The 56,760-nt window shown below is 66.1% G+C and carries 53 protein-coding genes and 1 riboswitch (1 of these 54 only partly in view); of the genes, 29 read left to right on the plus strand and 24 right to left on the minus strand.

The window, feature by feature from the left end; genetic code table 11:
* The 3 genes from L0M17_RS00005 to dnaA form a co-directional block, all read right to left on the minus strand.
* Positions 1-557, minus strand: a 557-nt coding sequence (locus tag L0M17_RS00005) for an NAD(P)-binding domain-containing protein (protein ID WP_241050041.1), incomplete at its 3' end; no start/stop codon positions are given.
* A 78-nt stretch (positions 558-635) separates the two neighbouring features.
* Positions 636-1,760, minus strand: a complete 1,125-nt coding sequence (dnaN, locus tag L0M17_RS00010; protein WP_241050042.1) for a DNA polymerase III subunit beta — start codon at positions 1,758-1,760, stop codon at positions 636-638.
* A gap of 503 nt (positions 1,761-2,263) precedes the next feature.
* Positions 2,264-3,667, minus strand: coding sequence for a chromosomal replication initiator protein DnaA (gene dnaA / locus L0M17_RS00015; RefSeq protein ID WP_241050043.1), 1,404 nt, complete (start codon positions 3,665-3,667; stop codon positions 2,264-2,266).
* Positions 3,668-4,183: 516 nt separating this feature from the next.
* On the opposite strand from dnaA, the gene rpmH reads away from it, so the two are divergent.
* From rpmH to L0M17_RS00055, 8 genes are all read left to right on the plus strand, one after another.
* Positions 4,184-4,321: a 50S ribosomal protein L34 gene (gene rpmH, locus L0M17_RS00020; protein WP_005268235.1), complete on the plus strand. Its 138-nt coding sequence runs from the start codon at positions 4,184-4,186 to the stop codon at positions 4,319-4,321.
* Between the two features lie 49 nt (positions 4,322-4,370).
* Positions 4,371-4,763 (plus strand): ribonuclease P protein component, encoded by a 393-nt coding sequence (gene rnpA, locus L0M17_RS00025; protein ID WP_241050045.1) that lies wholly within the window; start codon positions 4,371-4,373, stop codon positions 4,761-4,763.
* Complete coding sequence (yidD, locus tag L0M17_RS00030; protein ID WP_241050046.1) at positions 4,763-5,173, plus strand: membrane protein insertion efficiency factor YidD; 411 nt, start codon at positions 4,763-4,765, stop codon at positions 5,171-5,173. Before rnpA ends, yidD begins: the two co-directional genes overlap by 1 nt.
* A 9-nt stretch (positions 5,174-5,182) precedes the next feature.
* Complete coding sequence (gene yidC / locus L0M17_RS00035) at positions 5,183-6,145, plus strand: membrane protein insertase YidC (protein ID WP_241050047.1); 963 nt, start codon at positions 5,183-5,185, stop codon at positions 6,143-6,145.
* A 38-nt stretch (positions 6,146-6,183) separates the two neighbouring features.
* Positions 6,184-6,747, plus strand: a complete 564-nt coding sequence (locus L0M17_RS00040; RefSeq protein WP_255732282.1) for a Jag family protein — start codon at positions 6,184-6,186, stop codon at positions 6,745-6,747.
* Between the two features lie 31 nt (positions 6,748-6,778).
* Positions 6,779-7,432 (plus strand): 16S rRNA (guanine(527)-N(7))-methyltransferase RsmG, encoded by a 654-nt coding sequence (gene rsmG / locus L0M17_RS00045; RefSeq protein ID WP_241056260.1) that lies wholly within the window; start codon positions 6,779-6,781, stop codon positions 7,430-7,432.
* 114 nt (positions 7,433-7,546) lie between these two features.
* A complete protein-coding gene (locus L0M17_RS00050) occupies positions 7,547-8,545 on the plus strand; it encodes a ParA family protein (RefSeq protein ID WP_372498051.1) in 999 nt (332 codons plus the stop codon).
* A gap of 54 nt (positions 8,546-8,599) precedes the next feature.
* Entirely contained in the window at positions 8,600-9,895 is a 1,296-nt protein-coding gene (locus L0M17_RS00055; protein ID WP_241050049.1) for a ParB/RepB/Spo0J family partition protein, read from the plus strand.
* 5,322 nt (positions 9,896-15,217) lie between these two features.
* On the opposite strand, the gene trxA is transcribed toward L0M17_RS00055, so the two are convergent.
* From trxA to L0M17_RS00080, 5 genes are all read right to left on the minus strand, one after another.
* Positions 15,218-15,547 (minus strand): thioredoxin, encoded by a 330-nt coding sequence (gene trxA / locus L0M17_RS00060; protein WP_241050050.1) that lies wholly within the window; start codon positions 15,545-15,547, stop codon positions 15,218-15,220.
* Positions 15,548-15,575: 28 nt separating this feature from the next.
* Complete coding sequence (gene trxB, locus L0M17_RS00065) at positions 15,576-16,556, minus strand: thioredoxin-disulfide reductase (RefSeq protein WP_241050051.1); 981 nt, start codon at positions 16,554-16,556, stop codon at positions 15,576-15,578.
* 226 nt (positions 16,557-16,782) lie between these two features.
* Positions 16,783-18,501 carry an ABC transporter substrate-binding protein gene (locus L0M17_RS00070; RefSeq protein WP_241050054.1) on the minus strand — a complete coding sequence of 573 codons (1,719 nt, stop codon included), beginning with the start codon at positions 18,499-18,501 and terminating at the stop codon, positions 16,783-16,785.
* Positions 18,502-18,629: 128 nt separating this feature from the next.
* Positions 18,630-20,813 carry a murein biosynthesis integral membrane protein MurJ gene (gene murJ, locus L0M17_RS00075; protein WP_241050056.1) on the minus strand — a complete coding sequence of 728 codons (2,184 nt, stop codon included), beginning with the start codon at positions 20,811-20,813 and terminating at the stop codon, positions 18,630-18,632.
* A gap of 7 nt (positions 20,814-20,820) precedes the next feature.
* Complete coding sequence (locus L0M17_RS00080; RefSeq protein ID WP_241056262.1) at positions 20,821-21,327, minus strand: NUDIX hydrolase; 507 nt, start codon at positions 21,325-21,327, stop codon at positions 20,821-20,823.
* Between the two features lie 146 nt (positions 21,328-21,473).
* Here L0M17_RS00080 and L0M17_RS00085 point away from each other — a divergent pair, with 146 nt between their 5' ends.
* The 6 genes from L0M17_RS00085 to hrpB all read left to right on the plus strand — a co-directional run bounded on the left by L0M17_RS00085 (position 21,474) and on the right by hrpB (position 29,452).
* Positions 21,474-22,994, plus strand: a complete 1,521-nt coding sequence (locus L0M17_RS00085; protein ID WP_241050058.1) for a CCA tRNA nucleotidyltransferase — start codon at positions 21,474-21,476, stop codon at positions 22,992-22,994.
* The gene (locus L0M17_RS00090) at positions 22,991-23,572 is read left to right on the plus strand and encodes a histidine phosphatase family protein (protein WP_241050060.1); all 582 of its coding nucleotides are present in this window, start codon (positions 22,991-22,993) and stop codon (positions 23,570-23,572) included. The genes L0M17_RS00085 and L0M17_RS00090 overlap by 4 nt, the downstream gene beginning before the upstream one ends.
* Before the next feature lie 514 nt (positions 23,573-24,086).
* Positions 24,087-24,323 (plus strand): hypothetical protein, encoded by a 237-nt coding sequence (locus L0M17_RS00095; RefSeq protein WP_241050062.1) that lies wholly within the window; start codon positions 24,087-24,089, stop codon positions 24,321-24,323.
* Between the two features lie 72 nt (positions 24,324-24,395).
* Positions 24,396-25,256 carry a S1 family peptidase gene (locus L0M17_RS00100; protein ID WP_241050065.1) on the plus strand — a complete coding sequence of 287 codons (861 nt, stop codon included), beginning with the start codon at positions 24,396-24,398 and terminating at the stop codon, positions 25,254-25,256.
* Positions 25,257-25,347: 91 nt separating this feature from the next.
* The gene (locus tag L0M17_RS00105) at positions 25,348-26,805 is read left to right on the plus strand and encodes a glycosyltransferase family 87 protein (protein WP_241050066.1); all 1,458 of its coding nucleotides are present in this window, start codon (positions 25,348-25,350) and stop codon (positions 26,803-26,805) included.
* A gap of 4 nt (positions 26,806-26,809) precedes the next feature.
* The gene (hrpB, locus tag L0M17_RS00110; RefSeq protein ID WP_241050068.1) at positions 26,810-29,452 is read left to right on the plus strand and encodes an ATP-dependent helicase HrpB; all 2,643 of its coding nucleotides are present in this window, start codon (positions 26,810-26,812) and stop codon (positions 29,450-29,452) included.
* Between the two features lie 72 nt (positions 29,453-29,524).
* Here the strand turns inward: hrpB and L0M17_RS00115 are convergent, their stop codons facing one another.
* Both L0M17_RS00115 and L0M17_RS00120 read right to left on the minus strand, forming a co-directional pair.
* Entirely contained in the window at positions 29,525-30,394 is an 870-nt protein-coding gene (locus L0M17_RS00115; RefSeq protein ID WP_241050070.1) for a sulfurtransferase, read from the minus strand.
* 135 nt (positions 30,395-30,529) lie between these two features.
* Positions 30,530-31,234, minus strand: a complete 705-nt coding sequence (locus L0M17_RS00120; RefSeq protein WP_241050072.1) for an AfsR/SARP family transcriptional regulator — start codon at positions 31,232-31,234, stop codon at positions 30,530-30,532.
* A 109-nt stretch (positions 31,235-31,343) separates the two neighbouring features.
* Between L0M17_RS00120 and L0M17_RS00125 the strand changes: the two genes are divergently transcribed.
* Entirely contained in the window at positions 31,344-31,502 is a 159-nt protein-coding gene (locus L0M17_RS00125; RefSeq protein WP_241050074.1) for a DUF1059 domain-containing protein, read from the plus strand.
* 10 nt (positions 31,503-31,512) lie between these two features.
* On the opposite strand, the gene L0M17_RS00130 is transcribed toward L0M17_RS00125, so the two are convergent.
* The 5 genes from L0M17_RS00130 to L0M17_RS00150 all read right to left on the minus strand — a co-directional run bounded on the left by L0M17_RS00130 (position 31,513) and on the right by L0M17_RS00150 (position 36,698).
* Positions 31,513-32,715, minus strand: a complete 1,203-nt coding sequence (locus L0M17_RS00130; RefSeq protein ID WP_241050076.1) for a glycerate kinase — start codon at positions 32,713-32,715, stop codon at positions 31,513-31,515.
* The gene (gene dctA / locus L0M17_RS00135; protein ID WP_241050077.1) at positions 32,712-34,097 is read right to left on the minus strand and encodes a C4-dicarboxylate transporter DctA; all 1,386 of its coding nucleotides are present in this window, start codon (positions 34,095-34,097) and stop codon (positions 32,712-32,714) included. The genes L0M17_RS00130 and dctA overlap by 4 nt, the downstream gene beginning before the upstream one ends.
* Positions 34,098-34,107: 10 nt before the next feature.
* Positions 34,108-35,205, minus strand: a complete 1,098-nt coding sequence (locus L0M17_RS00140) for a tartrate dehydrogenase (protein ID WP_241050078.1) — start codon at positions 35,203-35,205, stop codon at positions 34,108-34,110.
* 130 nt (positions 35,206-35,335) lie between these two features.
* Positions 35,336-36,232 carry a LysR family transcriptional regulator gene (locus tag L0M17_RS00145; RefSeq protein ID WP_241050080.1) on the minus strand — a complete coding sequence of 299 codons (897 nt, stop codon included), beginning with the start codon at positions 36,230-36,232 and terminating at the stop codon, positions 35,336-35,338.
* Positions 36,233-36,305: 73 nt separating this feature from the next.
* Complete coding sequence (locus L0M17_RS00150; RefSeq protein ID WP_241050082.1) at positions 36,306-36,698, minus strand: VOC family protein; 393 nt, start codon at positions 36,696-36,698, stop codon at positions 36,306-36,308.
* A 108-nt stretch (positions 36,699-36,806) separates the two neighbouring features.
* On the opposite strand from L0M17_RS00150, the gene L0M17_RS00155 reads away from it, so the two are divergent.
* The 3 genes from L0M17_RS00155 to L0M17_RS00160 all read left to right on the plus strand — a co-directional run bounded on the left by L0M17_RS00155 (position 36,807) and on the right by L0M17_RS00160 (position 38,865).
* Entirely contained in the window at positions 36,807-37,091 is a 285-nt protein-coding gene (locus L0M17_RS00155) for an excisionase family DNA-binding protein (protein WP_241050085.1), read from the plus strand.
* Between the two features lie 103 nt (positions 37,092-37,194).
* Complete coding sequence (locus L0M17_RS23075; RefSeq protein WP_504970736.1) at positions 37,195-37,464, plus strand: VapC50 family PIN domain-containing toxin; 270 nt, start codon at positions 37,195-37,197, stop codon at positions 37,462-37,464.
* 213 nt (positions 37,465-37,677) lie between these two features.
* Positions 37,678-38,865: a cytochrome P450 gene (locus L0M17_RS00160; RefSeq protein ID WP_241050087.1), complete on the plus strand. Its 1,188-nt coding sequence runs from the start codon at positions 37,678-37,680 to the stop codon at positions 38,863-38,865.
* Here the strand turns inward: L0M17_RS00160 and L0M17_RS00165 are convergent.
* Positions 38,849-39,313: a DUF8821 family protein gene (locus L0M17_RS00165; protein ID WP_241056263.1), complete on the minus strand. Its 465-nt coding sequence runs from the start codon at positions 39,311-39,313 to the stop codon at positions 38,849-38,851. The genes L0M17_RS00160 and L0M17_RS00165 overlap by 17 nt on opposite strands.
* 122 nt (positions 39,314-39,435) lie before the next feature.
* Complete coding sequence (locus L0M17_RS00170) at positions 39,436-39,885, minus strand: MaoC/PaaZ C-terminal domain-containing protein (protein ID WP_241050088.1); 450 nt, start codon at positions 39,883-39,885, stop codon at positions 39,436-39,438.
* A 129-nt stretch (positions 39,886-40,014) separates the two neighbouring features.
* Between L0M17_RS00170 and L0M17_RS00175 the strand changes: the two genes are divergently transcribed.
* The 5 genes from L0M17_RS00175 (at position 40,015) to L0M17_RS00195 (ending at position 47,359) form a co-directional block, all read left to right on the plus strand.
* The gene (locus L0M17_RS00175; RefSeq protein WP_241050090.1) at positions 40,015-41,520 is read left to right on the plus strand and encodes a CYTH and CHAD domain-containing protein; all 1,506 of its coding nucleotides are present in this window, start codon (positions 40,015-40,017) and stop codon (positions 41,518-41,520) included.
* Between the two features lie 7 nt (positions 41,521-41,527).
* Positions 41,528-42,556: an SDR family oxidoreductase gene (locus L0M17_RS00180; RefSeq protein WP_241050092.1), complete on the plus strand. Its 1,029-nt coding sequence runs from the start codon at positions 41,528-41,530 to the stop codon at positions 42,554-42,556.
* Positions 42,553-44,016, plus strand: coding sequence for a sulfatase family protein (locus L0M17_RS00185; protein WP_241050094.1), 1,464 nt, complete (start codon positions 42,553-42,555; stop codon positions 44,014-44,016). The genes L0M17_RS00180 and L0M17_RS00185 overlap by 4 nt, the downstream gene beginning before the upstream one ends.
* Positions 44,017-44,512: 496 nt before the next feature.
* Positions 44,513-44,627: riboswitch (SAM riboswitch) on the plus strand.
* A gap of 36 nt (positions 44,628-44,663) precedes the next feature.
* On the plus strand, positions 44,664-45,986 hold the full coding sequence (locus tag L0M17_RS00190; RefSeq protein ID WP_241050095.1) for an MFS transporter: 1,323 nt from the start codon (positions 44,664-44,666) through the stop codon (positions 45,984-45,986).
* Complete coding sequence (locus L0M17_RS00195) at positions 45,983-47,359, plus strand: LLM class flavin-dependent oxidoreductase (RefSeq protein ID WP_241050097.1); 1,377 nt, start codon at positions 45,983-45,985, stop codon at positions 47,357-47,359. Before L0M17_RS00190 ends, L0M17_RS00195 begins: the two co-directional genes overlap by 4 nt.
* Position 47,360: 1 nt before the next feature.
* Here the strand turns inward: L0M17_RS00195 and L0M17_RS00200 are convergent, their stop codons facing one another.
* From L0M17_RS00200 to L0M17_RS00220, 5 genes are all read right to left on the minus strand, one after another.
* Positions 47,361-48,161: an ABC transporter permease gene (locus tag L0M17_RS00200; RefSeq protein WP_241050099.1), complete on the minus strand. Its 801-nt coding sequence runs from the start codon at positions 48,159-48,161 to the stop codon at positions 47,361-47,363.
* Positions 48,158-49,090 carry an ATP-binding cassette domain-containing protein gene (locus L0M17_RS00205; protein WP_241050101.1) on the minus strand — a complete coding sequence of 311 codons (933 nt, stop codon included), beginning with the start codon at positions 49,088-49,090 and terminating at the stop codon, positions 48,158-48,160. Before L0M17_RS00205 ends, L0M17_RS00200 begins: the two co-directional genes overlap by 4 nt.
* Positions 49,087-49,953, minus strand: a complete 867-nt coding sequence (locus L0M17_RS00210; protein ID WP_241050103.1) for a DUF4097 family beta strand repeat-containing protein — start codon at positions 49,951-49,953, stop codon at positions 49,087-49,089. Before L0M17_RS00210 ends, L0M17_RS00205 begins: the two co-directional genes overlap by 4 nt.
* A 91-nt stretch (positions 49,954-50,044) precedes the next feature.
* Positions 50,045-50,581, minus strand: a complete 537-nt coding sequence (locus L0M17_RS00215) for a toxin-antitoxin system HicB family antitoxin (protein ID WP_241050105.1) — start codon at positions 50,579-50,581, stop codon at positions 50,045-50,047.
* Positions 50,582-50,705: 124 nt separating this feature from the next.
* Complete coding sequence (locus L0M17_RS00220; protein ID WP_241050107.1) at positions 50,706-51,215, minus strand: RidA family protein; 510 nt, start codon at positions 51,213-51,215, stop codon at positions 50,706-50,708.
* 58 nt (positions 51,216-51,273) lie between these two features.
* Between L0M17_RS00220 and L0M17_RS00225 the strand changes: the two genes are divergently transcribed.
* Genes L0M17_RS00225 through L0M17_RS00235 form a run of 3 tightly spaced genes read left to right on the plus strand, consistent with a single transcriptional unit; the run spans position 51,274 to position 52,630 of the window.
* Positions 51,274-52,029 (plus strand): maleate cis-trans isomerase family protein, encoded by a 756-nt coding sequence (locus L0M17_RS00225; RefSeq protein WP_241050109.1) that lies wholly within the window; start codon positions 51,274-51,276, stop codon positions 52,027-52,029.
* Positions 52,030-52,058: 29 nt separating this feature from the next.
* Positions 52,059-52,259, plus strand: coding sequence for a CopG family ribbon-helix-helix protein (locus tag L0M17_RS00230; protein ID WP_241050111.1), 201 nt, complete (start codon positions 52,059-52,061; stop codon positions 52,257-52,259).
* Complete coding sequence (locus tag L0M17_RS00235; RefSeq protein ID WP_241050113.1) at positions 52,256-52,630, plus strand: type II toxin-antitoxin system death-on-curing family toxin; 375 nt, start codon at positions 52,256-52,258, stop codon at positions 52,628-52,630. The genes L0M17_RS00230 and L0M17_RS00235 overlap by 4 nt, the downstream gene beginning before the upstream one ends.
* 59 nt (positions 52,631-52,689) lie before the next feature.
* Here L0M17_RS00235 and L0M17_RS00240 read toward each other — a convergent pair whose 3' ends face one another.
* Complete coding sequence (locus L0M17_RS00240) at positions 52,690-53,403, minus strand: maleate cis-trans isomerase family protein (protein ID WP_241050115.1); 714 nt, start codon at positions 53,401-53,403, stop codon at positions 52,690-52,692.
* A gap of 100 nt (positions 53,404-53,503) precedes the next feature.
* Here L0M17_RS00240 and L0M17_RS00245 point away from each other — a divergent pair, with 100 nt between their 5' ends.
* Positions 53,504-54,007, plus strand: a complete 504-nt coding sequence (locus L0M17_RS00245; protein WP_241050117.1) for a DUF3830 family protein — start codon at positions 53,504-53,506, stop codon at positions 54,005-54,007.
* Between the two features lie 57 nt (positions 54,008-54,064).
* Here the strand turns inward: L0M17_RS00245 and L0M17_RS00250 are convergent, their stop codons facing one another.
* Positions 54,065-55,066 (minus strand): D-2-hydroxyacid dehydrogenase, encoded by a 1,002-nt coding sequence (locus L0M17_RS00250; protein WP_241050119.1) that lies wholly within the window; start codon positions 55,064-55,066, stop codon positions 54,065-54,067.
* Positions 55,067-55,132: 66 nt separating this feature from the next.
* Here L0M17_RS00250 and L0M17_RS00255 point away from each other — a divergent pair, with 66 nt between their 5' ends.
* Both L0M17_RS00255 and L0M17_RS00260 read left to right on the plus strand, forming a co-directional pair.
* Positions 55,133-56,410, plus strand: coding sequence for an aspartate aminotransferase family protein (locus tag L0M17_RS00255; RefSeq protein ID WP_241050121.1), 1,278 nt, complete (start codon positions 55,133-55,135; stop codon positions 56,408-56,410).
* A gap of 7 nt (positions 56,411-56,417) precedes the next feature.
* A protein-coding gene (locus L0M17_RS00260) for an FAD-binding and (Fe-S)-binding domain-containing protein (protein WP_241050123.1) crosses the window boundary here: on the plus strand, positions 56,418-56,760 show its 5' end (the start). 2,669 nt of this gene lie beyond the right edge of the window; 343 of the gene's 3,012 nt are visible here — the first part of the coding sequence; it begins with the start codon at positions 56,418-56,420; the stop codon falls past the right edge of the window.

Consider the following 56,760-nt stretch of genomic DNA (forward strand, 5'->3'; position numbering starts at 1 on the left):
AGCTGGTAGCCCTCGGCGTACGACTGCATGAGGCCGTATTCGATGCCGTTGTGGACCATCTTGGCGTAGTGGCCGGCGCCTACTCCGCCCACGTGGACGAAGCTGTCCGCGCGTTCGCCCTCGGGGCGGAGCGCGTCGAAGATCGGCATGGCCGTCTCGATGTCCTCAGCCTCGCCGCCAGCCATAAGCCCGTAGCCGTTCTGCAGGCCCCACACGCCGCCCGAGACGCCGCAGTCGACGAAGCGGATGCCCTTCTCGGCGAGCTCGGCGGCGTGCCGCTGATCCTCGGTGAAGCGCGAGTTGCCGCCGTCGATCACGAGATCGCCCGCCGAGAGCTTCTCGCAGAGCTCCTTGACCACGGCGTCCGTGATCGCACCGGCCGGGACCATGACCCAGATGACGCGCGGAGCCGGTAGGGCGTCGACGAGTTCGGCGATGGAAGCGACATCGGCCACGTCGGGATTCCGGTCGTAGCCCGTCACCTCGAGGCCAGCGCGGCGTGCCCGCTCGCGCATGTTGAAGCCCATCTTGCCGAGGCCGATCAATCCAAAGTGCATGGTGTTCCTTTCGACGAGGCTGTTGGGCCCAAGCCGTGGTGGGCCCGGAAGCTCTTCCCTGAAGCGCGGGGTCGCCGCTCAGTTCGGGAGACGGACTGGCATGACGAGATAGCGGTAGCCGATCTCGTCGTCGCCCTCGAGTTCCCTCTGGGCGGTGAGCATCGCGGGCTTCGGCGCGCTCGTGAAGGAGAAGCGCACGTAGGGAGCCTCGATGACGCTCAGGCCCTCGATGAGGTAGTGAGGGTTGAAGGCTACTGTGATGTCCTCGCCGGTGAGGTGGGCCTCGAGTTCCTCGGACGCCTGGGCGTCTTCACCGGTGCCTGCGTCGAGCGCGACGAGGCCGTCGGAGAACGCAAGACGGACCGGGGTGTTCCGCTCGGCGACGAGAGAGACGCGACGCACGGCCTCGACGAGTTCCTGCGTTGAGACGATCGCGTGGATCGGGGTGCTCTCGGGGAACAGAGAGCGGATCTTGGGGTAATCGCCGTCGACGAGGAGCGACGTCGTGGTGCGGCCGCCGCTCTCGAAACCGATAAGGCGCGAGTCGTCGTCGGCGAGGGCGATGTTGAGCTCGCCTGAGCCCCCCAAGGTCTTCGCTACTTCGTTGAGGGTCTTTGCCTTGACGAGCGCGCTCGTGGACACCGACGACGACGCCGGCTTCCACGGGATCTCGCGCAGCGCGAGCCGATAGCGGTCCGTTGCGAGGAGCGTGATGAGCTCGTCTTCGAACTCCATACGGACGCCGGTGAGGATGGGCAACGTGTCGTCTCGGCTTGCGGCGATGATCACCTGGGCGACACCCCTGGCGAAGGCATCACCGGAGACTGCTCCCGTGAGCGGGGGGAGGGAAGGAAGCGGCGGGTATTCAGTCTCGGGCATTGTTGCGAGGTGGAAAGAGCTGCGGCGGCACGTGAGTGTGACCTTGGAGCCGTCCGTTTCGACGTCTACCGGTGCGGCGGGGAGGCTGCGGCAGATGTCTGCCAGGAGCCGTCCGGAAACGAGGATCGTCCCTTCGGTGCCGATCTCGGCAGGGATCTCAAGCCGTGCGGACGTTTCGTAGTCGAAGCTGCTCAGGCTGACGACGCCGTCGTGCGCTTTGAGCAGGAGACCGGAGAGGACGGGGACCGGAGGCCTCGGGGAGAGGGAACGTGCCGCCCAGCTCACTGCCTCGGTGAGGACATCCCGCTCGACTCGGAACTTCACGGAAGGGTTCCCGCCTTTCAACGACTTGGTGCGTGGCGCTTGCGCAGATTGGTGCATGGCCCTGTGCGCACTGGGGACAGCTTAGCCGCAAGATCGGTGGCTCGTTCAACGGCCCTCGGTCCTTTGGGGTCTCGACGGGCTCGACGCGTGGAGGCCGGGTTCCTGTTGTCTAACGGATCTTAGATTTTTTGGGATTCGTGGTGTTAATAACTGCTGTGGAAACTGTGGAAAACGGCCTTCTGCTCAGCGAAGACGCGGGGTCAGCTTGTTCACGAAGTGTTGAGGGTGTGCGGACGGAGATGCACTCGGCTGTGGAAGGGCAAATTCTTGTCATTCACTCTCTCCACAACCTCGGGGGGACTTTTAAGGCCATAGAGCGGGGATGTGCACTTAACCGCCCACAGGGTTGTCCACAGGCCGCTGTTAATAAGGAATGACAAGAAAGCCGTTCGCTCTCCGACAGTCCCTGCACAGGGCACGACGCCGACCCTCGCCGACAGCCCTCAGACGCCTCGCTGGGCCTGCTTGATCTTGTTCGTGAGCTCGGTGACCTGATTGAAGATGGCCCGCCGTTCCGCCATGAGCTCGCGGATCTTCCGGTCTGCATGGATCACGGTCGTGTGGTCGCGGCCGCCGAGGACCTGGCCGATCTTCGGCAGCGACATGTCCGTGAGCTCGCGGCACAGGTACATCGCGATCTGGCGGGCGGTCACAAGAGTCCTCGTCCGCGACTTGCTGTTGAGCTCCTCGATCGTGAGCTTGAAGTAGGCGGCCGTCTCCTGGAGGATCTGGTCCGCGGTGATCTCGAGGGCGGAATCGTCCGTGATGAGATCCTTGAGGACCATTTCGGCGAGGGCTACGTCGACGGGCTGCTTGTTCAGGCTCGCGAACGCTGTGACTCGGATGAGCGCGCCCTCGAGTTCACGGATGTTCGACGCAATCCGCGAGGCGATGTACTCGAGCACGTCGTCCGGTGCGTAGAGGCCCTCGCTGTTCGCCTTCTTCCGGAGGATCGCGATACGGGTCTCGAGGTCCGGCGGCTGGATGTCGGTGAGGAGTCCCCACTCGAAGCGCGACTTCATCCGGTCCTCGAAGCCATGCAGCGCCTTCGGCGGCTGGTCCGAGGTGATGACCACCTGCTTGTTGCTGTTGTGCAGCGCATTGAATGTGTGGAAGAACTCCTCCATCGTCCCCGTGCGGCCCGCGAGGAACTGGATGTCGTCGATGAGCAGGAGGTCTACGTTGCGGTACGTCGCCTTGAAGCTCGTGCCCTCGTCGTCGCGGATCGAGTTGATGAAGTCGTTCGTGAACTCTTCCGAGTTCACGTAGCGCACCCGAATCCCCGTGTAGAGGCGCCGGGCGTAGTGGCCGATCGCGTGCAGGAGGTGGGTCTTCCCGAGGCCAGAATCGCCGTAGATGAAGAGCGGGTTGTAGGCCTTGGCCGGAGCCTCGGCCACGGCGACGGCGGCCGCATGGGCGAAGCGGTTGGAGGCCCCGATGACGAACGTGTCGAACGTGTACTTGGGGTTGAGCCGGCCGAACTCCTGGGACGTGCTCGGAGGGGTGGGTGCCGGGCGGAGGTCCGGGATGACTTCCTGGCGCTTGACCGGCTCGAAGATCTCTTCGCGCGCCGGCAGCATCTCTGTGTCGACGTCGATCGCGCAGCGGACGTCATCGGAGAAGACCAGGCGCAGCGCAGTGTCGAGCGGTTCCTTGAGCTGCGTCTGGAGGACCTCGCGGGTCAGCTCGTTGGGGACGGCGACGAGCAGGGTCGATCCGATGAGCCCTTGGGCCTGGGCGAGGGCAACGAATCCGCGTTGCCGAGGCGAGACACGGTCATCTTCCTCGAGCAAGCGCACGACGCGCCGCCACGAGCTGCCAACCGTGTTGGCCTCCTCAATCCCCATATGCCCTTCTTGCCGTCTTCTGCCAGTGATTCGTCCTCCCTTTGTCCACATGGCTGTCCACATGTAGGAGGGAGGTGCACTGAGCAAGCCTAGAGTACGGAGAATCCAGATGAGAACTGGGGAGAGGGGCTCAGTGAATTACACTGATGGAGTTCACCCCGCATGCCGCACCAGCTCGCTGTCCACAGGCTCCGCGTGCAATTCACCACAGCTGGGGAAAAAGAACCGAGAGTTGGCTCCGGCGCCTCAGGCCGCACTCGAGGCGCGCGCCGCGGAGGCCCGGCATTTTCGCGCGCCAGTTTGACGGCCGTGCGGCTCCTGCCCTAACGTCATTAAGTCCTTTGTGTCTGTCTACTGTCCTGTCGCATGCCCTCGGACGCCGTTGGAAACCAGCTACCGCTGGCCCGTGGCGACCGGCATGAGGCGCGGCGGGGCGGCAGGCACCGCCTATACAGCGTCCGCCAGAGCCACCCGCGCCCCCTGGGCAGACGCCCCGGAACCACTGGAGTGACAACCGTGAGCAAGCGGACTTTTCAGCCGAACAACCGCCGTCGTGCCAAGAAGCACGGCTTCCGCCTTCGTATGCGCACCCGCGCCGGCCGCGCCATCCTGGCCGCCCGCCGCTCGAAGGGCCGCTCGGAACTCTCGGCCTGACGCCGCAACCGGCTCGGCCTCACCAGTGACGCGGCTCTAGCGGTCAGGGATGCTTCCCGCCCGGCATCGGCTGCGCACGAGCGCAGACTTCTCGCATACCGTACGTTCCGGCGTCCGACAAGGGCGCCGGAACGTCGTGCTGTATGCGGCTCTTTCGGACGACGGCGCTCCCTCGCGATTCGGCTTCATCGTCTCCAAGGCGGTGGGGAACGCAGTCACCCGGAACCTCGTTAAGAGGAGGTTGAGGGAAGCCGGCGCCGAGACCCTGCGGGAAAGGCCCACGGGCGTCGACGTCGTCGTGCGCGCCCTGCCCGCCGCATCTGCGGCGGACTGGCCCACCCTCCGCGGCGACTACGCATCCGCACTGCGCGGGGCGCTGCGTCGGCTTCAGCCGGCGCATGAACGTGAGGCTTCGCCTGAAGGCGGAACGGAGGTTGGCTGATGGCTGCGGTGAGCGACGCCGCTGGCGCGCCCATGCCCCCCAAGGCCGCGACCGCCGTCGGACGCTTTGTGTGGGACCTCCCACGCAACGCACTGATTCTGCTGCTCACGGTGTACCGTGCGGTCGTTTCACCTCTGTACGGCCAGGTCTGCCGGTTCTACCCGTCCTGCTCGGCCTACGCGCTCGAAGCCGTCACAGTCCATGGGGCTGTGCGAGGATCTTATTTGGCAGTTCGTCGGCTCGCGCGCTGCCACCCCTGGAATTCCGGAGGGCTCGATCCGGTGCCCGACGGGCACCGGCACTGGCCCGAAGGCCGCATGCCGCGGATCGTGGTGCTGAATCACCCCGACCGCTACTGGAAGGACGAGTCGGACTCCGGCCCTGCCAGCGATGACGACACGAGGAAATAGGGAAATTTCATGGACCCGTTAAGCGCCGTACTGCTGCCCTTTGAGTGGCTGGTCTCCTTTGTGATGGTGGCCTTCCACGAGGCGCTTTCATTCCTGGGCATGCCTTCGGGGAATGGTTGGACATGGACCCTCTCGATCATCGGCCTCGTGCTCGTGATCCGTGGAGCCCTCATCCCGGTGTTTGTTCGACAGATCAAGGCACAGCGGGGCATGCAGCTGCTCCAGCCGGACCTGCAGAAGCTTCAGGCCAAGTACAAGGGCAAGACTGATCAGCTCTCCCGCCAGGCGATGGCGCAGGAGCAGATGGCCCTGTACAAGAAGCATGGGACGAATCCCTTCTCGGCATGCCTCCCCATGGTCATCCAGATGCCGTTCTTCTTCGGGCTCTTCCGAGTCCTCTCGAACGTCAGCAGCGCTGCGAGCAACAACCCCGGCATCGGGGCGATGACCCCTAGCCAGGTCAATCAGTTCCACGGCTCGGAGATCTTCAGCGCGCCGCTCTCGGCCTCGCTCCTGCACGGCGGCGGCGGGAACCCCGTCGTCGTTGCGATCCTCTCGATCTTCATGATCGTCGCGATGACCGCCTCGCAGTTCATCACGCAGAAGCAGATCATGGCGAAGAACATGTCCGACGCTGCGATGCAGAGTCCGTTCATGCGCCAGCAGAAGATCCTGCTCTACATCCTTCCGCTCGTCTTCGGTATCGGTGGCATCAACTTCCCGATCGGTGTTCTGATCTACTGGACGATCAGCAACCTCTGGACGATGGGTCAGCAGTTCTACGTCATCCGCCGTATGCCGGCCCCCGGCTCGCCTGCCGCGAGGGCGCTCAACGAACGTCGCGCGGCGAGGGGCCTTGCTCCGATCGACGTGACGACCGGCAAGACCATGAAGGCCGAAGATATCCCCGAACCAGTGCAGCCCAAGGGGCAGCGCCAACAGCCTCAGCGCAAGAACAGGAGGAAGAAGTGAGCCCTGCTGAAACTGCCGCCGAGCGTGGCACCGAGGACATGGACTTCGAAGCCAACGAGGGCGAAACCGAGACGGCTGCAGCCGATGCCGAGGGTGTCGAGGACGCAGACGACGACGCCACAGAGACTCCGCTGAACCGTCTCGAGGAGGAGGGCGACGTCGCCGCCGACTACCTCGAGGAGCTTCTCGACATCGCCGATATCGACGGCGACATCGATATCGAGGTCCGGGGCGGGCGTACCTATCTTTCGGTCATTGCCGATGAGAGCAGCAACAGCGGTCTGACCGCGCTCGTTGGCCAGGGCGGCGAAGTGCTCGATGCGCTCCAGGAGCTCACCCGTCTGGCCGTGCTGTCGCAGACCGGCAACCGTTCGCGCCTCGTACTCGACATCAACGGCTACCGCGGCCAGCGCGCGAAGTACCTGCACTCGCTGGCTGAAGAGGCGGTCGCCAAGGTGAAGTCCGACGGCGAAGCCGTGCATCTGGTGCCGATGAGCTCGTACGAGCGGAAGATTGTGCACGACGCAGTGGCCGACCTCGGTCTTGTGAGCGAGTCCGAAGGCGAGGGCGCCAAGCGCCACATCGTCGTCTCCGCTGACTGACGTGGCACAGGATTCGGCTGCGACGCCGCCAATGGGTGACGGCGGTCTGCCGCACCTCGAGGGGCGTGAGCTCGCTGCTGCCGAGAAGATCTTCGGTGCGCGGCTCGCGCTCGCCAAGCGGTATGTCGAACATCTCGCGACGTCCGGCCTCGAACGAGGGCTCATCGGACCGCGCGAGGTTCCGCGGCTCTGGAGCCGCCACGTGTTGAACTGTGCGGTGATCGAGTCTGAGTTCGGCGCCGATGCGACGGTCGCGGATGTCGGAAGTGGAGCTGGCCTGCCAGGGCTGTGCCTCGCACTGGCCCGGCAGGATCTCACTCTCGTCCTGATCGAGCCGCTCGAGCGGCGCGTGGTCTGGCTTGAGGAAGTCGTTGCTGACCTGGGTCTCGAGAATGTTCGGGTATTGCGGTCCCGGGCCGAGCAGGCAGTGGACCATGTGACGGCAGACTACGTCACCGCTCGGGCCGTGTCCGCCCTTTCGAAGCTGGTTCCGATCACTCTGCCGCTGCTGGGGGGCTCCGGTTCCCTCGTGGCGATCAAGGGCCGCAGCGCCAGTGAAGAGGTCGAGAGCGCGGCCAAGGCGATCAAGAAGTATCGAGGGCACAGCCCGGAGATCAAGGTGATCGGGGAGGGTCTCCTCGAGGAGCCGACGACGGTAGTACGGATCGCCGTCGGCGCCGCCTGATCCGGGGCGAGGGCGAGGCTACCCGCTAGGCTAGAGTGAAGGACATCGACGCGACCCGAGAGTGAGTGAACAGTGACCAATGACGAGTCATCGGCTCAGCGGATCCCGCCTTTCGTGTCTCTGGGGCCCGCGCGCTCGACGACTGTAGCACCGGCTCCTGCTTCTCAACCGTCGAAGGTTGCTTCTGTTTCACGTGAAACGTCCCCCTCTAAGTCGGGCAACGGATCCGCTATCGCCATCGACGAATCGAGTCCTATTGGTAGCCAATTGGCGAACGAGACGAAGCGCCGTGAGCGGTTGAGCCAGCGCAAGCTCCGTCGTCCTGGGGCGACTCGCATCTTCACGGTCTCCAATCAGAAGGGCGGCGTCGGCAAGACCACGACGACGGTGAATATCGCCGCTGCTCTCGCGGCCTCCGGTCTCAACGTCCTGGTCATTGACATCGATCCTCAGGGAAACGCCTCGACTGCTCTCGGGATCGAGCATCACGCTGATGTCGAGAGCATCTACGACGTCCTCATCAATGACGTCTCGTTGGGGGAAGTGGTCCGGTCATGCCCGGACGTCGAACGACTTGAGTGTGCGCCCGCGACGATCCACCTTGCCGGCGCCGAGATCGAACTCGTCTCCCTTGTGGCCCGTGAGCAGAGGCTCCGCCGTGCAATCGAGATCTATGCGAAGGAACGGGAGTCGCAAGGGCTTGAGCGGCTCGACTACATCTTCGTCGACTGCCCACCCAGCCTCGGGCTGCTCACCGTCAACGCGTTCTGTGCTGCCAACGAGGTGCTCATACCGATCCAGTGCGAGTACTACGCCCTCGAGGGCCTCAGTCAGCTGCTCAGCAACATTGAAATGATCCAGAAGCACTTGAACGCTGATCTTCGCGTCTCGACGATTCTGCTGACAATGTACGACGGCCGCACCAATCTCGCCGCCCAAGTCGCGGCAGAGGTTCGGGAGCACTTCCCACAGCAGGTTCTTGCGGCTGTCGTCCCGCGTTCCGTTCGTATCTCGGAAGCCCCGAGCTATCAGCAGACGGTCATCACCTATGACCCGTCCTCTACTGGTGCTCTCTCCTACATGGAGGCGGCGGCGGAGATCGCTGAGCGCTAGTTTGCATACTGGTCACACCCTCAGCTCTGAGGGTCCGAAGGAGGAAGTTCGCGCATGAGCGAGAAGCGCCGTGGACTGGGCCGTGGCCTGGGGGCCTTGATTCCAAGCTCAGGAGCTGCTTCTGGCGGTTCTGGCTCAGCTTCGCGTCCTGTGGACCTCTTCTTCCCTGAGTCGCGGAATACCGCTCAGGCGGAGGAAGAAGCGAAAGCCGCGCCCTCGCCCGCCGCCGAGGAGTCGGCTGCGCCTGCCGTCGATACTGGACGGTCGGCTGATCAGGCGACATCTCAGACGGAATCGACCGTTCAGAGTGAGTCTGTCGATTCTACGTCGGCGGCCGACGGTCGTTCTTCATCCACGACTCGTTCGGAGTCCGCTTCGAAACCGGCCGACGAAGGCGCCGAGCCGCGTGATTCGAAGCCTGCCTCTCGCGGTTCCAAGGCTGGAGCTTCTGCGACAGCGAAGAGCAACGCCGGCGTATCCCGACCCGAGCCGGAGTCCGACGGCGAGGGAGCCGACGAACTCGATCTGGTCGAAGTGCCGGGAGCCCAATTCGCAGAACTTCCTGTTTCCTCGATCCATCCCAACCGGAAGCAGCCGCGAAGCGTCTTCGACGAGGACGAAATGGCGGAGCTCGTGCATTCAGTGCGGGAGATTGGGGTCCTCCAGCCCATAGTTGTTCGAAAGTCAACCGAAGTCGGTAGTGAAGGCTACGAGATCGTCATGGGCGAGCGCCGTTGGCGTGCGGTCCAGCAGGCCGGTCTCGACACCATACCCGCCATCATTCGTGATACAAGCGATGACGATCTCCTGCGCGATGCGCTCCTCGAGAATCTTCACCGGAGTCAGCTAAACCCGCTTGAAGAAGCAGCGGCCTATCAGCAGCTGCTTGAGGACTTCGGCACGACGCACGAAGAACTCGCCGACCGCATCGGTCGCTCTCGTCCCCAAGTTTCGAACACGATTCGTCTCCTTCGACTGCCTCCTCTGGTTCAGAGGAGAGTTGCCGCTGGAGTTCTTTCCGCCGGCCACGCCCGTGCACTTCTGTCGCTTCCCGATCCCGGAGCCATGGAGAGGGTGGCCCAGCGCATTGTGGCCGAGGGGCTTTCGGTGCGAGCCACTGAAGAGGCTGTCGCGCTGTACCAGGATCCGGGGGAATCGCGTCGGTCCAACATCCCGAAGCCTAACGCTCGCCACGAGCGCTTGGACTTCCTTGCGTCGACGCTCGCTGACCGGCTCGATACCAACGTGAAGATCACGTTGGGCGCGCGCAAGGGGCGGGTGAGCATCGAGTTCGCTAGCGTCGAAGATCTGAATCGCATCATGGGCGTTCTCAACCTAGGTTCCGAGTAATTTTCCCGCCAGTCTCGTAAGCGCCGCGTTCATCATGGACGCGGCCCCTGGGCTGCCCCTACTCGTCTTCGTTTCACGTGAAACGGGGCCATCCGAGTTCTGCCGGAGGCTGCGCTTCCCTGAGGCAAAGGCCGTTCTCGGCGCTCGCCATTTTTTTCCAGGGTTCACTACGAGGGGCGCTGGGCGCCCTAGAGGGATGAAGCGGGTCGGGGTTCACTGGATACCGGTAAACAACTGAGCAGAATTGACTGAGCTTCTCGGGCCCTGCTCAAGACTCGGGCCACGCTTCCACCTTCTGCTACCACGACGCTGCTACCGCGACGGCCCGTGCTTCGGACGGCCAACCTCGCAGCGTCTATCCGGTTTTTGGAAGTCGCTTTGCGGTCGCCTCCTGGTCCTAAGGGAGGAGCACACATTAAGGTGCTGACCAGTCCTCCCCTTATAGCCGTTAGGAGGACCAACCAAGCCAGAGCGGCTCGAGATTCGCGAAAATGCGAGGTTCGAAGAATCGCGCCTCGCGGACATAGAACTGCATGCCTTCCGGTCCGGAATTTTGCAGGAAACGCCGCGACGATGTTGTGGGGGACCGGTACATCCTGATCTGACGGCTTCACTAGTCGCCGATTCAGATTCGATCGGGCTACATTCCGCCGGCAAGCAACCCATTCGATCATAAAAATGCGCGTCGCCGTGGAGATCTCTAGGGAAACTGCAAGCTTCAGGGAAAACGGGAACGACATGTTCAGCGAACGACAGCTTGGACCGGATGAGGTCCTGCATTGCCGCCCTCTCTTGCCTTCCGTTCCCCGTGTGGTCGGCCCGCACATAGCCACTTGGTGCGCCTCTCGGCGATCTAGGAAGGCTTCCTTGCCGATCTGTATGGGAATGCTTCAAGACGAATGACCACGAGGTCCATCGGAGCTGACGAGCGATTTCGTAGGGAAATGGGGCCGAGCCCTACGACTTCTACCTTCGCTCGGGGCTGCTAGGCGTATCGCTTTCGGAGGTTTGAGCTCGATGAATCCTCGATGGCTTCTGCTTTGGCGTTTTGAGCCATTCACGTGGCGATAATGACCATGGCTGCTGTACGACGCCGGCCATTTCGTCTTGATTCTCTCGAGCGTGGGACGTGGCAGGTCGAAACGGGACAAGATTTACCTGGCTGATGAAAGATGACTTCGGTGGCTCATGTTGGAGTCTGCAGATGCTGGTGACTTGGGCGACTTCTGGCCCGGATGCTTCACGAGCAGCGGTGGGGGTTACAGATGGCTATGTGGTTGCCAGGTCGGTGGATTCGGGCTCTTGCCTCTCTGGACTGCGAAAGCTTCGAGAGAGAGAGAGAGCGGAATGGCGCCCATGAGTAGCCTGTGACGATTGTGATGCTCATGGCTCCTAGCGGCTCGTTGGCCCGTGTAGGGCAGCGGCGGTGCTTGTTTCACGTGAAACCTTACGCGGGGGGCGGTCCGGGAGTGCGGTATGAGAACCGCACCCGCGTCACAGGGCCCGTGAGCAGGCAGGAGACGGTGAGCCGGCAGGAGACAGTAAGTCCGGAATTGCGGGTTCAATCATTCCCTCGAAAAGTCCTCAACAGGCGCTTTCCTAAAGTCTCGTCCCCGTGGTGACAGCCGGCATGGACTGGAGGACGAGATGCCTCTGCGGCAGGACTGGGAACCAGAGTGGTCGGAATTGGGGCAATGGTGGGAATGGCATTTGCGAATTGGCGCAGCATCGACAGTTCTAGACCTCGGAGTTGGCACCAGTTTGAGTAGGGGCCATCGTGCTGTAAAGGGTGTGCCCTTTCCCTGCAGTCGCGCAGAGACGAATTCAGACAGCAGTGCGCTCGGTGCGGAGTTGCGTCTAAGCAGCGTCGAAGATGCAGCATGGTGTGCAGGTATAAGCGGATTCATCCTTGAGTGGAGTAGTGATATGATTCCGGTCAGTTCAGCAACCCAGGCCCGAGACCGGTTGCCGGGCTCGATGTAACCGCCTCTTCTGGTCCTACCGTGCGCCCGCAGGGCCTTTTAGACGATCTGGTACGGCCGTCACCAAGGCGAGGCCTCGGCGGCTATTCCTGATGCTCCTCTGAGCCATAGGTATGCATGTTTCACGTGAAACACGAGCAGCGCCTCTTAGCTATTCGAACGGGCGAGCGACCTGACCTGAGCGGAGCGAAGCATCGGGCGACTAGGTTGCTGGGGGAACGAGTTCGTCGGACGCCCGGACTGCGACCCGCGGTTGTGGACAAGGTCGAATTGTGCCTGTGGAATTGGCTGTGGATAACCCCGGTGGACAACCATGCCGCCCCGTGCCGCGCTGTGGATAACTTGGTCGTGCATGCCCCAGTTATGGTGGCGACTTGTGGGCGCGGGAGTTCGGGGAATGGGGAATGCGTGTGCGGACGATGAGTCTTCGGGCCTCTTTGCTTTCCTCGGTGTGGCAAGATCTCGCGGACGGCAAGAATCGCCGCGATGGCGGCGATTTCGTCGTGAAAAGAAACCGGCAAAAGGTCATCTGGCAGCCGACGAGAGCGGGTGCAAAGTTGTTCATTGTCCAGAGACGCCTGAGGGTGCGCGCGAGTCTCCTTGCCCCTCCAATGGTGTGGTAGCCACGGTGCGAGTTAACCACAACCGGGTGGCCCCAATTGTGGATAAGTGCTGTGGATCTGGCTGTGGATAACTTTCGGTTGCAGTGTTGATAGATCCCGGCCAGGAGTCGTGAGCACCAAATCATGGAGCCTAGCTGGGGATCGGCCGCTCTTGAACTCCTGCAGGGATCCGGTCATTAATCTGTGTAAGACGGGCGTCAGGAGCTGGAGATGGAGATGTTGGCACTATGGCGGGATCGAACAGGTATGCATGAAGGAGGGTCGTGGATGACCGGAGTGCCAGGAGGGAGAACGGCGTCGAGGGCAATAAGGGTGGGCCATGCCTGATGGGCACCTGCTGATGCTGGCCGTAGGTGCGACTGGGAGCGGCGGCCGTAATCCGGCTGATGTGGGGCTGGGACAGTGCATGGAGGAGCTGGCAGCTAAAGGAAGGGTCACGACCACAGGGTGTACAAGGACTCTCAGGGCGCACAGCGTCCAGCTCTGGCGGTCACACCCGCCTGTGCCGTACGGAGGGGGCTGAGGCCAGATTGGCAGGGCTAGCGGGCCAGTGCACCCTCCATCGTCGCTGCTACTCAAGAAGGGCAAACAGAACGGTCACCTCGATCGAGACCGAAGCTGACAGCAGGTACCAATGCGGCCTTTACAACTGCTGGGCTGCATAGCAGGGTTCGGCTCACAAGGGTCGCAGCCTGGTCATTCTGCCCTTCACAGTGGTGCTGCCATCAAAATGAGGTGAGGTGGTCCTGCAGGGTCTACAGAGGGGACAGGAAAATGCTTCCTGCAAACCGGAGCTTCAGGGGCACAAGAACGATGGCTGTCACGCGCACGTGGGGATGCAGCATTGTCGCCGCCAACGTTGCACCCCCAAGTCGTGAGCCGCTTATCTTTAGGACTCGTTGAGGCGTTTTACCCCGTGTTTCACGTGAAACAATTGCTGGGGTCGGCAATCCTGATTCCAAAGGTGGTCGACGCTGCGCGACTAAGACAATTACCCGGTGCCCACTTCAGGCTAGAGGTGACTGGTTTGCGCCGTGGGCTAGACGCACCAAGGCGGTCGATGAGGGCGATCCGCCAAGCAGCATGTGCCTGAGGAGCGGACCGCTGAGCAATGCCAGTTTGACGACCGATGCCGCCTCGACGAACGGTCGCTTGAGCACCGATGACAGCGCGGGAGGATGCGTAGATCGAAGGGCTGAGACGGATCCAGAAGCGACGGCAGCTCGCCTAAGCTAGCGGTTGGGCGTACGATGGCAGTGGCTTCCAGATGCTCCGGTCCCTGGGCGCCGGACCTTAGGCTGTGCTGAACCCACCCACTGGGGGCAGCGGGAAGGCCCGCGATGGATTCACCCCTATGCAGCACCGTTGAAGCCCGGTCTAGGAGGGCCGAGGGGTCTCCCTGTATGAAACGCTGAGGACCTTTTCACCGCCTCCAGCTCGTGTGCTTCGCCTGAGTTGTTTCTCGCTGCGAGGTTGGCCGGCACGAGTACCTATAAGCATCGGGCCTGGACCTCCCTCAGCTTGGGGCTAGTTGACGCCCAATGGCGCCCATTTTGGCTCGTCCTGACTGAAATCGTTGTCGACAGGTGAAGCGGATTTCCGGTTCGGATTCCTGCTTCAGGGTCACCAAGAAGTCAGAAGCGCGGAGCCAGAGGCCGGACCTTTGTCGCTCCGAGCGCCCAGAGAACACTTTGACAGCCCCCCAAAGGCGCGCTTATCAACTTCTGCCGCTCTATTACTGCGACTTGTCCCGCCCGGGTATCGGGCCGGCCGGACCTATTGCCCTTGACCAGGCTGTACCTAGCCTTCGCACAGTGCTTTGAGATGCGCCGTCGCTCCTGGCGCCGTGCTCTTAGACATGGTCGTCAGGCTCTTAGACGGCGTCGTCACCGAGCCTCGGGTGGTGTCTGCTACTCCTATGCCTCTCTCAATGTACGAGCTGTGGTCTAAAAGGCATGTCACTGAAAATGTGCGAGTGGATAGAGCTCGTTTGGTGATTTGTTGTGTCGGTGGCACGTCGAAATGCGGTCATCTAGATCAATCGACGCTAGTGCTAGTGAAACGTCCGGCCTGAGTCCGTGAGCGCTGCGGATGCCGCTCTCTCGTTGGCGGTGGGGACCTTTAGAAGCCGAGGGACCGGCTACCTGACGCGGGAGCATGAGTGGCCGGTTAGCCGCAGTGCAAGGGGGCTCTCATAACGAGCCATTGGGAATCCAGTACCTTCCCGCAGCTCCTACCAGGGTCGGTAGTGCGACGTGACGGTCTGTTTCACGTGAAACAGACCGTCAGAGATCTGGCAGGTCAGCTTCTTTATCAGGCTCTGTCGCAGCTGGCGTCGCGGCATACTCTGCAGCCCGCTTATAGCATTGTGGGAGGATTGGGTCGGACCGCTCGCGCCCGGATTCGCTGGCCCGCGTACGCGCTCGGACACGACGTGTGGTGGAGCCATCCGTGCTAAACGGGTAAGGATGCGTGAGCGTCTTGAAATTGGACCGAAGGGCCCCGCCTCTCTCAGCCGGAATCGGTCTGATCCTACTTTCCCTTCTGCGGGCCACGCTCGAACTGGAGGAGAGGTTCCAGGACTACGGGCTGAAGGAAAGGCTGTTTCACGTGAAACAGGTCCTGACCTAGAGCGAATGTCGCTCGAGGCAAAGAAGGCTCCAGGCAAAAAGAGAGGGACGCGGCCACGCCGCGTCCCTCTCCAAATCCGACAAGCTCTACTTGGTCAGTACCTCAGACCATTCCTTTTCGAAGTACTGCTTGGGCCGAGCACCGATAACGGTTCCAGTTACCTTGCCCTTCTCGAAGAGATAGACGGCCGGGATGGAAGTGATGCCGTATTCAGCCGCGATATTCGGGTTGTCGTCGACGTTCACCTTCACTACCTCGACCTTGTCCGAGTACTCAACCGAAATGTCGTCAAGGATGGGACCAACCTTGCGGCACGGGCCGCACCATTCAGCCCAGAAGTCGACGATCACAGGCTTCTCTGAAAGAAGAACCTCGTCGGTGAACTGCGCGTCGGTGACGTCTTTGGCGTTGCTCATGTCTACCTTCCGATTTGATAGAGGAAATTCAGGCTTGTTGGGCTGCAAGGCTCGGGGCTTCGAGATTTGCGAGGTAGTGCTCAACGTCCAACCCCGCAACGCAACCGGATCCGGCTGCGGTAATAGCTTGACGGTACGTGGGGTCAACCACATCGCCGGCCGCGAAGACACCAGGAATGCTAGTGCGCGAGGTACGACCCTCCACCGCAATCGTGCCTTCAGGAGTGAGGTCCAGAACATCCTTGACGAGTTCGGTACGGGGATCGTTTCCGATGGCGACAAAGACACCGGTGACGTCGAGCTCAGACTCCGAACCGTCAACGGTGCTGCGGAGGACGAGGCCGGTCACCTTGTCGTCACCGCGCACATCGGCGATCTCGCTGTTCCAGGCGAACTTGATCTTGTCGTGTGCCAACGCGCGGTCGGCCATGATCTTCGAGGCGCGCAGTGAATCGCGGCGGTGGACGACGGTCACGGAGCGGGCGAACTTGGTGAGGAAGAGTGCCTCTTCCATCGCCGAATCACCACCGCCAACGACGGCGATGTCCTGATCCTTGAAGAAGAAGCCGTCACACGTCGCACACCAGCTCACACCGTGACCTGACAGACGCTTCTCGTTCGGGAGGCCAAGTTCGCGATACGCGGATCCAGTTGCGATGACGACTGCCCGGGCCAGATGCTCTTCACCGTTGCCGAGCACAACGCGCTTGACCTCGCCTTCGAGGTCGAGGGACGCGACATCTTCGAACTCGATCTGCGCACCGAACTTCGCGGCCTGCTGTTCGAGCTTGTCCATGAGCTCGGGCCCCTGGACTCCATCGGGGAACCCGGGGAAGTTCTCGACCTCCGTCGTATTCATGAGCTCGCCGCCTGCCGTCACCGAACCAGCGAAAATCAATGGCTTAAGGTTGGCTCGCGCAGTATAGATTGCGGTCGTGTAGCCGGCAGGACCTGATCCAACCACGATGACGTCCCGCACCTCGGCGGCGTTGCTATCGGCAGTGCTCACGGGTGAATAACCTCTTCTTCTGACGCGCTGGACTCCATACGTTCACAGCTCACAACATGTCGACGAACGCCGGTATTCCGGGAGCCGTCGTCCTTCAAGCGTACCGAAGCGTGGGAGGGCGCATTGAACTGCCGTAAAAAGTAAAGGAACGACACGGAAAGGGCGCCCCGAGCTCTGGCGAGCTCAAGGCGCCCTGACAGCGGCGGGAAGCGTCGCCGTCGTTCGTCTACTGAACCTTGATCTCCGCCAACCGGAGCCCGTAGGGGTACACCTTGAAGTTCGTAAGCCGCGGCAAAGCGTTGATCTGGATGAGGACGTACTGCGCCTTCACCGCCGCTGGCAGCTGGAATACGAGCTGCGGGCCATTGAAAGAGCTCGTGCCGGCCAGTGCCGCGCCGCCGAGGTCGGGAGTCGCGTTTGTATACACGCTCACGCTGCCACCGGTTGCCCCGAGCTGGTCGAGCTCGACCTGCTTGATATCCGAGACATCCTTGAGCTTCACCGCGAGCGTGACACTCTTGGCGAAGCCGCCCCAATCCTCGCGGGCGAACTCCATATCCGACCAGTAGCTTGCCTGATTACCGTCGTAGGTAGAGACCAGCTTCGGGTCGAACTGGTCCGCGAAGCTCAGATCACTCGGGTTGAGGCGCGAAACAGAATCGATGACTGGGGCGACCACAGCAGGTGCGGGCGCTTGCGTCTGACCTGGGGAGGGCGTGCCCTGAGGCGCCGAGGCAGTCGGAGCAGCATTCGACGGCGGCTTAGAACCGCTGGCCTGCGGCTGGAAGACGCTGCCGAGCGTGGTGAAGGCAAAGATCAGCGCCGCGATCAGGACGACGGCCAGAATGCCGCCGACAAGCCACGGCACCGACTTGGGGCGCGTTGACTCATCGTCCTCTTCGAGCTCGTCATCCCGGTCGAAGATCTGATTCGAGCCGCTTCCCCGGCCGGCTCCTCGTGCCGCTGCTGGGAAGGCCGCTCCGCGAGCGGGGCCAGACGGGCTTACGGGCGAGGCAGGCGACTTCTGAACCGGCTGGGTCACGTCACTGTGCGCCGCCGGCTCGCTGTAATCAGTCGTTTGGTTGTGCTGAGCCGGCTGATTGTACTGAGCTGGCTGATTGTGCTGCGTTGGCTCGTCATACCGCGCAGGGTTGCCTGCGGCAGGAGTCGCCGGGGCATGGCTGGTCGGACTGCCCTGAGAGCTGGCATCGGTACCCCCGGAGGTGCGAGGGGTAGGCCAGGGAGTTACCTTCGGCGGATTCGGGAACTGGGATCCGGCGGCGGCTGCGGCCGCTGCGGCAGCCGCCGCAGCAGCGGCGCCGCCTGCTGAAGCGCCGCCTGCTGAAGCACCGTTGGACGGGCCGGGCGAATTTTCCGAGGGACCCTCGGCAGAGCGCGGCGGCGCAGCGGGGGGCGGTGGGACTGGGCGCGGCTGGGCTGCGGGTGCTGGCCGCTGTTCGCGGGGAGACTCCGGCCGGGCGCTGTTGACGTCGTCGGGGTGTGCGTTGGGGTACCGGATGTAGTCGTGGTCGCCGTGCTCGTACAGGCCGTCGTAGGTCTCCGGCTCACGCGAACGCGACTCACCGAAGATCTCGCTGCCCAGCGTGTCCGTGAAGAACGGCTCGACGTAGGGTGCGTCCTGGGCCACGATCAGGTCGAGCAGATCTGCCGCCGCTGCGTGGTTCGTGATGAGGTAGGTCGCCTCATGGCTTGTGCCGAGGTCCAGCACCTGAATGCCCACGTGGCGTTCGCCGGTGGCTACCTCCCGCGCACTCTGGGCCAGCTGTTGGGCGTTGTGCGGCGCAGAGACGAGGATGCTGACGGGACGGTTGAGGATCTGATCCACTCCGTCGAGGACCAGATCTCCGTCATGCGACTCAACGATCGAGGACGTGACCTTGTACCGACCGCCGAGCACACTGCCGACGTCGATGGACTGGGACACGGGTACCTCCTGGACAGTCTGCCCCGCCAGCCCGGACGTGCCGGGCGCTTGCTATCACTCGATCCTAGCGGACGGTACCCCAACCGCTTGATTCACGTCGCGTCGCGCGTGCTTCTCAGAGGCGTCGTTCAGACGTCGCGGAAGTGCGGATTGCGGCCCGGCGGCCCCTGATAGGTCCTGCGGCCCGGGAGGGGTTCCTGGCGCGAGGATCCGGGCCTGGCGCGGTACATGCTCGGATCGAATTGGCCCGAGATGCGCGGGATGATCCCGGTGTCGTCGGAGAGGGTCATGGCGCTTTCGCGGAGAGCATAGGCAGGTTGACGCGAGTTGGACGGTTCTTCGGCATAGCTGTAGGCATGCGCGCCGTGGTTCGAGGTCTCGTAATCAGCGGTGTCGTAGTCAGCGGCGTTGTAATCTCCGCTGTCGTAACCGTGGGCCCTGCCTTGGTGGGCGCCGGCTTCGTAGGCATTGCCCTCGTAGGCTCCCGCTTCGTAGCCGTGGGGAGCGCCGTCGTAACCCCCGCCCTCATAGCCGTGCGCTGCGTCGTCGTAGGCAGCAGCCTCGTAGCCGGCGGCACCCTCGTAGCCTGCGGGAGCCCCGGCGTCGTGCGCCGTCTGAGCGGACGACGGCGCGGGCCCGCCGCGGCGGGTGAGCCGCCCCATGATGGGACGCAGGAGGTCGCGGAGTTCGGTCACACCGAAGATCCGGAGCAGGGCGAGGTAGACGAGCAGCATCGCGACGCCGATGACGATGATCGACAGCAAGGCCGCGAAACTCGAACTCCAGATGAAGCCCCTCGAGGAGAGACCGCCGAGTAGCCACACCGCGAGGCCGCCGGCGACGGCCGCGCCAAGGGCGGCGTAGCCCATGCGGATGTAGGAACGGGCGACCGTGACCCCGTCGAGATTGCCGAGCTTGCGCCGCAGATAGGCGCCGCTCAGCACGACGGAGAGGATGTTGCCGACCGTATAGAGCGTGGCAATAGCGAAGATGATGTAGCGCGCCGGCAGGAACTGGATCACGGTCGCACCCACGACGTTGAGGATCCCGAGCCAGACCTGGACCTTGAAGGGCGTCTTCGCGTCCTCGTAGGAGTAGAAGACGCGGGACATCATGAAGTTTGCGCTGAGGAACGGGGTGCTGAGCGCCAGGATGCTGAGCGTCTGCGCGAGCATGACGCCGTCGGTGGCCGAGCCGCCCGAGAAGAACCTACCGAGGGGAGCAGCGAGTGCGAACAGCGCGAGGGCGCTGAAGACCGTCGCGACCGCCATGGTTCGGAGCCCTTGGGATAGCGCAATCCGGACGCCTCGTCGGTCTCCGGCCTGGGATGCCGCCGTCATGCGGTTGAACAGGACAGTGGCGAGCGAAAGCGCGATGATCGAGTGCGGCAACAGGTACAGCTGGCTCGCCATTTCGAGGACGGTGTTGCCGGGGATGAACTGCCAGGAGGGGTTGCCGGCTTCTCGGAGCTGCTCGCGGACCGCGCCCGGCTGGGACGCGATCTTCATGAGGTAGAGGAAGGTCAGCTGGCCGACAGCAGTGGTTGCGAGCGTCCAGATCCCGATCTTGGCTGCAGCACCGAGACCCACGCCCCGCCATCCGAACCGGGGCCGCAGGCCGAGGCCGAGTCGCGCCACCGGGATGAAGAGCATGGCGGTCTGGATGACGACGCCGACCGTCGACGCTCCCGCGACCAGCAAGGTCTGCGGCGTCCCCCAGGCTTCGATCGTGTGGGGGTTCGCGGCGTTCGTTCCGAAGATCCAGATGAACATGCCGAGGCCGGCGATGGCGACGATGTTGTTCACGAGTGGCGCCCACATCGCCGGCCCGAAGGCGCCGTGCGCGTTCAGGACTTGGGTCAGGAGCGCATACAGACCGTAGAAGAAGATCTGCGGAAGACACCAATATGCGAAGACGGTAGCGAGCGCGAGCTGCTGGGGACTGTAGTCGGATGTCGTGAGCCGCATGACGATGGGTGCACCGATCGTCACGAGGCCCGTGAGGACGAAGGTGACGACCACCCCCAGCGTGAGCAGGCGGCTGATGTAGTCCGCGCCGCGATCGGGGGCCCGGCTGGCCTTGAGGATTTGCGGGACGAGGACCGTGTTGAAGACGCCGCCCGCCACGAGCAGGAAGATGAGGTTCGGCAGGTTGTTCGCGTTGACGAACGTGTCCGTCACCGTCGAGCCGAGGCCCAACGCGTAGACGAGGAGCAGCTGCCGTAGGAAGCCGAGTACGCGGGAGAGGAGCGTGCCGACGGCCATGACCGCGCTGGATCTGGCCTCGGATCGTCCGGCTGTCGCTGCCGTCATCGAACCGTCACTTCAGTAGATGCTCCGGGAGCACTTCCCGGGCGAGGTCCGCGATGCGCCGCTCGTTCGGGAACGAGAGGCGGCGCGAAAGTTCGGAAATGGGCACCCACGCGACGTCGACGGCCTCCTGGTCGGGATCATTCTCGATGGTCAGTTCCCCGCCGACGGCCTGGAGCAGATAGTGGTGGACCGTCTTGTGGACGCGGTGGCCAGTGACGGTGAACCAGTAGTCGATGCTGCCGAGCGGCGCGAGGATTCGGCCGTCGATGCCGGTCTCCTCGCTGATTTCGCGGACAGCTGCGCTCTCGTTCGACTCGCGACCCTCCGGATGCCCCTTGGGAAGACACCACTCGAGACGGCCGCCTCGATTGAGGCGCGCGATGATCGCTACAGGAAGATTCGGATTGTCTGTATCGACGATGACGCCGCCCGCCGAGATCTCCTCGACGGTCGGAAGCGAGTGAATATAGGTATGGGCCGCCGGAGCGACGTGCGGCCCGATTGCGGACGGCAGCGGCGCACTCCTCCTCTTCTGAGGATCGCTCGGCAGCGGAATCACCATGCAGTCCACTCTAACCAGAAGCCTCTCGCGATGGCTCATGGTCTGCCGCGGCGCTCGGATCTGAAAGTGCCTCTCCGATCTGCGAAGCTTTAAGGGCTATGGCAGGAGAAGACTCGCACCCGGGGCGCGCGACGGCGCCGGAATCACCATCCGTTGGCTTCGCCGTCGAGCCCGTGGCCCTCGAACTCGGGCGTCGCTTCGTCGACGCCGGGTTCGAACTTTCGCTCGTGGGCGGACCCGTTCGGGACCTCTTCCTGCGGCGGAAGTCGCCCGACCTCGACTTCACGACCAACGCCACTCCCGACGAGACCCTGTCCATCGTCAAAGGCTGGGCTGACGCGTTCTGGGAGATCGGCAGGGACTTCGGCACGATCGGTCTGCGGAAGCAGGGCTTCCAGATCGAAGTGACGACGTACCGCGCCGAGGCCTACGACCCCGAGTCGCGCAAGCCCGTCGTCGCCTTCGGCACATCGCTCGAGGACGACCTTGAACGCCGCGACTTCAGCATGAACGCCATGGCACTGCGCCTCCCGTCACTCGAACTCGTGGATCCGTTCGGCGGCGTCCGGGACCTCCACGCGGGCGTCCTCCGCACACCCGGCGCCCCCGAGGACTCTTTCTCAGACGACCCGTTGCGCATGATGCGCGCGGCACGCTTCGCCTCCCAGCTCAAGGTCGACGTCGCGCCTGAGGTGCGTGACGCGATGACGGCGATGGCTGGCCGCATCTCGATCATCTCCGCGGAACGGGTCCGCGACGAGCTGGTCAAGCTCGTCAACGGAGACGCGCCCCGCGTCGGCGTCGACCTCCTCGTCGACACAGGGATCGCCGACGTCGTGCTCCCCGAGGTCGGCGCGCTGCGGCTCGAGGTCGACGAACACCATCGCCACAAGGACGTCTACCAGCACTCCCTCACCGTCCTCGAGCAGGCGGCGGCCCTCGAGACCGGTCCCGACGGGCCGGTGCCCGGCCCGGACTTCGTGCTGCGCTTCGCGGCGCTCCTGCACGACATCGGCAAGCCCGCCACGCGCCGCTTCGAGCCCGGCGGGGCTGTCTCCTTCCGCCATCACGACGTCGTCGGCGCCAAGCTCGTCAAGAAGCGCATGCGCGAGTTGCGATTCGACAACGAGACGATCAAATCGGTCGCGCGCCTGGTCGAGCTCCACATGCGCTTCTACGGGTACGGGGACGCCGGCTGGACCGATTCGGCTGTCCGCCGCTATGTCACCGATGCCGGGCCCCTTCTCGAGCGGCTCCACCGGCTGACGCGCTCCGACGTCACGACGCGCAACCAGCGCAAGGCAGACCGGCTTTCCTTCGCCTACGATGACCTCGAGCAGCGCATCGCCGAGCTCGCCGAGCAGGAGGAACTGGCCGCGATCCGCCCCGACCTCGACGGGCAGCAGATCATGCAGATCCTGGGCGTCCCGCCCGGGCCCGTCGTGGGCCGGGCCTATCGGTACCTGCTCGAGGAGCGCATGGAGAACGGTCCCGCGAGCGAGGAAGAGGCGCGGGCCAAGCTGCTGGCATGGTGGGCTGGGCAGCCCGAAGAGGCTGTTGATCAAGAGCGCACTGTTAAACAGAAGCGCACTGTTAAAGAGGAGAAGGAGAGCGAGTGAGCACCGAGGACTTCGGACTGCCGAGGCTGTGGCTTCTGCGGCACGGCGAAACGGAGTGGTCCAAGAGCGGCCAGTACACCGGGCTCACGGATCTTCCACTCACTCCCGAGGGCGAGGATCAGGCGCGGGCCGCGAAGGCGGCGCTCGACGGCGTGCACTTCGGTCTTGTGCTCACCTCGCCGTTGCAGCGGGCGCGGAGGACGGCGGAGCTCGCCGGCTTCCCGGAGGCGGAGCTCGAGCCGAACGCGGTCGAGTGGAACTATGGCGACTACGAGGGCGTGCGTTCGGCCGACGTCCGGCGGAAGAACCCGAGCTATCTCATCTGGAAGGATGGGGTCCCCAACGGCGAGACTCTCGCGGAGGTGGCCGCCCGCGCTGACCGGATCGTCGAACGCGTCCTCCACTCCGGGGTCGAGAATGCGCTGCTCGTCGCGCACAGCCACTTCTGCCGAATCCTCACAGCCCGCTGGCTTGGCATGGTTCCGGTCGAGGGCCGGCATTTCATTCTCGGGACCGCGAAAGTCTGCCGCCTCGGGTGGGACAAGAAGACGCCCGCTGTCGAGGCGTGGGGGCTTTAGCGCCCTTTTCTAGAATTTTTCATTTTTCCCTTGCCTTTTCTTTGATCGGTGAGTTAGCTTTGCTTTGTGCTTCTGAGGCGCGTTCGCCTCGGTCACCTGGCAACCGGTGCATTTGAGCGCTGGACCATTTCGGTAGCAGAGGGGGTAGGGACAATGATCACCACTGAGGCGTTCTTCCGCGGGATCTTCGCCGTGCGCCGCAACCGTGGCCTGCTCCCGGCATTTGGCATGGCACGGGCCTGACTCCCGCCCTGCCCAACAGACTTCTGCGCCCTTTGGACGCGCCCCCGAGCCCTTCGTAAGGGTCGATTGCGCGTTCGTCTTCGCTTTCCGGGCCCGCTGAGGTCTGCCTCCGCCATTCACTGACGCCGAAATCTCGCATTTCGGATTTTCCTTTAGTTGCCGCCTGTGCCGATTCCTCATGATTTCGCACGCCCTTTTTTATCCAGCAACGAAAAGGCTTCTTTCCGTGCTGTAGCGCGCTATTTTTGCGCGCCTTTTCCAAGGAACTGCCATGCCTTCGCTTCGCCATGCCCTGCGGCTCGAACCCCGAGCCAACTCGGAGCAGCAGTTTGCTCGACTGCCCGAGGCGGGCCCCCCGCCGTCGTACGTCTTTCCGCTCCCAAAGGAGGTGATCGCCATGCTGCAACGAGTAGTTCGTGCCCTCTCCCTGAAGATCGATGCTGGACGCATTGAAGCGAACCGCGCCGAAGTGCACCGGGAAATGTCGCTCACGTTGACTCTGCGGTAACCTCTGGCGAGAAGCCGTGGGTTCGGGAACAATCCGTGTGACGGTACGTGCGGTGCTCGAGGAAGAGGGACAATGCGCAGGAAACTCATTGCCGCCCTGGCGGCGCTCACAGCGGCCTTCGGGCTGGCCTTCGCCGCGGCTCCGGCCCAGGCGAGCACGGGCGGGACCGCCGACGGGGATGCTCACCCCGGCGTGGCGATGATCGTCTTCTACACGGCCGAGGGGCGTTTCCGGTGCTCGGGGGCTCTCATCTCGCCGACGGTCGTTCTGACGGCGGCGCACTGTACGGACAGCACGGTGGGCAAGACGCTTGTGACCTTCGACTCCGTGATCGCAGAGCAGTCGCCGGCTGGTTTCCCGGCGGCGGCCCATCCGAGCCTCGGCTACACGTCGACTGATCTCGCGGGCCACATCTCGGGCACTGCCGTGGCCGATCCCGCGTTTTCGAACTTCACGGACAAGAACAACTGGAACGACGTCGGCATCATCAAGCTCGACAGCCCGGTCTCGCAGCAGCCCTATTCGCTCGCTCCGGCGGGAACGCTTGACGCGATCGCTCCGGGAGACGTTCCGAAGACCGTGGTGACCGCCGTCGGCTATGGCGCTGAGCTCGCCAAGCCGGACTCGGGTCCGCAGCGCCGGGTTCCGGTCTCCTTCCCGATGATCCGTCGCTCGGTCGACATGGACCTCCAGAGCGTCGGCCCGCAGATCTTCACGACCCACGCCAACGTGAACCCCGCGCAGGGAACGGGTGGGATCTGCTCGGGCGATTCGGGGGGACCCATCTTCCTGAACGATCAGATTGTGGGTCTGACGAGCTTCGGCAACAAGAACTGCCTCGCACTCGACGGACTGCAGCGCGTCGATGTCGCCTCGATCCAGTCGTGGATCACCAGCATGGAGAACACTCCCGCAGGCTCGCCTGCCGCCTAGCCGACGTCCTGGCACCGCAGCCTCCGGCCCAAGGCCGGGGGCTGCGGCGTTTTCGCCAAGCCTGTCAGACCTCCCCGGTATGCTCGGAGCCATGGAACCGACCGCGGACGACGGCGGCCGCGCGCCCCGCGGCGTCATCTCGCCGAGCCGAAACGATCCCCTCGTGCATACTCTTTCGGAGGCGGTCGGCGGCCCCATTGGGAACCACGCTGCCCCCGGTCTTGTCAGGAGCGGGTGGTGGACCGCTGAGGTCGTGCTGATCATCCTCACGGTGCTCGCGGCGAGCGGCGGCGTGCTCATCAAGGGCTACTGCCAGGCGGTCGGCTGGAACCCCCCGACGGAGTTCTACGCCACGTGCTACTCGGACCTCCCGACGCTCTTCAAGGAGCGCGGCCTCGCGGACGGCGTGCTCCCGCTCTTCTCGCACTCGGCCCTCTTCGAGTATCCGGTCATCACCTCGCTCATCGCGGGCTTCACAGCGCTCCTTGTCCCGGGGGTGGGCGCGACGGATGCGAGGGCCACGACGTATTTCGACATCAACGCGGTGCTCCTCGCCGTCATGTGGCTGATCACCGTCGTCGCGACGGCGCGCTCCAACCCACGCAGGCCCTGGGACGCGGCCTTGGTCGCGATTGCACCGGGATTCATCCTGGCCGGGTTCATCAACTGGGACATGTGGGCCGTGGCTTTCCTCGCGCTGGGCCTCCTCGCCTTCTCCCGGAACCGGCCGGTCCTCGCCGGGCTGGCAATCGGCCTCGGCGTCGCCACGAAGTTCTACCCCGTCTTGGTCCTCGGCGTCCTCGTGCTGCTCGCCCTCCGCACTGGCCGTTGGCGCCAGACCCTCCTCACGTTGGCGTCGGCCGCGGTCGCGTGGCTCATCGTCGACGTTCCAGCAGCGATCGCCAATCCGCGCGACTGGTCCTTCTTCTTCACGTTCTCGGCGAATCGTGACCCGAGCTTCTCATCCGCCTACTACTCGTGGAACCTGCTCGCGGACAGGCTGCACTTCGCCAAGCTCTCAGCCACCACGACGAACACGCTGTTCATCGTGACGTTCGCGCTGTGCTGTCTGGGCATCGCCTTCGTGGCGTTCCACGCTCCGCGGCGGCCGAGAGTCGCCCAGCTCGCCTTCCTCGTCGTGGCCGCGTTCGTGCTCACGGGGAAGGTGTATTCGCCGCAATACGTCCTGTGGCTCATTCCGCTGTTCGCCCTTGCGCGGCCGCGGTGGCGCGACTTCCTCGTCTGGATGGCCGGCGAGGCGCTTCACTGGGTCGCGATCTGGATGTACCTCGGATGGACGACGAGCAACGGCCCCGTGCAGAACAACATCGACACTCCCTACTACGTCATGGCCGTCGTGGTGCACATGATCACGCTGCTCTACGTATGCCTCCATGTCATCGCCGACATCTACGACCCGGCGACCGATCCGATCCGCCGCAGCCGGGAGGACGATCCCCAAGGCGGGGCGTTCGACGGCGCACCAGACCGGTGGACGCTCGCGAGCCTCTGGAAGCCGCGGGTGCCGGCCGAGACCGCCGCTCCCTAGACCCGTGCCTCCATTCGCCCCACCGCGTCTGTTCGATCTCGACGCGATAGGTTCCGGCCTTGCGGTCGCCCGTGTTGCGGAGGAGCTCGGGCGCGCGCTCGAACCTGCGGGGGCGGCCGCCGTCGTCCAGGCTCCGCCGGGAACCGGGAAGACGACGTTCGTGCCGCCGCTCGTCGCCAATCTCGTCTCGGGGCGAGCGGCCGAAGCCGACCAGCCGCCTCGCGTCGTCGTCACCCAGCCTCGGCGCGTCGCGGTGCGTGCCGCCGCCCGCCACCTCGCGGCGCTCGACCGCAGCCCCCTTGGCGAGCGCGTCGGCTACACGGTCCGCGGCGAACGGAAGGTCGGGGCGCGGACGCTCGTCGAGTTCGTGACTCCGGGGATCCTCCTCCGGCGGCTCCTCGCCGACCCTGGTCTCGAGGGAACCGCTGCGGTGATCCTCGACGAGGTGCACGAGCGTGGACTCGAGACAGACCTCGCCGTCGGCATGCTCCCGGAGGTGCGTGCGCTGAGGGGTGATCTCACCCTTGTGGCGATGTCGGCGACGGTGGACGCCCCGCGCTTTGCGGCGCTGTTCGCGGACGACGGCGGCGAGCCAGCTCCGGTCGTCGACTCGCCCGCCGCGCTGTACCCGCTCGAGGTGGTGTGGGCGCCGTCGTCCGCCCCCCGCCTCGACGATCGCGGAGTGACCTGGGCCTTCCTCGACCACGTTGCGGAAACCGCCGCGGCCGAACATGCACGCCTGGTTGCTGCCGGTCAGGACGTGGACGCCCTCGTCTTCCTGCCGGGCGTGCGGGAGGTCCGGGCCGTCGCGGAGCGGCTGCGGGCGCGCTCCTACGGGGTGATTCGGGACGTTCTCGAGCTGCACGGGCAGGCTCCGCCTTCCGAGCAGGACCGGGCTGTCGGCGGGCGGCGGCCGGGTGATCGCCCTCGCATCGTCGTCTCGACCGCTCTCGCCGAATCGTCGCTCACGGTGCCCGGGGTCAGACTCGTCGTCGATTCGGGACTCGCCCGAGAGCCGAGGCGGGATGCGGCACGCGGCATGACAGGGCTCGTCACCGTCTCCTGCTCCCGTGCCTCCGCTGAGCAGCGTGCGGGGCGCGCGGCTCGGCAGGGACCGGGCCGGATCATCCGGTGCTATGACGAGCGTTCCCATGCGGCGGCGCCGCCCCAGTCGCTCCCGGAGATTGCGACCTCGGACCTCACCGAGGCGGCGCTCATCCTCGCGTGCTGGGGCGCACCAGGGGGACGCGGCCTCGCGCTCCCGGACGCTCCGCCGTCGTCCGCGCTCGACGACGCCCTCCGGACGCTCGACGACCTCGGGGCGCTGACTCCGGAAGGTCTCGCGACCGATCTCGGGCGGACCCTCGCGCGCATACCGGCCGATCCGCGCCTCGGCCGCGCGCTGCTCGAGGGCGCGCCGCTTGTCGGTCCCCGTGTCGCTGCAGAGGCCGTTGCCCTCGTCGCGCGGGACCTTCGGCCACCGGGGGCGGACCTCGGCCGTCTCCTGGCGTCGCTTCGCGCGGGACGCGAGGCGTCCGCCCGAGCGTGGGCCGACGACGTTCGTCGCTTCGAGCGGATCGCTCGGGAAAACTCGCGCCCGGGCGCATCTCTCGTTGCGCAGCTGGGGACGGATGCCGAGAAGATAGCCCTCGTCGTCGCCCTCGCGTTCCCGCGGCTCGTGGCGAGGCGAGTGCCGGGGGTCGAGGAGCGCTACTTGCTCGCATCGGGGACGCGCGCTGGCCTTCCAACGGGGAGCCCTCTCGCGGGGCACGAATGGCTGGCCATCGGGGACGTGGCCCGGGCCGAAGGGCGGGATGCGGCGGGGACCGGCGCCGTCGTCCGCGCTGCTGCGCCCCTCGATCGGGCGTCTGCCGAATTCGCGGCCGGCCACCTTCTGAGCGATGAGGTCGAGGCACGGTTCGCGGACGGTCGCGTGGTCGCGAGGCGCGAAGTGCGCCTCGGTGCGATCTCGCTTGCATCCACGCCTGTGCGGCCCTCAGCCGCAGAGGGGCGGGCCGCCGTCGCCCGCGCTCTGGCCGCAGGCGGGCTCGGAATCATCGGCTGGTCACCCGAAGCAGATGCGTTGCGCCGCCGGCTCGCGCTCGTGCATCGGGAGATCGGCGAGCCGTGGCCCGATGTCTCGGAGGCGGCGCTTCTGGCGCGGCTCGAGGAGTGGCTCGGCCCAGAGCTCGAGGCCTTGGCTGGCGGTGCGTCAGCGCGCGGAATCGATCTGGCCGAGCCCCTCCGGAGGCTCCTGCCATGGCCGGCGGGCGCCCGGTTCGAAGAGCTCGCCCCCGAGCGACTCGAAGTTCCGAGCGGCTCACGCGTGCGGATCGAGTACCCCGAGGTGGGCGAGAACGGAACGGACGACGGCGCCCGGCCAGTTGTCGCCGTCAAGCTCCAGGAGTGCTTCGGGTGGGCGGAGACGCCGCGCCTCGTAGACGGGCGCGTGCCCGTGCTCTTCCATCTGCTGTCCCCGGCCGGGCGACCAGTGGCCGTCACCGACGATCTCGCCTCGTTCTGGTCGGGCCCGTACGCCCAAGTGCGGGCCGAGATGCGGGGACGCTATCCCAAGCACCCGTGGCCGGAAGACCCTTGGACGGCCGTCGCGACCGGGAAGACGAAGCGGCGGCTGGAGGGGCGGTGAGCAGCCGCGGCCGGAACCAGTTCAGGACGCCAACCCGTTCGGTATTCCGCGGATGATCGAAGGAGCAGCAGTCTAAGGGCGGGCGACTGGGACCTCCGGTGAGCGCCCCCATTCCGCCCACGAGCCGTCGTAGACGCGGACCCGGTCGCGGCCTAGGAGGTAGCGCAGGGCGAACCAGGTGGTGGCGGCCCGGCCACCGACAGTGCAGTAGGTAATGAGCTCCGCGCCCCCGGTAGTTCCGTCGGTGTCCTCGAGTCCGGCGAAGATCTGGGCCAGCTCTTGCCGGGAGCGGAAGGATCCGTCATCGCGATAGAGGCCGTCGATGGGCTGATGCACGGCCGCGGGCACGTGGCCGGCGCGCCCAGCCGGATCCATCGCGCCAGAGGGCCAGAACCGTTCTCCCCGGTACTCGGCCGCAGTGCGCACATCGAGCAGGACGGTGTCCGGCCGGCCGAGGGCTGCCAACACGGCTTGACGGTCAGCCCGGACGGTGGCGTACTCCGCTGCAACACGGACAGGGGTGGGGGCGGGTCGGGTCGCCTCGGTGCTACAAGGGAGCCCGGCGGCGCGCCACGTGTCGCGAGAGCAATCCAGGACGCGCACCTCGGGATGCCCCAGGAGCGTCATCAGCCAGAAGCCGAAGCATGGCGCGTACCCGTAGAAGACCACCGTGGTGTCCAAGCCAATGCCGGAGCGCGCGACGAGTTCTTCGACCGCCGCGGACCCCACCGTCCGGTACTCGGTGTCCTTGAGGTCGGCGTAGATGTTCCAGAGCAGTGCGCCGGGGATATGCCAGTCGTTGTAGGAGGCAGGGCCGACATCGACCTCCACGACGCGGACCTTCGGGTCCTGCAGGTGGCGATCCAGCCATTGCGGGTCGACGAGCACCCGAGAGCGGGCGACCGCTTCGGACTCCTCAGCGACGGTTCTTGATGTCTTCATCGGAACCCCTTCAGGTTTGTACGGATTTGGCAATCCATATGAATTCGGTAATCCAGTTCTACGAGAGAGGGGTTGCCATGCCATTGGGGCGACGTTGGCGGAACCTTGGGCCTTGAGCAGAGCGAGACTGGCGGCTCAGGTTTCGGTCAGCAGGGACTCGTACACGGCGCGGGATGCGGTGCTGGGGGAGACTCCGAGCTGTTCACGCAGTCGATCGCACAGCTCCCCGTACACTCTGAGGGCCTCGGCGACGTTGCCCGTTGCCGCCAGTGCCCGCATCAGATAGCGGTACCCGCTTTCCCGCAATGGCGCGAGCTCGGTCAGCTGGCCTCCTGCGCGGACGGCCGCAGCGAGCTCGGTCCCGCCCAGGGTCAGGGCGGTCGCCGCATAGCACTCGAGGGCCCGCACCTGGATCTGAGCCAACTCCCGGCGGACGACCTCGATCCATAGCGCGTCCTCGCCTGGCAGGAAGCTGCGCCTGGACACGAACAGCGCCGTCAGCGCCGGGCCCCATGCCTCTGTCCATTCGCCCTGCGCCACACAGGATTCGGCACGATGGATGGCCGCCGCCGCGACCTCGAGATCGACCCAAGCATCGTCCAAGCGCAGTCGGACGGCGGAGCGCCCTTCCACGGCAGTGGTGCCGAAGACGCGCCGCAGCTTGGACAGCAGTGGATTGAGCCTGGACTCCACGCTTGCCGGATCTGGGTCGCGCCACAATGCCTCTGCGAGTTCGTCCCGGTCGACGCTACGATGCCGGTTGACGACGAGATACGCGAACAGCAGCCGGCCCTGCCTGCCCGGCAGGGCATCTTCGAGTTGGTGGCCGTCGCGCTCCACCGCCATCCTTCCGCAAAGTTGGATGCGGAGCGGAGGACCCGGCGACGCTGATGTCACACCGAAATTCTGGCACTACACTCCTGAGGCAGGCTACCGAGCGGAGGTTGCGATGGGAAAGCTCATCCGATGCGAATGCGGGTTCACCGCGCGGGGGGACGACGAGAACCTGCTCGTAGATGCCATCCAACGCCACCTCGCTGCCGATCACCCCGCACTGGCCGACGCCGTCACCCGCGAGGACATCCACAGCTGGATCCAGACCGAGTAGCCTGCTCGTTTCAAGTGTGGCTGGCCGCGTCGAGTGATTCGAGCGCGGCAGAGAAGCTGCCGCCTACAACCCTCCCGGAACTGGCGAGCCCGGCCAGCCCTATCTCCTGACCGAGCTGCTCCAGGAGCGCGGCGGAGAGCTCGGAGTCGCGCGAGGTGTCCCGTTCGCTGAGGTCGCTGAGCGCCCAGATGCGCTCGATCCCGTGTTCCGGGAGCGCGTCGCGGCCCAGTGCGTTGTGCCCGACGACGGCGACAACCGGCGCCTTGCCTACGCGGCGGGCGACGGCGAGGGGCAGCTTCCCCGAGAGCGTCTGCTCGTCGAGCTTCCCCTCGCCCGTGATCACGAGGTCTGCCTCAGCGGCCGCGGTGTCGAACCCGAACAGGTCCAAGAAGAAGTCCGCACCCGAAACCATGCGGGCTCCGAGCAGCAGCGCTGCGAATCCGAGCCCTCCGGCGCTCCCTGCCCCCGGCGTCCCTGCGCACGACGACGCAGGGAGCCCAGCGTCGTCGAGCCGCTGGACGAGGTGGGCCAGGCCAGCGTCGAGCGCGGCGACGTCGTCGGAGGTCGCGCCCTTCTGCGGCCCGTAGACGGGCGCCGCGCCGCACGGTCCGAGGAGCGGATTCTCGACGTCATTCGCCGCGACGACCTCGATCCCTTCCAAGGAGGCGAGCCCGCCGAGGTCGATCCTCGAGATGTCCCGGAGCGTCCCACCCGACGGGACGAAAGGCCGGCCGAGCCTGTCGAGGAACACCGCGCCCAGCGCGCTCAGCAGGCCCGCTCCGCCGTCGGTCGTTGCGCTCCCTCCGAGGGCGAGCACGAGCCGGTTCGGCCGCAGTCCGAGGGCCGCGCGCATCGCTTCGCCGAACCCCGCACTCGTGCTCGCGAGCGGTGCGAGGCCGCCGGGCGGGAGCATTTGGAGCCCGCACGTCGTCGCGACCTCGACGACGGCGGTGGTCCCGTCGAAGGCGAGGTGCGTCGTCGTCGGCTCGCCGATGGGGCCGGCGACGGCCGCGGGAATCGAGGTGAATCCCGCGCTGGCCGCCGCCGCCACGCTGCCGTCGCCGCCGTCGGCGAGCGGGAGGGCCCGCCACACGACGTGCGGGCGGCAGGCCAGGCCGGCCCCCAGCGCGGCGGCGACCTGCGCCGCGCTGAGGGAGCCCTTGAACTTGTCGGGTGCGACGAGAACCCGCAGCGCGTCGGTGCTCAGGCTCATCGGGCCACCTGAGCAGCGAGGCCGGCGACCTCGAGCTCGTCGTCGGGTGAGCTGTTCGGCACGGCCGCGGCGGCCGGAAGCGGCTCCACAGTCTCGCCGCGGAACACCCGGCGCACGCGCTGGACGTCCAGGGAACGGTCCCACCATGCCACGAACAGCGTCGCGACCGCGTTGCCGCAGAAGTTCACGAGCGCCCGGCACTCGGACATGAACTTGTCGATGCCGAAGACGAGCATGATGCCCGCGGGCGGAATCGTACCGAGCATGCTCAGTGTGGCCGTGAGCGCGATGAATCCGCCGCCCGCGGCGCCCGCAGCGCCCTTGGACGTGAGCAGCATGATCGCGAGCATCCCGAGCTGTTGGCCGAGGCTCAGGTGGGTGTTCGTTGCCTGGGCGATGTACAGGGACGCCAGGGAGAGGTAGATCGCCGCGCCGTCGAGGTTGAAGCTGTAGCCGGCTGGGACCACGAGGCCGACCGTTTCCTTCTTCACCCCGGCGTGCTCGAGCTTGCGCATGAGGCCCGGGAGGGCAGGCTCGGCGGTCGAGGTGCCGAGGATGATCAGGATCTCTTCCTTGAAGTGGCGCAGCATCGAGAAGACGTTCAGGCGCAGGAACGCCATGACGCTGCCCAAGACCACCACGACGAAGAGGATGGACGTCGCGTAGAAGAGCAGGATCAGGCCACCGAGGCTCGTCAGGCTCTGGACGCCGTACTTCCCGACCGCGAATGCCATCGCCCCGAACGCCCCGATCGGTGCTGCCTTCATGATGAAGTTGAGCACCTTGAAGACGACCTTCGTGAGCCGCTGGATCCCGTCCAGGACAGGAGCGCCTACCTTGCCGACGGCATTGAGCGCGATCCCGAAGATGACCGCAATGAAGATGACCTGCAGCATGTCGCCCTGGACGAACGGGTTGACGACGCTCGTCGGGACGATGTTGACCAGGAAGTCCCACCAGTTCTCGCTCTTGCCGCTCGCGATGTACTGGGCGGCCGAGCCCGTGGCGTGAAGCTTGTCCGCGTTGGCATTGACCCCGTCGCCGAGGCGGAAGAGGTTGATCGCGACGAGGCCCACGGCGAGGGCCACGATCGTGCCGACCTGGAAGTACGTCAGGGCCTTCAGGCCCGTGACGCCGACCTTCTTGAGGTCCGCCACGTTCGCGATCCCGCCGACGATCGTGAGGAACACGATGGGCCCGATGAGCATCTTCATCGCGTTGACGAAGACCGTGCCCACCGGCTCCATGGCCTGGCCCGCGTGCGGGGCGAGCCAGCCGAGGAGGATCCCGACGACGATCGCGATCAGGACCCAGAAGTAGAGCTGCCGGTACCACGCGCGGCGCGGAGCCCGGCGGACGCCATTGTCCACTGTGAGTTCCATTGCGGCCGCCTTACACCGTCGCGAGGGTGGCGGTCAGGGCAGCCGAGATCGCCTCGGTGACGTCCTCCGTCGTCGCCGTTCCGCCGACGTCGCGCGTGAGGTGGCCGGACGCCGTCGTCTGCGCGATGGCTGCCTCGACCCGCCGTGCCTCGTCGTGGAGGCCGAAGTGGTCGAGCATGAGGGCCGCGCTGGCGATCGCGCCGATCGGGTTGCTGATGCCCTTCCCCGCGATGTCCGGAGCCGAGCCGTGCACCGGTTCGAACATGCTCGGGAAGCGGCGCTCAGGGTTGAGGTTCGCACTCGCCGCGAGGCCGAGGCTGCCCGCGAGGGCGGAGCCGAGGTCCGAGAGGATGTCGGCGTTGAGGTTGGAGGCGACGACGACGGAGAGGTCCTCGGGCTTGAGCACGAACTTCGCGCTCATCGCGTCCACGAGCACGCTCTCGGTCTGCACGTCGGGGTAGTCGAGCGCGACACGGCGGAAGACGTCGTCCCACAGGACCATTCCGTACTGCTGCGCGTTGGACTTCGTGACGCTCGAGACCTTCTTCACGGCGCGGGTGCGGGCCAGATCGAACGCGAAGCGCATGATGCGTTCGCAGCCCTTCTCGGTGAAGAGCGCGGTCTGGAGGGCGACCTCGTTCCCGGGGCCGCGGCCACTGAGGTTGCGACCGCCGAGGCCTGCGTACTCGCCTTCGCTGTTCTCGCGGACGACGATCCAGTCGAGCTCAGCGGTCTCGGCCCTGCGCAGCGGGGACTCGACTCCGGGGAGGAACTTGACGGGGCGGATGTTGGCCCACTGGTCGAAGTTCTGGGTGATGTTCAGGCGGAGGCCCCACAGGCTCACATGGTCCGGGACGTTCTCCCAGCCCACGGCTCCGAAGTAGATGGCGTCGAAGCCCTTGAGTGCGTCGAGCCCCTCCTCCGGCATCATTTCGCCGTGCTTCGCGTAGTAGTCAGAGCCCCACGGGAACTCGGTCCATTCGAAGGCGAAGCTGCCGCCGGACTGGGCGGCGAGGGCCTCGAGCACCTGTCGGCCTGCCGCGACGACCTCTTTGCCGACGCCGTCGCCGGGGATCGAGGCGATGTTGAAGATCTTGGTCTCGCTCACGTTTGTGTCTCCTGTTCGAGCAATCCGCCCCCGTGTTATTCGCATCACGTCGGGCTGCGTGCTTTCCATGAGACCAGCCGCCGAATGATCGCGTCCAAGACCAAAAGTGGATGCGCGAGATAGGCAACGCCTATCTGTTGTGAGAGGCAGCGTAGCCTCGGGCGACACCCAGGAAGGCGCGCGCAGACGGCGTGAGGTCCGACTCCCTGCTCACAACGGCGACGTGGAGGACGGCGGCCGGCTCGATGCGGGCAACGCGCAGGCCGGAATGACGCGCCAGAGGGGACCACGAGGAGGGCAGGATGGCGTGCCCGACGCCGGCCAGGACGAGCGGGAGGATCGAGGTGCGGTGGGCGACTTCGACCGCAATCTCAAGCGGCACGCCTTCCGCGAGGATGTCGTCGACGATCCGCCGCATGAAAGAGCCGCGCTGCGAGACGATCACGCGCTGGCCCGCGAGGTCCGAGCGGCGCACGATTCCGTCCTCGCCGAGGTCACCGGCTTCGGAGGTCATGATGAGCACGAGCGGCTGCCGCTCGAGCTGCATGACCTCGACGCCGACCGCCCGCACCGGCTGTTCCGAGCCGAGGACCCCGATCTCCGAGCTCCCGCTGCGGATGGATTCGACGACGTCATCGGCGGTGAAGGCGGCCTCGACGTTGATGGTGACCGCCGGATGGCTCTGCGAGAAGGCTGCGATCATCGAGGTGAGCGGCTCGACGCCGGGCGAAGGCATCGCCGAGATGTCGAGCCTGCCGCTGCGGATCCCTTTCAGCTCGTCGACGGCGGCACGGGCCGCATCGAGGTCGCGCACGACGAGGCGAGCGGGGCCGACGAGTTCCCGGCCCGCCTCGCTCAGAACAGATTTGCGGCCCGCGCGGTGGAAAAGCGGAACGCCGAGATCCTGCTCGAGCGCCTTGATGGTCTGCGAGAGCGAGGGCTGTGCGATGAGCAGGTGTTCAGCCGCCCGGCTGAACCCGCCGTGATCCACCACCGCGAGGAAGTACCTCAGCTGCCGGACATCCACCGCAGTCCTCTCGCCAGATCCACATCTTCCCTGAACGGCACTCTATGGCAGCTCTTTCGGGGACGGTTGTGGATCAGCCGAGGTGTACGGCCCTGACATCGGGAGGAGTTGCGCCCTGGATGACCCAGCGGTTGCCGTCGGGATCGGCGAAGTAGGCGAATTGCACTCCGCCCATGTCATGGATCTCGCTGATGGTGACGCCACGCGTCAGGAGCTCTGCGCGCACGGCGCCCAGGTCCTCTACGACGAGCTGAAGGCCCTCGAGGCTGCCCGGCCTCATGCCAGTCATCCCGCTGCCGATCACGATCGAAGCGGCAGAGCCGGGTGGTGTCAGCTGCACGACCCTCATCCCGGGGAGGTGCTCTACATCGTGGTCGAGCGTGAAGCCTAGCTTCTCCGTGTAGAACGACTTCGACTCGTCGACGTCCGCCACGGGTACCTGCACGACTTCGAGGCGCATTTCCATGGAGCCTCACGCTACAGGGGCTTCGTTGCGCTTCCTACTCTGTGCGAGTGGGGATATGTCCTGCCGGCCCTCGCCTTAACTCGAGGTTTCGAATTCACGCTCGCGCCGTTGGACCAGCAGCTGACCACGCAGCAGGCGGCCGATCTCCTCGGCATCAGCCGTCCCACCCTGATCAAGCTCTTGGACAAGCATGAGATTCCTTACGAGCAGCCCTCGGGGGGGCGTCACCGTCGACTTCGTCTGAGCGATGTGCTCGAGTACAGGGAGCGCAGGCGCGGGGAGCGCCGCAGCAGGCTGGCGGAGATGACGCGTCAGGCTGCGGAGGACGGCCTGTACGAGAGGTCGGCCGAGGACTACCGCGAGGCGCTCCGGCGCGCCCGCCACGCCCGTTGAGGTGACGCCCTTCGCGGCCGTGTTGGACACCTTGCGTCTTGGTTCCGATGCCATTGTGCGACACGCTACTGAGGCTCGCCGACCGGGGACTCTACCGGCCCCTATGGTCCAGCCGGATCCTCGGCGAGCTCAGACACACCCTCGTGCACGTTCATCCCGGTCTGGACGTGGGGCGGGTCGATGCGAAGCTGCGATCTATGTCCTCGATCTGGATCCTGTGGGGACCATCAGGCTCCTGCGCGAGCAGGCGGCAGACCAGAAGCGTCCGCGGACCACTGTCAACGATGTCTTGATCGCCCTCGAAAGGGCCGGGGCGCCCTCATTCGCCAGCACCGTCCGACAGTTGCTGAATGACATGGATCCCGCGATTTGACGATCCGAGGCGCACCTCCGGACAGAAGCTCCCGATGGGGGACTCTGATGCTGCCTTGCGGGACGAATCCTTCGAGCCGAGGATTGTTCCAAGCCGTGGCTTGAGGAGCGGAGAAGCGTCATGAGCCGGGAAGTACCAGGTCTACGGCGCGGCAAGATTCACCTATCCGCCTCCGAGGAAGTGGACCCACCCTTAAACCTCGAGGAGGACACTGTGGACCCTCTGACAGCCCTGACCGAGCAACTCGATCCATTCCCTCAGTACCGAAGGCTGCGGGATGAATCGCCGGTCCTGTTCGACGTCCAGAGGGAAGCTTGGAACGTCTTCCGCTATGACGACGTCCAGCGGGTCCTCTCCGATCATCGCGTCTTTTCGTCGCAGCTCGGAGGAAGCGGAGGCCAGCGCCAAGGCGGCCTTTTCGCTTCGAGCCTGATCAGCACCGACCCGCCTCGGCACCGTCAGCTGAGGTCGCTCGTGACGCAGGCCTTCACGCCGCGCGCGGTCGACGCGCTCGGCCCGCGAATCGCCGAGATCGCCGAGGAGCTGCTGGACCGATCAGCAGGCGCCGGCGAGATGGACCTCATCGACGACTTCGCCTACCCGCTGCCCGTGATCGTCATCGCGGAACTGATGGGGATCCCGGCCGTTGACCGCGACCGCTTCAGGCGATGGTCAGACGTGGTGGTGAGCCAGACGCGGGCAGGTGGCGTGCCCCAGGGCTCTGGCGGCCACGCCGAGGCTCAGGCGGAGATGGGAGAGTACTTCCTTGGCATGATCGAGCGCCGGCGCACGGAGCCGGGCGACGATCTGATCAGTCGGCTTCTCGCCGCGCAGATCGAGGGAGAGCACCTTTCCGTGCCGGAGTTGCTCGGGTTCTGCGCGCTGCTCCTCGTGGCTGGGAATGAAACGACCACGAACCTGCTGGGCAACGCCGTCCTGACCTTCTTGGAGCGGCCGCACCTCGTGGAGCGCCTCCAGGCCGACGCCGATGCCCTGCCGGCCGCCGTCGAGGAGGTCCTGCGCTTCCGCTCGCCCGTGCAGTCCATGTACCGGATTGCGGCGCAGGATGTGACGCTCTCTGGCGAGCAGATCCCGGCCGGATCCCGGCTCGTGGCGTGGATCGGGTCAGCGAACCACGACGAACGGCAGTTCCACGACCCGGAGGCGTTCGACGTCGCGCGCACGCCCAATCGCCACCTCGCCTTCGGGCAGGGGATCCACTTCTGCCTGGGAGCGCCCCTGGCCCGGCTCGAGGCCCGTATCGCGCTCACCGCGCTCCTAAAGAGGCTCCCGGGCCTCGCCCTCCAATCTCAGACGGCCCTTGAGCGCATCGAGAGCTCGATCGTCTTCGGGCTCAAGCATCTCCCGCTGACTTGGGAGAATCTCAGTACTCGCCCTTGATCACGAAGAACGATCCCCGGATCACCCCGGCCAGCCTCGACTTCTGACGTGCAAACTTGAAGCTCGAGGCGAGTTCCTCGGGAACTTCCATGCCTTCCGAAAGCTTGAATCCTACTGCGCGCTTGGCCCCCTCTTCGATTCCGTACATCACGTTTATCGAAAGGCCGGATTCGTAGAAGACATAAGCCATGCGAAGGCCGTCAACCTCGAAAGAGGTCACTTCGAGAGGCCGGGAGGAGATGACGAGGTTGCGCTCGTCGAAAAGGATTCGGTTCACCCAGTCGAGGATTTCTGGCGCCTCGCTCGCGGGCGTGACGGTGAAAGCGTGATCGTACTTGTTCTTGTAATAGCGGGCCTCGTTGGCGCGCAGCCCGGCCAAGGCGTCGGCTACCGGGGATGATTCCAGCCCGACGGTGGAGACGTCCTTGAAATCCACGGTGTATGGCATTGTGCCCTCCTGATAATGATTCGTCGCACTCTTCACACTAGGTCCCGCGCCCCTGACCCGCTTCTCGATTCCTGATCGATTGGCACCAGAGCCGACCCATTCAGTCAGACGACCGTTGCCAGTCAGCCCACCGGCCCCGTCGTCACCATGACGTCCATGCGCCCGGCCTGCACGGTCTCGCCGTGTTGGTTGCGCAAGGTCAGCTGGCGCTCGACAATGCCGTACTGGCCTGAGCTCGTGGCCCGAGTCGACAGGATCTCGACCGTGCACGTAACCGTGTCGCCGATGAACACCGGTGCCGTGAATTGCCACTGGTCGATCCCCAACAAGGCGACGGCGCTCCCCTCGAAGACCCCCGTGCGGGCTATCAGGCCAAGGCAGAGCGAAGCGCCGAGCATGCCGTGAACAATGCGTTGGCCATACCGGGTGCTCTTGGCGAACTCCGCATCGGTATGCACTTGGTTGTTGTCGTTCGTCCACGCCGCGAATGACATGACGTCCGCTTCGGTGATCGTCCGTCCCGGCGTCACGAAGGTCTGACCGGCCTGTAGGTCGTCAAGATACAGGGGCATTGCTGGCAATTCCTTTCGTTAGGCCATTCATTTTCGCCCTCGGCCAGGGGAGGACCGTTCATGGACGCGCGGGCACCTTCTTCTGCCTGAGCCATGGGGGACCAGCGCACGTGGTGCCTAGAATGCGCTATGGCTAGGACCCGTTTGGCCGCCCGCGGCACTTTTGATGCGTCCGTGGCCGGCCGCTTTCCCGAGTTCGATGCGCTGAGCGGCGTCGCCCAGGTCCGCAGCGGCGAGGATCTCGTCTTCGAGGAGCAGTTCTTCGACACCGAGGACTTCCGCCTAGGCTCCCACGGCATCGTCCTCTACCGGCGAACGGGCGGACCTCGCGAGGGTTGGCACCTCGAGCTCCCCGACGGCCGCACCGCCGTCGAGCCCCTTGGATCGCACCAGTCGCCGCCCCCCTCCCTCACGGACGGCCTCCAGTTCTACCTGCGGGGCGAGCAGCTCGTGCGGAGCGCGGACGTGACGATCGTCCGGCGGGTCGCCCTGCTTCTTGCGGACGACGGCGGCGAGTTGGCGGAGGCGGCCGACGAGCACCACCGCGCGGAGCCGCTCATCGCGGACGGTGCTCCACGGGCTTGGCGGCTGTGGGACTACGAGGTGCGCGAGCCGGGCAACAAGCGGCTCGCGAAGGAGCTGTGCACCGCCTTCGCCGAATCGGGGGCGGAACCTGGCAGCCGGAGCAGTTCGCTTCTGACGCTCGCCGCCTCGGTCCCGCCACGCGGCCGAGAGGCGGAGCCTGAACAGCGCAGGCCGGGAAAGGTTCAGCGGGCGTTCGCGGACTATGTCGCGGAGCAGCTGGAGAAGTGGGAACGGCTCGATCCCGAGGTGCGCCTCGCAGCCCCCGACTCCGTCCACAATCTCCGCATCGCGACGCGCCGGCTGCGCTCGTGCCTCTCCGCGTTTCGGAAAGACCTGGACCCTGACTCGAGGCGGGCGATGCGCGACGAGCTCCAGTGGTTCGGTCGGGTCCTCGGGAGGGTGCGCGACGCCGAGATCATGCGCGAACGCCTGCGGGGGCGGGTGGGGAGCGAACGGTCCGAGCTGGTGTTCGGTCCGGTAAGGCGGTCCTTCGACGAGTCGCTGGGCGCTGAGCACGCCGAGGCGTCGCGAGAGCTCAGGGATGCTCTCGGCTCGGAGCGGTACTTCCGGCTCCTCGACGGCATCACGGACCTCGCCGCTACGGTCAGGGAGGCCGACGGAAAGTGGGAGACCAAGGCGACCGTCTCCGGCGTCGTGCGTCGCGATGCGAAGCGCCTCCGCGCCGCGGTGGAAGAAGCAAAGGGCGCCGAGGGCACGGAGAAGCACGACATCGCGCTCCACGACGTGCGGAAGGCCGCCAAACGCCTCCGGTACTCCGCTGAGGCAGCCGCACCATTCGGTGCGAAGAAGGCAGCGCGACTGGGCCGCCGCGCACGGAAGGTCCAGAAGGCGCTCGGCGAGCATCAGGATTCGATCGTTACCGCGGAGCTGGTCCGCAGGCTCGGGGTCGAGGCGTACGGGCGGGCTGAGAACGCCTTCACGTACGGTCGGCTCCACGCGAGGGAGCTCCAGCTCGCCGACGAGGCCGAGGCCCGCTACGACCGCATCCGTCGAAAGCTCCCGGCCAAGCTCGGCGGCGGGAAGGGGTGACCTGACCGTGGCGACAGTGCTCGTAACGGGCGGCTCCGGCTTCGTGGCCGCCCACGCCATAGTGCAGCTCCTCACCGCGGGCCACACCGTGCGGACGACGCTGCGCTCGCCGGACCGCCGGCCCATCGTCGAAAGGATGCTCGCAAACGCGGGAGCGCCCCACCAGGAGCGGGTCGCATATCTCACGGCGGACCTCAGGGCTGGCGGCGGCTGGGGCGAGGCCGCACGGGGGGCTGACTATGTGCTCCACGTCGCCTCTCCCTTCCCGAGCAGGCAGCCGAGGGACGAGAACGAGCTGATCGGACCTGCGCGCGACGGCGCGGGACGGGTTCTGCGGGCCGCGCGCGACGCCGGTGTGCAGCGCGTCGTGCTCACGTCGTCGTTCGCCGCGGTGGGCTACGGGCACCTCGACAGGCAGCACGTCTTTGACGAGAACGACTGGACGGACCCGAGCGCTCGCGGGATCAGCCCGTACGTCAAGTCGAAGACGATCGCCGAGCGGGCCGCGTGGGACTTCGTCGAACGCGAGGGCGGGATCGAACTCGCCGTCGTGAACCCGGTCGGGATCCTTGGGCCCGTCCTCGGCCCCCACCTATCGAGCTCCATCCGGATCATCTCGACTCTCCTGAGCGGCCAGCTCCCCGCCGCTCCGCCCATGTGGCTGAACATCGTCGACGTACGCGACGTCGCCGACCTCCACCTTCGGGCGATGACGGATCCCGAAGCTGCCGGCCAGCGCTTCCTCGCCGTCGCGGGTGAGCCGATCTCCTTCCACGAGATCGCGCTCACGTTGCGGGAGGCCCTCGGTCCGGCGGCCTCGAAGGTGACCACCCGCACGGCGCCGGCCTGGGTGTTCAAGGCGCTCGCCGTCGTCGTGCCTCCCGTTCGGGAGATTTCAGCGCAGCTCAACGTGGTTCGGGCTGCGAGCAATGAGAAGGCGCGCCGTGTGCTCGGCTGGGAACCGCGCTCGAACGAGGAGGCGGCCGTCGCGTGCGCGGAGAGCCTCCTGCGGCAGGGAATCGTCCGCACGCGATGAGCGAATCCGTGGACCGCCCGAACCTGCTCTTCATCCTCTCCGACGACCATGCTCCGCATGCCATCTCCGCCTACGGGAGCAGGGTCAACACGACGCCGGCCATCGATCGGATCGGCAGGGAGGGCGCGCTCCTCGGCTCGGTCTACTGCACGAATGCGATCTGCAGTCCCTCGCGCGCCACGATCCTCACGGGGACGTACAGCCACATCAATGGGGTGCCTGGGATCTTCGCGGAATTCGATTACCGAGTGCCCACGTTCGTCGACGTCCTCCACGATTCCGGGTATGCGACGGCGCTCTATGGCAAGTGGCATCTCGGGGAGTCCTCCGGCGCTCGGCCACGGGGTTTCGACGACTGGCTCGTCTTCCCCGGCCAGGGGGAGTACCTCGACCCCGTCATGATCGGGCCCGACGGCGAACGGCGGTTCACCGGGTACGCGACCGATCTCGTGACGGACCTCGCGCTCGACTGGCTCATCAACCGTGATCCGGGGCGCCCCTTCGCGCTCATGGTGCACCACAAGGCGCCCCACCGGCCCTGGATCCCGGACGAGCGGCACCGTGACCTGTTCCCGGTCGGCTCGATACCCGAGCCGGAGACGTTCGACGACGACCACGCGACCTTGGCGGAATGCGTTCGGTCTGTGCGGATGAGCATCGCCGACGATCTCACCGAGGAGGACGTCAAGGAGCCGACGCCGCCGGAGTTAGAGGGACCGGAGCACAGCGGGGAGCGGGCGCGGTGGAAGTACCAGCGGTACATGCGGGACTACCTCCAGTGCGTCCAGGCGCTCGACGACGGCGTCGGCCGCCTGCTCGAATACCTCGACGCACAGGGGCTCGCCGAGGACACGATCGTGGTGTACTGCTCGGATCAGGGCTTTTTCCTGGGCGACCACGGCTGGTTCGACAAGCGACTCATGTTCGAGCAGTCCCTCCAGATGCCTCTGCTCATGCGGTGGCCTGCCGAGATTCCGGCGGGGAGCAGGTGCGACGCGATCATCACGAACGCCGACTTCGCCGCGACGTTCCTCGACTTCTGCGGCCTCGATCCCGGCTCTGCCCTGCCCACTGCGCAGGGGCGCTCGTTCCGCCCGCTCCTGCGAGGCGAGCACGTGCCGGACTGGCCGGAGTCCATGTACTACCGCTACTGGGAGCATCGCGACCCGAGCCATCACGTCCCCGCGCACTACGGCGTCCGAACGCGCACGCACAAGCTGATCCACTACTACTGTGACGGCTTGGGCGTGCCGGGCGCCTCGCTCGAGCGGGAGCCGAGCGAGTGGGAGCTCTTCGACCTCGAGGCCGACCCTCACGAGCTCGTCAACGTGATCGCGGACCCGAGCAACGCGTCGGTGCTCGCGGAGCTCCGGGATGAGCTCGACCGACTGCAGGAGTTCTACGGGGATAGGCCATATGAGGGGCCGGAGACACCCAACCCAAAGTGGGGCGGCGCGTAAAAGCTCACCCCACCCCCGCCCCCGCTCTATCCGTTTCGGGTACGCCAACTCCCGCCCCTGGTCGTTTCGGGTACGCCAACTCGCGCCCGTGGTCGTTTCGGGTACGCCAACTCGCGCCCGTGGTCGTTTCGGGTACGCCAACTCCCGCCCCTGGTCGTTTCGGTACGCCAACTCCCGCCCGTGGTCGTTTCGGGTACGCCAACTCCCCATCTCGAAGGGCGAGGACGACGACGAAGCTCGCCACCCGTCGTCGTCGGTCCCCTCGATTTCAGGTAGGCGCAACCGAAAGGGGCGTGAGAAGGATTAGCTGTTCCCGAAAGGCCAAATGAGGGGAGTTGGCGCTCCCGAAAGGACCAAACGAGGGGGATATCTGTACCCGAAACGGCAAAAGAGGGGTGGTTTCTGTACCCGAAACGGGAGGGGGTGGGGGCGAGTGTGAAGCGCCGTTACATGGCAGTTGCCGCGGTTAACCGGTTTCTAGAAAACTGGCATCCAGAATCAAGAGTTCCGGTGACAAGCCCTGGCTGATCGGACGGCAACCCTCCTGCTGTAGTGGGGTGCTCCAGGTGAGGATTCGACGATGCCGGGTTCCGGCGTCGTAAGTATGGCGCCTGCGAGCCGCGGTGCCGCGACCGAGAAAGACCACCATGGCTACTCTGCTCCAGAGCGGGACCGTCCAGCTCGGCGAGACCCTGCGCGCCAAGCGGCGCGTCCTCTCCTCCGCATTCGTCGGGACCACGATCGAGTGGTACGACTTCTACCTCTACGGCACGGCGTCCGCACTCGTCTTCGGAAAGCAGTTCTTCCCGGGCGTGTCACCCGTCGTCGGCATCCTTGCCTCGTTCGCGACCTACGCCGTCGGCTTCATCGCCCGGCCGCTCGGCGGCGTCATCTCCGGCCACCTCGGCGACCGCATCGGGCGGAAGGCGCTGCTCGTGTGGTCGCTCCTCATCATGGGCGCGTCGTCGTTCTTCATCGGCCTCCTGCCGAACTACTCGGCCATCGGCCTGCTCGCCGTGGTCGGTCTCGTCACGCTCCGCCTCATCCAAGGCCTCTCCGCGGGAGCTGAGTGGGGTGGCTCCGCCCTCCTCTCGGTCGAGCACGCGCCGCCGGCCCGGCGCGGCCTCTTCGGATCGTTCACCCAAGTGGGTTCGGCGGCAGGGATGCTGCTCGCGACGGCGACCTTCGCCGTCATCCAAGGCGTGCTGACGTCCGAGCAGTTCCAGGCGTTCGGCTGGCGCATCCCGTTCCTGCTCTCCGGCGTGCTGGTGGCGATCGGGCTGTGGATCCGTCTCGGCGTCAAGGACGCGGAGGAGTTCACCGAGCTCCGCGAGAAGGAGCGCGTCGCGGAACACCCGGTCCGGCGGGCTCTGCGCGAGCATCCGCGTGGCATTTTCGTGACGATCGGCCTGCGCCTCGTCCAGCCCGCGCTCTACAGCCTCCTCACCGTCTACATGCTGGGCTACCTCAAGACCCGGCGCGGCGACACCGGCGAGGCCCTGACGGCCGTGCTCATCGTCTCCGCGGTCGGCCTCATCTCTGGACCGTTCTGGGGGTGGCTCTCCGACCGCATCGGCCGGCGCGGCATGGCTGTGGCGAGCGCGATCAGTATCGCCGTCTTCATCTGGCCGTTCTTCTGGTTCCTCGACCACGGCTCCCTCGCACTCCTCCCCATCGTGCTGCTGCTGCCCATGAACGTGCTGCATGACGCAATCTACGGACCGCAGGCGGCGTGGTTCGCCGAGCAGTTCCCGGTCGATCTCCGCTACAGCGGCGTCTCCTTCGGCTATCAGGCCGGCACGGTCCTCTCGGGCGGGATCACGCCGTTCGTCGCGGCGGCGCTGCTCGAGGCCGGAGGCGGCCAGCCGTGGCTCATCTGCGGCTTCTTCGTCCTGCTCGCGGCGCTCTCGACCGTTGCCGCGCTCGCTGCCAAGGACCCGGTTCGGACCGCTCGAAAGGAACTCCAGTGACCAAGCCCCTGCTCCTCAACGCCTTCGAGATGCTCGTGCCGGTGCACCAGTCGCCCGGGCTCTGGCGCCATCCCGACTCGCAGGCCAGCCGGTTCGCCGAACTCGGCTACTGGACGGACCTCGCTCGCACCCTCGAGGCCGGTGGGTTCCATGGCATCTTCTTCGCCGACGTGCTCGGCCAGTACGACGTCTATGGCGGCAGCGCCGACGAGGCCGTGCGCGGCGGAGTGCAGTATCCGACCCTGGACCCCCTGCTCATCGTCTCGGCGCTCGCCGCCGCAACGGAGCGGCTCGGCTTCGGTGTGACGGCCTCGGTCACGTACGAGCAGCCGTATCTCCTCGCCCGCAAGTTCGGCACGCTCGATCACCTCACGCAAGGCCGCATCGGCTGGAACATCGTGACCTCCTACCAGGAGTCAGCGGCGCGCAACCTCGGGCTCGGCCGCCAGCTCCCGCATGACGAGCGCTACGACCGCGCCGAGGAATTCATGGACGTCGTCTACAAGCTGTGGGAGGCATCGGCCGACGACGACGCGGTGCGGGCCGACGTCGAATCGAACGTTTTCGTCGACCCGGCTCGCGTACGCGGGATCGGGCACTCCGGCGCGGGCTACAGCGTCCCCGGGCCCGCACTCGTCGGGCCCTCCCCGCAGAGGACGCCGTTGCTGTTCCAAGCGGGCGCTTCGTCCCGGGGCAAGGCGTTCGCGGCGAAGCACGCGGAGGCGGTCTTCTTCTCGAGCTCGACGCCGGCCCAGGCACGGAAGTTCATCGAGGGGCTGTGCGCTGAGCTTTCGGCCGTGGGCCGGGCCGCCGACTCGGTCAAGGTCTTCAACCTTGCAACGGTCATCGTCGCCGAGACGGATGAGGCCGCCGCGGCCAAGCTCGCCGAATACGAGTCCTACGTGGACACCGACGCCGCCCTTGCGCTGTTCGCGGGCTGGACCGGCATCGACCTCTCGGGTCTCGACCAGGACGCTCCGCTCGAATACATCACGAGCGACGGCAACCAGTCCGCGCTCGCCCAGTTCACCACCCTCGATCCTGAACGAGAGTGGACCCTGCGCGAGGTCGCGAAGTTCGTCTCGATCGGCGGGAGGGGACCCGTGATCGTCGGTTCGCCGACAACGATCGCCGACGAGCTCGAGCGCTGGGTCGAGGAGGGCGGTGTGGACGGCTTCAACCTCACCTCCGCTGTGCGGCCGGCCGATCTGCTCGAGTTCGCACGCCTCGTCTCGCCCGAGCTGCGACGGCGTGGCCTGCTCGCCGACGCACCCGCGGGCGCGACCTTCCGGGAGACGATCCTGGGAGCCGGACCACGCCTCGCGTCCGATCACCCGGGCTTGCGCGCGGCGGGGGTTGCCGCGGGGGTCTAGCTCATGAGCTCACCGACTTGCGCTCGTACACCGCGCGGGACCAGAAGTAGCCGAGCGCGACGAACACCGCGCACCAGGCGAGTGACGCCAAGCCGTAGCGCGCGTCGGGCCCTTGCCCGGCGAGCAGGCTGCGGGTGGTTTCGATGAACGGGGTGAACGGCTGCGCGTCGGCGAACCATTGCAGCCACCCCGGCATCGAGGCCGTGGGTACGAAGCCGCTTCCGAGGAAGGGGAGGAGCGTGAAGATCATCGGAGTGTTGCTGGCACTCTCGACGGTCTTGCTGCTCATCCCCATCGCGACCGCCACCCAAGACACCGAATAGCAGACCAAGGCAAGGAAGGCGACGAGCACAAGCCACGCGAGCGGCCCGGCGCCGGGCCGCAGGCCCATGAGCAGCGCGACGCCCATGACGACGGCGAGGCACAGCAGCCCCTGGACGGTGTTGCCGAGGACGTGTCCGTTGAGGACAGCCGCCCGCGAGATCGCCATGGAGCGGAACCGCGCGACGATGCCTTCGGTCATGTCCTGAGCGATCCCGATGGACGCACCGTTGGCGATCCCGGCAACGCCGATGAGGAGGATGCCGGGGACGACGTAGGCGAGGTACTCCTGGCTCGCACCTTGCCCGCCTCCGGGCAGCCCCGCGCCGAGCATGCCGCCGAAGACGTAGACGAACAGCAGCAGAAGCAGCACCGGGATCCCGATGACGAACACCGTGAGGCCCGGGTAGCGCAGCATGTGGAGCAGATTGCGGCGGAACATCGTCGCCGAATCGGCGGCGGTGGAAGCGATGGCGGTCATTGTTCCTCCCCGGTGATGAAAGCGGTCGCGGACGCGGCTACGGAGGTGGGCGCGGCGTCGTCGGACGACGACGGGCTGCCGGTGAGCGCGAAGAAGACGTCGTCGAGGCTCGGCGCGCGCAGGCTCACGCTCGCGGATCCGTCGCCGTCGATCGCGGCGAGCACGTCGCGGAGGCCGCCGACGGTCCCGTCAACCGGGATCTCGGGGCGCGCGGTGCCGTCGCGCTCGGTGACGATCAGGACCTCGGTGCCAACCCGCGCCTTGAGCTCGCTCGGGGTTCCCTCGCCAACGACGCGGCCGTGGTCGAGCACGACGACGCGGTCCGCAACGCGGTCGGCCTCCTCGAGGTACTGGGTTGTGAGGAAGATCGTCACCCCGTCGTCGAGGAGTTCGCGGACGATCTCCCACATGGTCTGCCGGCTGCGCGGGTCGAGGCCAGTGGTCGGCTCGTCGAGGAAGACGATCTGCGGCGTTCCGACGAGCGTCATGGCCAGGTCGAGGCGGCGCTTCATGCCGCCCGAGTAGGTCACGAGCGGCTTGCGCGCTGCGTCAGTGAGATCGAACCGTTCGAGCAGTTCCGCGACGCGGCGGCTTCCGGCGTGGGCGCCGAGGTGGCGTAGGTCTGCCATGAGCCGAAGGTTCTCCTCGCCAGTGAGCAGGCCGTCCACGGCCGCGAACTGGCCGGTGAGGCCGATCGCGGCCCGCACGCCGTGCGGGTCTCGATGAAGGTCGTGGCCGGCGATCGTAGCGGTCCCGGCGTCCGGCCGGACGAGGGTCGAGAGAATGTGGACCGCGGTCGTCTTGCCAGCGCCGTTGGGGCCGAGCAGGGCGAGGACGGTGCCCGGTGCGACGTCGAGGTCGACGCCGTCGAGGACGATCTGCTCGCGGTAGCGCTTGGTCAAGCCGCGGGCGGTGATGGCGGAGGTCATGATGTGGCTTCCCTTCTGGTGCCGACGCCGGCGCGGCGGACGCTGACGTCCGCCCAGTTGGAGCGAAGGCGCAATTCGACCGTGCGGCCGCTCGTCGCGGCCTCGGGATCGGGGGTCAGTTCATTGCGCACGGTGCCGTGCAGGGAAGACGCATCCAGCCACGCGGCTAGGCCAGCGGGCACGCCGACCTCGACCTCGGCATAGCCGTTCTCGATCCGGATCGAGCCGCCCGTCACCTCCCGCACGCGGATGGCGCCGTGCGCGCTCTTGGCGGTGACGTCGTCGAGCGCGCGCTCGATGGTGAGGGGGCCGGACGTGGTGACTTCGACAGGACCGCCGGTGGTGCCCAGGTCGATCGTGCCGTGCGAGCCGCGTACGCGTGCCTCGCCGTCGATCCGGCCGATCCGGACCTGGCCGTGGCCGAGGTTCGCGTCGAGGCGGCCGGCGACGCGGTCGATGTCCACCGTGCCGTACGGCGAGACGAGGACCAGGCCGCGAATGGTGTCACCGGTGACCGTACCGTACTTCGCCGTGATGCTGCTTTCCCCGAGCTCGCCGCGCGTCCGCACAGAGCCGTACGCATTGTCGACGTCGACCCGGGAGCCGCTCGGAAGCTCCACGCGGACGTCCACCGAGTCGCTCGGTCCGAACAGGTTGCGTCGGCGCGGGACGCGAAGGCGCAGCCGGCCGCCGTCGAACGCAATGGTGGCCTCGCCCGCGAGGGAGACATCTCCGTTGCGGCCGGGGTTGGTCGGGACAACCTCAGCGAATACCTCGCTGCGGTCGGAGGCGAGCACTTCGACGTGGCCGACGCCGAGGTCGATGACGGCCTCGATGGGGCCGTCGGTGTTGTAGCTGGGCATAGTGATCTCCTAAGGGCCGCCCTGCTTTGGGTTTTGGGGCAGGACGGATTAGTCCCGCGGGGGGCGGGACGGCGAGTGGTGTCTGGTTGGGCTAGCGGACCCAGCCCGTGAAGCTGTCGCCGGAGCGCGACTCCCGCTGGGCGGTTCGCCGGGGCTTCGGCTCGAGGGCGGCCGCGATCGCGCGGACCAGCCAAGCGTTGAGGGAGATGCCGTCCTGCGCGGCGGCCCGTTCTACGCGGGCCTTCAGCTGATCGGGCAGGCGCAGGGTGGTGCGGGAGGTGACGGTGTCATCGAGGGCGTCGGCGCTCGCCGAGCTGTCCTCGTTCCCCGTCTCCACTGGCGCGGCGGGCGCAAGTGGTGTGGGCGCGTCCGTGAACTCGGTGGCCGGCGGGGCTGAAACTACGAATTCCGGGTCGCGACCCCGGAGACGCACATCGACCGATCCGGGGGCGAGCTCACGGGTGATCTCGCTCGCGGCGTCGCTGAGTGCCTCCAGCAACGCCAGCCGAGCGGCCGAATCAAGTGCGAGACTCAGCTGCTCGGCAAGTCCCCGCGCTTCCTCTCCGGCTGCCTCGGCGGAAACGGCGAGCTGGGAGCGGAGGTCGGCGACATAACGATCGAGATCCATGACGCCATCATGACACCACTATGGTGTCGCGCGCAAGAGGTCTGGTGTCACTCTTGCGTTGCGACGTCACGTCCGCAGGGTGCGCACCCTGCGGAGGTGACGGCGCGAGCAGCGACCCCCACCTTCAGCCCTCTTGCAGCGGGCGGGCCGAGACGATCAAGCTCACCTCGACTACTGCCCCACCGGGGAGGCTTGAGACACCGACCGCTGCGCGTGAGGGGCGTCCCCGCTCTCCGAAGACGCCGATCAGCTCTTCTGAGGCCGCGTCCAGGACTCGCGGGTGGTCCTCGAACTCGGGGCTGGCCGCGACGTAGCCGGTCATCTGCACGACCCGTTCGATTCTGTCCAGACCTCCCAGATGGTGATTGAGGCTGGCCAAGCAGTTGCGGACGGCAGTCCGGGCGCACTCTCGCGCGTCCTCGAGGCTGGGCGCGCCGTCCGTCCCGATGGGCCCCGTGAAGTCGAGCGCGCCTTGGATGGCGTGAGTGTGGCCGGACGTGAAGAGGAGCGGGCCAGCTTCGGTGACAGGGGCGTACCTGCCGGCGGGCTTCGGGGCCGGCGGAAGGGTCTTGGCGTAGGCCTCCAGTTGGGCGAACCCTTGAGAGCCGGGCTGCGGGATTTGAGCTTGGGTCACGGAATTCTCCTTCTGCTCTGATTATTGTTGACGATCAGACATTATGGGAAGATGGAGTGTGACCAGCGCAACAGACTTTGATCCAGAGGGCCCCGGAATCCAGCGATTCCTCGGAGTCGTCAGCCCCTACGACATGGCCCTCGACCGCGAACTGTGGCGATGGATGCCGAACGAGGTGACGCTGGCGTTTGCTCGGACCCCTTTCCATCCCCTCGTCGTCGACGCAACCATGGCGGCCACGATCGGAGACGACGAGGAGATCCGGCCCACGGCGAGATGCCTCAAAGCCATCTCGCCCGAGGCGGCCGTCTACGCATGCACCTCGGGAAGCTTCGTGAACGGGGTTGAGGGAGCGGCCAGGATCTCCAGGGCCGTCTCAGAGGAGCTCGAGGCGCCAGCAGTGAGCACATCCGAGGCCCTCATCGAGGCCCTCGACCTATTCGGGATAACACGCCTCGCGATCGCGACCCCCTACGTGCCGGAGCTCACGGCCCGCCTCGAGGACTTCCTGGCCGAAGGAGGCCGGGCGGTGACAGGCTGCGAGGGTCTAGGCCTCGACAAATTCATCTGGCACGTCCCTTACCGGGTAACTGCCGATCTCGTCCGCCAAGCAGACTCCCCTGCGGCGGAAGCCGTGTTCGTTGCCTGCACCAACCTGCCGACCTTCGACATCATCGAGCCCCTTGAGCGGGAGCTCGGAAAGCCGGTCATCACGGCGAATCAGGTGACGGCGTGGGCTGGCCTCCGTCGGCTGGGCCTGTCGCTTCCGGGCGGCGCCCGACTCGCGGAGGCGAGCCGGAGCCTCGCGGCCTGATACCAGCTTGGTATCATCAGGCTATGGCCATGACACTCAGACTCCCCGAGGACCTCGACCGAGAACTGGACCGGCTAGCTGTCGAGAACCACACGTCCAAGAGCGCGCTCATGGTCGAGGCCGTGCGTCAGCTCATCCAGCGCAACCGCCGTGAGGCCCTGATCGAGCAGGGATTCCAGTTCGCCCTCTCCCACGACCGAGAGGCGCTCCAGCGTCTGGCTGACGCATGACCCTCTTCCTCGAACTCGAGGAGGCCCTCGCCCTGGTCGCGAGGATGGGATTCCACGTGCGGGACGCGGGCCTGCTCGGTTCAGCCCTTGCCCGAGCGGCAACAACTGTGATGGGACAGCCCGCCTACCCGACGCTGCCCCGTCAGGCGGCCGCCCTGCTCGAGTCCGCAACCCGGAACCACGCACTGATCGACGGCAACATGCGCACCGCCTGGGTACTGGTCGTCGTCTTCCTTGCCATGAACGGGGCCGAGCACGACATGGGCGCCGACCAGGTGTTCGAGCTGGTCGTGGGCGTCGCCGAAGGCAGCACGGAACTGGAGAAGTCCGCCGAGACCATCGCCGCCCACCTGCGCCCAGCCAGCACCTGACACCGCCGGCCAGGAAGGCCTGATACTGCCGGCGGGAAGGAGAGAGCGGATGCGGAAGCTCAGTGGGCTTCGAAGAGCCGCCCCAAGCCTTCCGCGGTGGCGGGATGGCCGGCGAGCTTGAGGCCCTGCCAGGCCGTCACCTGGTTCGCTGTGAGCACCGGGATGCCGAGTGTTGCCTCGAGTTCGCCGATGATCGCAAGGGTGTGGAGGGCGGTGTCGGGTATGAGGAGGGCTTCGGCCCCCGAGATATCTGCGGCCTTGGCGACGTCGAGCACCCAGTCGGCGCCCAGAAGCCCCGCATCCTCGCCGCTCGGGACGTCGTAGGTCGACAAGGCGGTGACGGTGATCCCACCCTTGCCGAGGAACTCTACAAAGTGGGAGGCCACGTCGTCGGGGTACGTCGCGGCGACGCTGACGCGGGACAGCCCCAGGTGCCGGAGGGCAGCAGCAAAGGCAAGAGAGGTCGACGACGACGGCGCACCGCTCGCGGCTTCTACCCACCCCGCCTGCTCGGCACAGCCGTCCCACCCGTAGACGAAGCTCCCGGAGGTGCAGGCCCACATGACCGCATCGGCACCTGCCTGCCCAGCCTCCTTCGACGGGGGCTCGAGGAGGTCCCGGGACCCCAGCTTGAGGAGCGCGTCGACGTCGTGGTCGGTGCTGCCCTCCCAGGTGTGGATCACGGGGAAGCGGGCCCCGGGAACGATGCCTTCGAGCTCGGCGAACTCGTCTTCGGCGCTGTGCCCTGGGTAGAGGATGGCGACGGTGCTCATGAATCCCTCCTGATGGGTTTGCGAGTGGTCAACTAAAGTCTACAGTTGGATTGTAGACAATCACAGGGCGTCTTTGGGCGCCAGAGAGGCTAGGAGAACGATGGCCCGCTACATCACGATCACTCTCGAAAAGCGCGGCGTGAGCGCCCGCGCGCGGCTGCTCGACGAGGAGGCGCCTCGAACGGCGGAAGCCGTCTGGCAGGCCTTGCCGCTGAAGGGGGACGTGTTCCACGGGAAGTTCGCGCGCAACGAGGTCTACACCCTCGTCTCGCCGTTCGCGACGGAGGAGCCGGGGCCGGAGAACCAGACGATCACTCCCATCCCGGGCGACCTCTGCTACTTCACTTTCGAAGGCGTGCTGAACAACCCTGCGTACGGCTACGAGACGGAAGCGGGCACGAACGAGAGCCGGCTGCTCATCGACCTCGCATACTTCTACGGCCGCAACAATCTCCTCCTCAACGGCGATGTCGGGTGGGTCCCGGGCAACGTGTACGGAACCATCGTCGAGGGTCTCGATGAACTCGCGGCCGCGAGCCAGGACATCTGGATGGGTGGGGCGCGGGGCGAGCGCCTGGTGATCGAGCGGGCCGAGGAGGATTAGGAACACGCACCCGAAGGGCGTGGCCGATTTGTCCGGCCCCGCCCTTCGGGTGCTGCGTCAGCGGCTCCGCGCGTAGCCCAGCTGCTTGTCCACCCCATTCACGAGTTCCTCCCCGCGCTGCCATCTGGCGAGGTTGTCAGCGAACTGGTCGGCGAGCGTATCCCGCCAGCCCACGACGTCGCCGCTCATGTGGGCGGAAATGTGGACGTTGGGCATCTGCCAGAAGGGGTGCGCCGGCGGAAGGGGCTCTTCGGTGAAGACATCGAGCGACGCCGCGGCGATCGTGCCCGCCTGCAGAGCCGCGATGACGGCTGGCTCATCCACAAGCGGCCCCCGGCCCACGTTCACGAGGTGCGCTGTGGGCTTCATGGCGGCGAGTACCTCGGCGTTGACGACCCCGCGGGTCTGATCAGTGAGCGGCGCGATCAGCACAAGGTGGTCAGCCCACTCAACGTGGCGGGCGAGTTGTTCCGTCGGAACGATGCTCCCGAAGTCGGGATCGTCCTCCCGGGCCAAGCGACCCGCACCCACGACCTCCATTCCGACGGCGCGGAGGAGGCGCCCGGTGGCGCGTCCGATGCCGCCGGTGCCGACAACAAGAGCGTGGCTGCCAGCCGTACGTTTGCCCTCCCGGTGCCGCCACTCGCCCTCTCGTTGCAGCTCCTTGCTCTCGTGCAGGAGCTTGTCGTGGGCGAGGATCGAGGCCAGTACGAACTCGGCGATGGGCCCGTCGAAGGCTCCTCGGGCGTTCGTGATCACGACATCGGACTCGCGCAGGCCATCGAACAGGAGCGTGTCGACGCCCGCGGCCGCGACGTGGATCCAGCGGAGGGAATCCGCGTGGTCCCAGGCGTCCCGGAGGGCGGTTGAGAAGAAGTCCCAGACGAAGAGGATTTCTGCACCCGGCAGGGCGTCTGGCAGCGAGTCAGCGGTTGCCCAGACGATCTCGGTCTGTTCCTCGAGCTTTTCCGTGTTGTAGGGAGGAACGGTGGTGGGCGAGGTCAGCACGACGACCTTCGGCCGCTCCCGCCCCGTGGGGGAATCCTTGAGCTCATTCACCTACACCACGATACGCAACATGATTATTGTTGACAATCATTCAATTGCCCTATCAGAATGGTCGACATGACGACTCTCAGCCCCATCCTCAAGCAAGCCACTCCGGTCGTGGTCGACCACGCGCTCGGCAGCTGGATCCACGGCACGGACGGCCAGGACTACCTCGACTTCACCACCGGCATCGGTGTGACGAGCACGGGGCACTGCCACCCGCGCGTCGTGGAGGCGGCCCGCGAGCAGGTCGGCAAGATCATCCATGCCCAGTACACGACCGTCATGCACAAGCCGCTCCTGCAGTTGACGGAGATGCTCGGAGACGTCCTTCCGGCTGGCCTCGACTCGGTCTTCTATGCGAACTCCGGTTCTGAAGCCGTCGAGGCCGCGATCCGTCTTGCCCGCATGGCGACGGGGCGCCCCAACATCATCGTCTTCCAGGGAGGTTTCCACGGACGCACCGTCGCGGCCGCGTCATTGACGACGGCGGGAACCCGCTTCTCTGCTGGCTTCTCACCGCTGATGCCGGGCGTCCACATGGCGCCGTTCCCCTATGCCTTCCGCTACGGCTGGGACGAGGCAACCGCGGTCGAGTTCGCCCTCAAGGAGCTCGACTACCTCTTCCAGACGCGCACCGCGCCGAACGACACCGCGGCCTTCCTCATCGAGCCCGTGCTGGGCGACGGCGGCTACCTTCCCACGCCCCCCGCGTTCATGGAGGGCCTGCGCGAGCGCGCCGACCGCCACGGGATCCAGCTCATCTTCGACGAGGTGCAGGCCGGCGTCGGGCGCACCGGGAAGTTCTGGGGCCATCAGCACTCCTCCGCCACCCCGGACATCCTCATCACCGCGAAGGGCATCGCCTCGGGCTTCCCGATCTCCGCGATTGCCGCCCCTACCGCGACCATGGCCAAGGCCTGGCCCGGCTCCCAAGGCGGGACCTACGGCGGCAATGCGGTGTCTGCCGCGGCCGCGGTCGCCACGCTGCACGTCGTCGAGGAGGAAGGCCTCGTCGAGAACGCCCGGGTCCGCGGCGATGAGCTCCAGGCCGGCCTGAAGGAGATCCAGAGCCGCTTCCCCGCGATCGGGAACGTGCGCGGTCTCGGCCTCATGCAGGGCATCGAGTTCACGCTCGAGGACGGGACCGCCGACGCCGCCACGGCGGCCGCGGTCCAGCAGGCCACGACAGGCCAGGGCCTCCTCACGCTCACGTGCGGTCCGTCCGGCAACGTCGTCCGGCTCATTCCCGCGCTCGTTGTCACCCAGGATGAGATCACCCTCGGCCTGCAGCGCTTCGAAGCCGCGGTCGCCGCGGTCACCGGCGCGGTTCCCGCAGCCGCCCAGTCCTGAGGCTCGAATGCTGGAGACTCGAACCGGAACTTCGCTCCTCGGCGAACTGGCGAAGGCTGGGATTCCGGCAGACTCGTCGCCGCGGCGCCGGGCAGAATACGCCTACGACGCCTCGAACTACCGGGTCGAGCCGCTCGCCGTCGTCTTCCCCCGCACGGTAGAGGACGTCGTCGCCGCGGTGGCGGCCTGCCGGGAGACCGGCACGCCGCTCATCTCCCGCGGCGGCGGGACGTCGATGGCGGGCAACGCCGTCGGCCCCGGGCTCGTCCTCGACTTCTCCCGGCACATGGACCGCATCGGTGCGGTCGATGAGGCGGCCGGGACGGTCGACGTCGAGCCGGGCGTCGTGC

Origin of the sequence: Sinomonas terrae (assembly GCF_022539255.1) — a bacterium.
Taxonomy (GTDB): domain Bacteria; phylum Actinomycetota; class Actinomycetes; order Actinomycetales; family Micrococcaceae; genus Sinomonas; species Sinomonas terrae.

What these genes read in the sequence shown, in the direction of transcription:
- dnaA (WP_241050043.1), bottom strand. Translation starts at nt 3,667, where the DNA reads ATGGGGATTGAGGAGGCCAACACGGTTGGCAGCTCGTGGCGGCGCGTC.
- rnpA (WP_241050045.1), top strand. Translation starts at nt 4,371, where the DNA reads ATGCTTCCCGCCCGGCATCGGCTGCGCACGAGCGCAGACTTCTCGCAT.
- yidD (WP_241050046.1), top strand. Translation starts at nt 4,763, where the DNA reads ATGGCTGCGGTGAGCGACGCCGCTGGCGCGCCCATGCCCCCCAAGGCC.
- yidC (WP_241050047.1), top strand. Translation starts at nt 5,183, where the DNA reads ATGGACCCGTTAAGCGCCGTACTGCTGCCCTTTGAGTGGCTGGTCTCC.
- L0M17_RS00040 (WP_255732282.1), top strand. Translation starts at nt 6,184, where the DNA reads ATGGACTTCGAAGCCAACGAGGGCGAAACCGAGACGGCTGCAGCCGAT.
- rsmG (WP_241056260.1), top strand. Translation starts at nt 6,779, where the DNA reads ATGGGTGACGGCGGTCTGCCGCACCTCGAGGGGCGTGAGCTCGCTGCT.
- L0M17_RS00055 (WP_241050049.1), top strand. Translation starts at nt 8,600, where the DNA reads ATGAGCGAGAAGCGCCGTGGACTGGGCCGTGGCCTGGGGGCCTTGATT.
- trxA (WP_241050050.1), bottom strand. Translation starts at nt 15,547, where the DNA reads ATGAGCAACGCCAAAGACGTCACCGACGCGCAGTTCACCGACGAGGTT.
- murJ (WP_241050056.1), bottom strand. Translation starts at nt 20,813, where the DNA reads ATGACGGCAGCGACAGCCGGACGATCCGAGGCCAGATCCAGCGCGGTC.
- L0M17_RS00085 (WP_241050058.1), top strand. Translation starts at nt 21,474, where the DNA reads ATGGCAGGAGAAGACTCGCACCCGGGGCGCGCGACGGCGCCGGAATCA.
- L0M17_RS00095 (WP_241050062.1), top strand. Translation starts at nt 24,087, where the DNA reads ATGCCTTCGCTTCGCCATGCCCTGCGGCTCGAACCCCGAGCCAACTCG.
- L0M17_RS00100 (WP_241050065.1), top strand. Translation starts at nt 24,396, where the DNA reads ATGCGCAGGAAACTCATTGCCGCCCTGGCGGCGCTCACAGCGGCCTTC.
- L0M17_RS00105 (WP_241050066.1), top strand. Translation starts at nt 25,348, where the DNA reads ATGGAACCGACCGCGGACGACGGCGGCCGCGCGCCCCGCGGCGTCATC.
- L0M17_RS00115 (WP_241050070.1), bottom strand. Translation starts at nt 30,394, where the DNA reads ATGAAGACATCAAGAACCGTCGCTGAGGAGTCCGAAGCGGTCGCCCGC.
- L0M17_RS00125 (WP_241050074.1), top strand. Translation starts at nt 31,344, where the DNA reads ATGGGAAAGCTCATCCGATGCGAATGCGGGTTCACCGCGCGGGGGGAC.
- L0M17_RS00130 (WP_241050076.1), bottom strand. Translation starts at nt 32,715, where the DNA reads ATGAGCCTGAGCACCGACGCGCTGCGGGTTCTCGTCGCACCCGACAAG.
- dctA (WP_241050077.1), bottom strand. Translation starts at nt 34,097, where the DNA reads ATGGAACTCACAGTGGACAATGGCGTCCGCCGGGCTCCGCGCCGCGCG.
- L0M17_RS00150 (WP_241050082.1), bottom strand. Translation starts at nt 36,698, where the DNA reads ATGGAAATGCGCCTCGAAGTCGTGCAGGTACCCGTGGCGGACGTCGAC.
- L0M17_RS23075 (WP_504970736.1), top strand. Translation starts at nt 37,195, where the DNA reads ATGGTCCAGCCGGATCCTCGGCGAGCTCAGACACACCCTCGTGCACGT.
- L0M17_RS00165 (WP_241056263.1), bottom strand. Translation starts at nt 39,313, where the DNA reads ATGCCATACACCGTGGATTTCAAGGACGTCTCCACCGTCGGGCTGGAA.
- L0M17_RS00170 (WP_241050088.1), bottom strand. Translation starts at nt 39,885, where the DNA reads ATGCCCCTGTATCTTGACGACCTACAGGCCGGTCAGACCTTCGTGACG.
- L0M17_RS00175 (WP_241050090.1), top strand. Translation starts at nt 40,015, where the DNA reads ATGGCTAGGACCCGTTTGGCCGCCCGCGGCACTTTTGATGCGTCCGTG.
- L0M17_RS00185 (WP_241050094.1), top strand. Translation starts at nt 42,553, where the DNA reads ATGAGCGAATCCGTGGACCGCCCGAACCTGCTCTTCATCCTCTCCGAC.
- L0M17_RS00190 (WP_241050095.1), top strand. Translation starts at nt 44,664, where the DNA reads ATGGCTACTCTGCTCCAGAGCGGGACCGTCCAGCTCGGCGAGACCCTG.
- L0M17_RS00200 (WP_241050099.1), bottom strand. Translation starts at nt 48,161, where the DNA reads ATGACCGCCATCGCTTCCACCGCCGCCGATTCGGCGACGATGTTCCGC.
- L0M17_RS00205 (WP_241050101.1), bottom strand. Translation starts at nt 49,090, where the DNA reads ATGACCTCCGCCATCACCGCCCGCGGCTTGACCAAGCGCTACCGCGAG.
- L0M17_RS00210 (WP_241050103.1), bottom strand. Translation starts at nt 49,953, where the DNA reads ATGCCCAGCTACAACACCGACGGCCCCATCGAGGCCGTCATCGACCTC.
- L0M17_RS00215 (WP_241050105.1), bottom strand. Translation starts at nt 50,581, where the DNA reads ATGGATCTCGATCGTTATGTCGCCGACCTCCGCTCCCAGCTCGCCGTT.
- L0M17_RS00230 (WP_241050111.1), top strand. Translation starts at nt 52,059, where the DNA reads ATGACACTCAGACTCCCCGAGGACCTCGACCGAGAACTGGACCGGCTA.
- L0M17_RS00235 (WP_241050113.1), top strand. Translation starts at nt 52,256, where the DNA reads ATGACCCTCTTCCTCGAACTCGAGGAGGCCCTCGCCCTGGTCGCGAGG.
- L0M17_RS00240 (WP_241050115.1), bottom strand. Translation starts at nt 53,403, where the DNA reads ATGAGCACCGTCGCCATCCTCTACCCAGGGCACAGCGCCGAAGACGAG.
- L0M17_RS00245 (WP_241050117.1), top strand. Translation starts at nt 53,504, where the DNA reads ATGGCCCGCTACATCACGATCACTCTCGAAAAGCGCGGCGTGAGCGCC.
- L0M17_RS00255 (WP_241050121.1), top strand. Translation starts at nt 55,133, where the DNA reads ATGACGACTCTCAGCCCCATCCTCAAGCAAGCCACTCCGGTCGTGGTC.